At 52.8% G+C, this 57671-nt stretch carries 49 protein-coding genes (1 of these 49 running past the window's edge); 14 read left to right on the top strand and 35 right to left on the bottom strand.

Annotated elements, in window-relative coordinates:
- The 8 genes from LBW88_RS25240 to LBW88_RS25205 all read right to left on the bottom strand — a co-directional run.
- Nucleotides 1-515 carry the 5' portion of an NAD(P)/FAD-dependent oxidoreductase gene (locus tag LBW88_RS25240; RefSeq protein WP_224934671.1) on the bottom strand. Its footprint begins 814 nt before the window's first position, so 515 of the gene's 1329 nt are visible here — the first part of the coding sequence; the start codon lies at nucleotides 513-515; the stop codon falls past the left edge of the window.
- Nucleotides 516-527: 12 nt separating this feature from the next.
- The gene (locus tag LBW88_RS25235; protein WP_224934669.1) at nucleotides 528-1232 is read right to left on the bottom strand and encodes an SDR family NAD(P)-dependent oxidoreductase; all 705 of its coding nucleotides are present in this window, start codon (nucleotides 1230-1232) and stop codon (nucleotides 528-530) included.
- A gap of 17 nt (nucleotides 1233-1249) precedes the next feature.
- The gene (locus LBW88_RS25230; RefSeq protein ID WP_224934667.1) at nucleotides 1250-2572 is read right to left on the bottom strand and encodes an NAD(P)/FAD-dependent oxidoreductase; all 1323 of its coding nucleotides are present in this window, start codon (nucleotides 2570-2572) and stop codon (nucleotides 1250-1252) included.
- Nucleotides 2573-2587: 15 nt separating this feature from the next.
- Complete coding sequence (locus LBW88_RS25225) at nucleotides 2588-3472, bottom strand: ABC transporter permease (protein ID WP_224934665.1); 885 nt, start codon at nucleotides 3470-3472, stop codon at nucleotides 2588-2590.
- Nucleotides 3473-3482: 10 nt separating this feature from the next.
- Nucleotides 3483-4433, bottom strand: coding sequence for an ABC transporter permease (locus tag LBW88_RS25220; RefSeq protein ID WP_224934663.1), 951 nt, complete (start codon nucleotides 4431-4433; stop codon nucleotides 3483-3485).
- Between the two features lie 18 nt (nucleotides 4434-4451).
- A complete protein-coding gene (locus LBW88_RS25215) occupies nucleotides 4452-6128 on the bottom strand; it encodes a peptide ABC transporter substrate-binding protein (protein ID WP_224934661.1) in 1677 nt (558 codons plus the stop codon).
- A 31-nt stretch (nucleotides 6129-6159) separates the two neighbouring features.
- Complete coding sequence (locus LBW88_RS25210) at nucleotides 6160-7488, bottom strand: NAD(P)/FAD-dependent oxidoreductase (protein ID WP_224934659.1); 1329 nt, start codon at nucleotides 7486-7488, stop codon at nucleotides 6160-6162.
- 99 nt (nucleotides 7489-7587) lie between these two features.
- Nucleotides 7588-8094 carry a MarR family winged helix-turn-helix transcriptional regulator gene (locus LBW88_RS25205; RefSeq protein WP_224934657.1) on the bottom strand — a complete coding sequence of 169 codons (507 nt, stop codon included), beginning with the start codon at nucleotides 8092-8094 and terminating at the stop codon, nucleotides 7588-7590.
- Nucleotides 8095-8312: 218 nt separating this feature from the next.
- Between LBW88_RS25205 and LBW88_RS25200 the strand changes: the two genes are divergently transcribed.
- Both LBW88_RS25200 and LBW88_RS25195 read left to right on the top strand, forming a co-directional pair.
- A complete protein-coding gene (locus LBW88_RS25200) occupies nucleotides 8313-9935 on the top strand; it encodes a dipeptide ABC transporter ATP-binding protein (RefSeq protein ID WP_224934655.1) in 1623 nt (540 codons plus the stop codon).
- Between the two features lie 229 nt (nucleotides 9936-10164).
- On the top strand, nucleotides 10165-11361 hold the full coding sequence (locus tag LBW88_RS25195; protein ID WP_224934653.1) for an MFS transporter: 1197 nt from the start codon (nucleotides 10165-10167) through the stop codon (nucleotides 11359-11361).
- Between the two features lie 72 nt (nucleotides 11362-11433).
- Here the strand turns inward: LBW88_RS25195 and LBW88_RS25190 are convergent, their stop codons facing one another.
- Nucleotides 11434-12345 (bottom strand): LysR family transcriptional regulator, encoded by a 912-nt coding sequence (locus LBW88_RS25190; protein ID WP_224934651.1) that lies wholly within the window; start codon nucleotides 12343-12345, stop codon nucleotides 11434-11436.
- A gap of 245 nt (nucleotides 12346-12590) precedes the next feature.
- Between LBW88_RS25190 and LBW88_RS25185 the strand changes: the two genes are divergently transcribed.
- Nucleotides 12591-12731 carry a DUF2256 domain-containing protein gene (locus LBW88_RS25185; protein ID WP_224934711.1) on the top strand — a complete coding sequence of 47 codons (141 nt, stop codon included), beginning with the start codon at nucleotides 12591-12593 and terminating at the stop codon, nucleotides 12729-12731.
- A gap of 14 nt (nucleotides 12732-12745) precedes the next feature.
- Here LBW88_RS25185 and LBW88_RS25180 read toward each other — a convergent pair whose 3' ends face one another.
- The 4 genes from LBW88_RS25180 to LBW88_RS25165 all read right to left on the bottom strand — a co-directional run bounded on the left by LBW88_RS25180 (nucleotide 12746) and on the right by LBW88_RS25165 (nucleotide 18856).
- Entirely contained in the window at nucleotides 12746-14197 is a 1452-nt protein-coding gene (locus tag LBW88_RS25180; RefSeq protein ID WP_224934649.1) for a sugar porter family MFS transporter, read from the bottom strand.
- A gap of 262 nt (nucleotides 14198-14459) precedes the next feature.
- On the bottom strand, nucleotides 14460-15047 hold the full coding sequence (locus tag LBW88_RS25175; RefSeq protein WP_224934647.1) for a pyridoxamine 5'-phosphate oxidase family protein: 588 nt from the start codon (nucleotides 15045-15047) through the stop codon (nucleotides 14460-14462).
- A 178-nt stretch (nucleotides 15048-15225) separates the two neighbouring features.
- Nucleotides 15226-17436: a ferric-rhodotorulic acid/ferric-coprogen receptor FhuE gene (gene fhuE / locus LBW88_RS25170; RefSeq protein WP_224934645.1), complete on the bottom strand. Its 2211-nt coding sequence runs from the start codon at nucleotides 17434-17436 to the stop codon at nucleotides 15226-15228.
- Nucleotides 17437-17848: 412 nt separating this feature from the next.
- Nucleotides 17849-18856: a LacI family DNA-binding transcriptional regulator gene (locus LBW88_RS25165; RefSeq protein ID WP_224934643.1), complete on the bottom strand. Its 1008-nt coding sequence runs from the start codon at nucleotides 18854-18856 to the stop codon at nucleotides 17849-17851.
- A 371-nt stretch (nucleotides 18857-19227) separates the two neighbouring features.
- On the opposite strand from LBW88_RS25165, the gene LBW88_RS25160 reads away from it, so the two are divergent.
- On the top strand, nucleotides 19228-21648 hold the full coding sequence (locus tag LBW88_RS25160; protein ID WP_224934641.1) for a membrane-bound PQQ-dependent dehydrogenase, glucose/quinate/shikimate family: 2421 nt from the start codon (nucleotides 19228-19230) through the stop codon (nucleotides 21646-21648).
- A gap of 81 nt (nucleotides 21649-21729) precedes the next feature.
- Here LBW88_RS25160 and LBW88_RS25155 read toward each other — a convergent pair whose 3' ends face one another.
- The 8 genes from LBW88_RS25155 to LBW88_RS25120 form a co-directional block, all read right to left on the bottom strand.
- The gene (locus LBW88_RS25155; RefSeq protein WP_224934640.1) at nucleotides 21730-22902 is read right to left on the bottom strand and encodes a Gfo/Idh/MocA family protein; all 1173 of its coding nucleotides are present in this window, start codon (nucleotides 22900-22902) and stop codon (nucleotides 21730-21732) included.
- 10 nt (nucleotides 22903-22912) lie between these two features.
- The gene (locus tag LBW88_RS25150; RefSeq protein ID WP_224934638.1) at nucleotides 22913-23965 is read right to left on the bottom strand and encodes a sugar phosphate isomerase/epimerase family protein; all 1053 of its coding nucleotides are present in this window, start codon (nucleotides 23963-23965) and stop codon (nucleotides 22913-22915) included.
- Between the two features lie 69 nt (nucleotides 23966-24034).
- Nucleotides 24035-24961 carry a substrate-binding domain-containing protein gene (locus LBW88_RS25145; RefSeq protein ID WP_224934636.1) on the bottom strand — a complete coding sequence of 309 codons (927 nt, stop codon included), beginning with the start codon at nucleotides 24959-24961 and terminating at the stop codon, nucleotides 24035-24037.
- 359 nt (nucleotides 24962-25320) lie between these two features.
- A complete protein-coding gene (locus LBW88_RS25140) occupies nucleotides 25321-26436 on the bottom strand; it encodes a Gfo/Idh/MocA family protein (RefSeq protein WP_224934634.1) in 1116 nt (371 codons plus the stop codon).
- A gap of 10 nt (nucleotides 26437-26446) precedes the next feature.
- Nucleotides 26447-27442, bottom strand: a complete 996-nt coding sequence (gene iolG / locus LBW88_RS25135; RefSeq protein ID WP_224934632.1) for an inositol 2-dehydrogenase — start codon at nucleotides 27440-27442, stop codon at nucleotides 26447-26449.
- Nucleotides 27443-27475: 33 nt separating this feature from the next.
- The gene (locus LBW88_RS25130) at nucleotides 27476-28468 is read right to left on the bottom strand and encodes a hydroxyacid dehydrogenase (protein ID WP_224934630.1); all 993 of its coding nucleotides are present in this window, start codon (nucleotides 28466-28468) and stop codon (nucleotides 27476-27478) included.
- A gap of 1 nt (nucleotide 28469) precedes the next feature.
- Nucleotides 28470-29288 (bottom strand): HpcH/HpaI aldolase family protein, encoded by an 819-nt coding sequence (locus LBW88_RS25125; protein WP_224934628.1) that lies wholly within the window; start codon nucleotides 29286-29288, stop codon nucleotides 28470-28472.
- Between the two features lie 9 nt (nucleotides 29289-29297).
- Nucleotides 29298-30731: an NAD-dependent succinate-semialdehyde dehydrogenase gene (locus tag LBW88_RS25120; protein ID WP_224934626.1), complete on the bottom strand. Its 1434-nt coding sequence runs from the start codon at nucleotides 30729-30731 to the stop codon at nucleotides 29298-29300.
- Nucleotides 30732-30807: 76 nt separating this feature from the next.
- Here LBW88_RS25120 and LBW88_RS25115 point away from each other — a divergent pair, with 76 nt between their 5' ends.
- The 6 genes from LBW88_RS25115 (at nucleotide 30808) to LBW88_RS25090 (ending at nucleotide 36261) form a co-directional block, all read left to right on the top strand.
- Nucleotides 30808-30963 (top strand): hypothetical protein, encoded by a 156-nt coding sequence (locus tag LBW88_RS25115; protein ID WP_224934624.1) that lies wholly within the window; start codon nucleotides 30808-30810, stop codon nucleotides 30961-30963.
- A gap of 195 nt (nucleotides 30964-31158) precedes the next feature.
- Nucleotides 31159-32094, top strand: coding sequence for a MurR/RpiR family transcriptional regulator (locus tag LBW88_RS25110; RefSeq protein ID WP_224934623.1), 936 nt, complete (start codon nucleotides 31159-31161; stop codon nucleotides 32092-32094).
- 152 nt (nucleotides 32095-32246) lie between these two features.
- Nucleotides 32247-34091, top strand: coding sequence for a 3D-(3,5/4)-trihydroxycyclohexane-1,2-dione acylhydrolase (decyclizing) (gene iolD, locus LBW88_RS25105; protein WP_224934621.1), 1845 nt, complete (start codon nucleotides 32247-32249; stop codon nucleotides 34089-34091).
- 16 nt (nucleotides 34092-34107) lie between these two features.
- Nucleotides 34108-35016, top strand: a complete 909-nt coding sequence (gene iolE / locus LBW88_RS25100; RefSeq protein WP_224934709.1) for a myo-inosose-2 dehydratase — start codon at nucleotides 34108-34110, stop codon at nucleotides 35014-35016.
- Nucleotides 35016-35825, top strand: coding sequence for an SDR family oxidoreductase (locus LBW88_RS25095; RefSeq protein WP_224934619.1), 810 nt, complete (start codon nucleotides 35016-35018; stop codon nucleotides 35823-35825). The genes iolE and LBW88_RS25095 overlap by 1 nt, the downstream gene beginning before the upstream one ends.
- 76 nt (nucleotides 35826-35901) lie before the next feature.
- Nucleotides 35902-36261: a hypothetical protein gene (locus LBW88_RS25090; protein WP_224934617.1), complete on the top strand. Its 360-nt coding sequence runs from the start codon at nucleotides 35902-35904 to the stop codon at nucleotides 36259-36261.
- Between the two features lie 91 nt (nucleotides 36262-36352).
- Here the strand turns inward: LBW88_RS25090 and LBW88_RS25085 are convergent, their stop codons facing one another.
- The 5 genes from LBW88_RS25085 to LBW88_RS25065 all read right to left on the bottom strand — a co-directional run bounded on the left by LBW88_RS25085 (nucleotide 36353) and on the right by LBW88_RS25065 (nucleotide 39992).
- Nucleotides 36353-36730 (bottom strand): type II toxin-antitoxin system VapC family toxin, encoded by a 378-nt coding sequence (locus LBW88_RS25085; RefSeq protein ID WP_045814982.1) that lies wholly within the window; start codon nucleotides 36728-36730, stop codon nucleotides 36353-36355.
- On the bottom strand, nucleotides 36730-36933 hold the full coding sequence (locus LBW88_RS25080) for a type II toxin-antitoxin system VapB family antitoxin (RefSeq protein WP_045832076.1): 204 nt from the start codon (nucleotides 36931-36933) through the stop codon (nucleotides 36730-36732). The genes LBW88_RS25085 and LBW88_RS25080 overlap by 1 nt, the downstream gene beginning before the upstream one ends.
- 332 nt (nucleotides 36934-37265) lie before the next feature.
- The gene (locus LBW88_RS25075) at nucleotides 37266-38342 is read right to left on the bottom strand and encodes an oxidoreductase (RefSeq protein ID WP_224934615.1); all 1077 of its coding nucleotides are present in this window, start codon (nucleotides 38340-38342) and stop codon (nucleotides 37266-37268) included.
- Nucleotides 38343-38358: 16 nt separating this feature from the next.
- On the bottom strand, nucleotides 38359-39102 hold the full coding sequence (locus LBW88_RS25070) for a DeoR/GlpR family DNA-binding transcription regulator (protein WP_224934613.1): 744 nt from the start codon (nucleotides 39100-39102) through the stop codon (nucleotides 38359-38361).
- A 389-nt stretch (nucleotides 39103-39491) separates the two neighbouring features.
- Nucleotides 39492-39992: a lactoylglutathione lyase family protein gene (locus tag LBW88_RS25065; protein ID WP_224934611.1), complete on the bottom strand. Its 501-nt coding sequence runs from the start codon at nucleotides 39990-39992 to the stop codon at nucleotides 39492-39494.
- A gap of 93 nt (nucleotides 39993-40085) precedes the next feature.
- On the opposite strand from LBW88_RS25065, the gene LBW88_RS25060 reads away from it, so the two are divergent.
- The 3 genes from LBW88_RS25060 to LBW88_RS25050 all read left to right on the top strand — a co-directional run bounded on the left by LBW88_RS25060 (nucleotide 40086) and on the right by LBW88_RS25050 (nucleotide 44410).
- Complete coding sequence (locus LBW88_RS25060; RefSeq protein WP_224934609.1) at nucleotides 40086-40952, top strand: LysR family transcriptional regulator; 867 nt, start codon at nucleotides 40086-40088, stop codon at nucleotides 40950-40952.
- A 217-nt stretch (nucleotides 40953-41169) separates the two neighbouring features.
- Entirely contained in the window at nucleotides 41170-43443 is a 2274-nt protein-coding gene (locus tag LBW88_RS25055; protein ID WP_224934607.1) for a FepA family TonB-dependent siderophore receptor, read from the top strand.
- A gap of 256 nt (nucleotides 43444-43699) precedes the next feature.
- Nucleotides 43700-44410, top strand: coding sequence for a type 1 glutamine amidotransferase domain-containing protein (locus LBW88_RS25050; protein ID WP_224934605.1), 711 nt, complete (start codon nucleotides 43700-43702; stop codon nucleotides 44408-44410).
- 258 nt (nucleotides 44411-44668) lie between these two features.
- Here the strand turns inward: LBW88_RS25050 and LBW88_RS25045 are convergent, their stop codons facing one another.
- The 8 genes from LBW88_RS25045 to LBW88_RS25010 all read right to left on the bottom strand — a co-directional run bounded on the left by LBW88_RS25045 (nucleotide 44669) and on the right by LBW88_RS25010 (nucleotide 54100).
- Entirely contained in the window at nucleotides 44669-46096 is a 1428-nt protein-coding gene (locus tag LBW88_RS25045) for an N-acyl-D-amino-acid deacylase family protein (RefSeq protein ID WP_224934604.1), read from the bottom strand.
- Nucleotides 46093-47739, bottom strand: a complete 1647-nt coding sequence (locus LBW88_RS25040; protein WP_224934601.1) for an ABC transporter ATP-binding protein — start codon at nucleotides 47737-47739, stop codon at nucleotides 46093-46095. Before LBW88_RS25040 ends, LBW88_RS25045 begins: the two co-directional genes overlap by 4 nt.
- Nucleotides 47736-48611, bottom strand: coding sequence for an ABC transporter permease (locus LBW88_RS25035; RefSeq protein WP_224934599.1), 876 nt, complete (start codon nucleotides 48609-48611; stop codon nucleotides 47736-47738). The genes LBW88_RS25040 and LBW88_RS25035 overlap by 4 nt, the downstream gene beginning before the upstream one ends.
- Nucleotides 48612-48625: 14 nt before the next feature.
- Complete coding sequence (locus LBW88_RS25030; RefSeq protein WP_224934597.1) at nucleotides 48626-49567, bottom strand: ABC transporter permease; 942 nt, start codon at nucleotides 49565-49567, stop codon at nucleotides 48626-48628.
- Between the two features lie 26 nt (nucleotides 49568-49593).
- Nucleotides 49594-51189 carry an ABC transporter substrate-binding protein gene (locus LBW88_RS25025; RefSeq protein ID WP_224934596.1) on the bottom strand — a complete coding sequence of 532 codons (1596 nt, stop codon included), beginning with the start codon at nucleotides 51187-51189 and terminating at the stop codon, nucleotides 49594-49596.
- Between the two features lie 79 nt (nucleotides 51190-51268).
- Nucleotides 51269-52126 (bottom strand): D-amino-acid transaminase, encoded by an 858-nt coding sequence (locus LBW88_RS25020; protein WP_224934594.1) that lies wholly within the window; start codon nucleotides 52124-52126, stop codon nucleotides 51269-51271.
- 13 nt (nucleotides 52127-52139) lie between these two features.
- Entirely contained in the window at nucleotides 52140-53051 is a 912-nt protein-coding gene (locus LBW88_RS25015) for an N-carbamoyl-D-amino-acid hydrolase (protein WP_224934707.1), read from the bottom strand.
- Nucleotides 53052-53179: 128 nt separating this feature from the next.
- Entirely contained in the window at nucleotides 53180-54100 is a 921-nt protein-coding gene (locus LBW88_RS25010) for a LysR family transcriptional regulator (protein ID WP_224934592.1), read from the bottom strand.
- 128 nt (nucleotides 54101-54228) lie between these two features.
- On the opposite strand from LBW88_RS25010, the gene LBW88_RS25005 reads away from it, so the two are divergent.
- Entirely contained in the window at nucleotides 54229-55164 is a 936-nt protein-coding gene (locus tag LBW88_RS25005) for an AEC family transporter (protein ID WP_224934590.1), read from the top strand.
- Between the two features lie 69 nt (nucleotides 55165-55233).
- Here LBW88_RS25005 and LBW88_RS25000 read toward each other — a convergent pair whose 3' ends face one another.
- Nucleotides 55234-56769, bottom strand: a complete 1536-nt coding sequence (locus LBW88_RS25000; protein WP_224934588.1) for an FAD-dependent oxidoreductase — start codon at nucleotides 56767-56769, stop codon at nucleotides 55234-55236.
- Nucleotides 56770-57671 lie beyond the last annotated feature (902 nt).

Genomic DNA, 57671 nt, shown 5'->3' with positions numbered 1-57671 from the left:
GCCGCTTTCACCATCGCCGGAGCCGCCTTCTGCGGTTCGGCACGACCATCCAGCGCGGTAAACAACACGCCGTTAAAATCCCCCTGCAGGCCAGAGAAACGCGACTTGAGCTTTGCCCCGTCGAGCAGTTCGCTATGAATATCCTGCTGCTGCGCCTCACGGCACCACTGCTGGTAGCGCTGCCACTGTGCTTCGGAGCGCGCGGCATAAGCAATCCCGGTAATGGCAAATCCGGTATCCTGCTGCACGCGCTGGTTCATCTCGCCCCACAGTTGCATGCTGAGATTAATTAACGGCAGCTCACGCAGGTCACGCCCGGTTCGGCGGCACCAGCCCCAGTTGCGGCTCGACTGTTCAGCCGCCACACGCCCTTTCTCCAGCAGAACCGTTGGTACACCGCGTGATACCAGCGACAGCGCGGTGGCCACGCCGATAATCCCACCGCCAATCACCAACACTTCTGTCTGCGACGGGAAGTCCGGCGACGAGCTCACTAACTCTACATTCGGTCCCATATAATTTTGCCTCTAATACTGGTCTTCAACCGTCCAGTTAACCGGGATTTCCGCGATACTGGCGCTGTTCGGCAGCATCAATAAGGTGCGTACCAGCACGGCAATATCTTCTGGCTGCGTCATTTTTTCCGCCGGAATCTCGGTCAGTGCAGTGCCCATATCCGTGGCGACAAATCCAGGGCAGATAGCGGTGGCACGAATACCGTCTTGATCTCCAATTCGGCGCAGGGCATGAGCCAGTGCCAGTGCCGCAAAATTGCTCATCGCGTACAGTCCGGACTGCGCCGACTTCACCCGCTTCCCTGAGAGCGATACCAGCATCACCACCCGCCCTTCACCACTGAGCGCCAGATACTGCCAGGCTTTGCGGCTGAGACGCATCGGCGCTTTGACGTTGACTGAGAATTGGGTATCGAATTCTTCGTCGCTGGCCTCCAGCACTGAACGTGGAATCATCACTCCGGCGTTGTGGATCAACGCATCAATGCGTCCAAACTTCGCCAGTGTCTGGGCGATCCACTCTTCGTCACTGGCAGGGTCAAGCGCGTCATAGCGGCAGTTTATCTGGCGGTCTGGATGAGGATGGCCAACCTCCTGCGGCGCTCTGCAGCCCAGGCTCACCGCCCATCCCGCTTTAAGTAATTCGGTGGCAATCGCCGCCCCGATCCCCCGGCTGGCTCCGCTGATCATTGCCACGCGCTGTGTTGTCACTACCATCTCTGCTCCCCCGTTTATCAGGCATGAGGCGGCAGCGCCGCCCCTTGTAATTTGCTGCGTAACCAGTCGCGGCTGCGATACCAACGCAGCGTGAGTTGCGGACCGAAACCCATCCAGAAGGGTGCGCGGTGCAGCGGTTCGATTTTGAGCGCCAGCTGGTTTTCTGGTATGTCGAGTGCCCACTCGCTGAGGATCGAACCGAGCATGCTACCGGTCGGCACACCACGCCCGGAAAGCCCGGTTACCGCGACAACACCCGGCGCCAACTGGTACAGGCGTGGAATGGTGCGCTGTTGCATATCCAGCTCGCCAAACCACAGATAATCCCAGCGCAGCTGTTCTGTTATCTGCGGATGCAACCACTTCAGGCGCTCGCTCATAATCTGGTGCGTCAGCGTCATATCGCGCCCACGCTGTCCCATCGGAAACATGGAAGCGACGATGCGTCCTTCGGCGTTGTACTTGTAGACATAGATGTCGCCACGCCCATCATGGAGAGTGGTGTTGTCTGGCAATACGCTGCGGCGCGTGGCGGCGCTTAGCGGTTGGGTGGCGGCGACAAATACCTTCATGATCTTGAAGCTGTGTTCAAGCTGCGGCCAACCCGCTACGGTGTAAGCCCCGGTAGCGAAAATCACCTTCTCCGCCAGCACGCTGCCTTGCGCGGTTTTTACCCGCCAACGTTGGCCGTGCTTCACGACCTCGCTGACTGCCGAACCAATATATACAGACCCACCTTCCTGTTGCACCGCGCGCGCCAGTCCGCGTGCATAGCCAAGCGGATTAAGGTGCCCACCTTCAGGGTGATACCAGCCGCCGTAAAAGCGCGAGCTGCCGCTCATCGCTTCGGCCTCCTTCGCAGTCAACAATCGGGTGTTCGCTCCAGCGGCGTTATAGTCACGCACCTTCTCAGCAATGGTTTTCAGTGCGCCAGGATACGCTGCCGCCTGGATATAGCCGTTCTGCTGCCATTCACAATCAATCTGATAGCGGTCGATCATCGCCGTCACACGTTGATTGGCCTGCGTCTGCCGGGAAATGAGCCGCTCTGCCCAAGGCGCGCCGAGCAGTTTGTGTAACTGAGGCAGGCTGAAGTGGGTAAAGGTTGGCGTGCAGTGCCCGGCGTTACGGCCGGAACCCCCAAACCCTGCTTCCTGCGCCTCGAGCAGCACCACTGTCACGCCCTGCTGCGCCAGCTCCAGCGCGGTGGTCAACCCGGTGTAGCCGCCGCCAACCACGCAGACATCGGCCTGCACCTCACCAGCTAGAACGGGGCTTTCCGGGGCGGCTGCGGCCGTGGCGAACCATAACGATTGTTCAAATGGGGAAAAATGCGCCATGTTCTCGCTCTCCGATTAATGCTGGCTGCGGCTGTCTAACGCATCACGCAGGCCGTCACCAATACAGTTAAAACAGGTCACCGCGAGGGTGATCGCCAGACCCGGAGCCAGAGCAAGCCAGGGTGCACGCACCAGATATTGTTGCGCCCCGTTCAGCATATTTCCCCAGCTTGGCAGCGGCGGCTGGATGCCGTAGCCAAGGAAGCTAATGTAGGCTTCCAGCAAAATGGCACGCGCCACGGTCAGCGTGGCGGCGACGATAATCGGCCCGACCACGTTGGGCAGCAGTTCACGAAACATGATCCAGCGTCCGGAGAGGCCGAGCATTTTCGCCGCCAGAATAAACTCGCGCTCGCGCAGAGAACGCACTTCGGTTTCGACGATGCGCGCCACCTCCATCCAGCTGGTAATGGCGATGATCACGGTGATCATCATCGGACTGGGTTTGAGAAATGCCGCCAGCGCCAGCAGCAGAAACACGCTGGGAAAAGAGAGAAAGGCATCAACAATGCGCATCAGCACATTGCCCGTGCGACCGCCGTAATAACCCGCGACGATGCCGATGGTGGCACCGAAGGCGATACTGAGCAGCATGGCGAAGAAGCCGACCAGCAACGAGATGCGACCGGCCATCAGCACGCGCGCCAGGGTGTCTCGCCCGAGCGGATCGGTGCCCAAAAGGTGCCATCCGGTGAGCGGTGGAGCAAAGCGATTACGCAGATCGATATGCAGATCGTCAAACGGCAGTAGCATTGGGCCAAATGTGCAGGCCAGCACCATCAATACGATCAAGATAAGGCCTGCACAGGCCAGTTTATGGCGCATAAAACGTCGTAGCGTGCGGTTTTGCCACCAACGTGAAGCGCCCGCATCGGGGTTCATAACAGAAGTCGCAGACATCATTTTCTCCTTAAGCCGGACGGATGCGCGGGTCAACCAGGGCAGTGATAACATCCGCCGCCAGATTACCGATCAGCACCATCATTGCCGAGAACATCAGCAGCCCCATGACCACCGGATAATCGCTGTAGCCGAGGCTGTCCAGGAAAAGTCGCCCCATGCCCGGCCAGGTAAACACGGTTTCCGCCACCAGCGCGCCGCCGAGGATCATCGGCAATTGCATTCCGGCCAGTGCAATCATCGGCAACAGCGCGTTACCCACCACGTGGCGCAACAACACGCGCCGTGGCGACAGCCCTTTAGCGCGGGCCGTTTTCACAAAGTCCTGGTTGATGGTTTCGAGCGTCGCGCTGCGCATATAGCGGCTCCAGACGGCAACGTCGACGAAGGTCAGCACCATCACCGGCAGCACCAGGTGGTGCAACACATCGGTAAAGGAGCCATCGCCGACGGTGTACATATTGCCGGCCGGGAACCACTGCAGCTTGAGCGCGAAAATATAGATCGCCACCAGCCCGAACCAGAATGTCGGGATCGACAGGGCGATCATCGAGGCCATGGTTGCCACATCATCAAACAGGCTGTAACGTTTCACTGCGCTTTTCACCCCGACCCAGCCGCCAATACTGACCGCCAAGATGGTCGAGGTGACCATCAGAAGTAGCGTAGCGGGTACGTGAGAAAAGATAACCGCAAGCACCGGCTGCCCGTCGCGATAGGATCGTCCCCAGTCGCCGCGCAGCAGATGCGTCAGCCAGTCCCAGTACTGCACCGGCAGCGGCCGATTCAGGCCCATCTGCTCGGCCAGTCGATCCAGCGCCTCCTGGCTCATGCCCGGCGTCAGCGCGTACTGTGACAGCGGCCCGCCGGGAGCCAGCGTCAGCGCAGCAAAACCAATCAGCGACACCAGAAAAAGCAGTATCACGCTCTGGCCCAGTCGCCGTAGCAGAAAGCCCAGCATAGAACCTCTCTTATGGCGTTACGCCCAATACCAGGTAGCGACATTCCAGCTGTCGATGCGCACGTTTACGTTAGGGATGACATTGGTTGCGCCCTGCTTGTGGCCACGCACGTTGGCGAATGGGAACAGCGGCAGGAACGGCATATCGTGACGCACGATCTCCTGGATTTGGTTGTAGACCGCCTTGCGCTCCTCCGGTACAAACAGCGTGCTACCTTTGGTGAGCAGATCGTCAACCGCTTTACTCTGATACTGGAAGGTGTTCTGCCCTGCCCCGCCTTTCGCCGGGATCGAGGTCGACCGCAGGTAGTCGGAGGTATCCGGGTCGGCTCCGGTGAGGAAGCTCATGCCGACGATCACCGTATCGAATTTCGACATCATCCAGTATTCGCCCCACATCACTGCCGGCGGCAGGTTGGCGATCTTCATCTCAATACCGATATCCTGGAATGACTGCTGCAAGAACTGCTGCATCTGCTCACGTAGATGATTGCCCGCGGTCGTGGAGTTGGTGAACGCCAGACGCACGCCATTTTTCTGGCGTATTCCATCGGAACCGGTTTTCCAACCCGCTTTATCCAGCAAGGCTTTAGCCTTGTCAGGGCTGAACTCGTGTTTAGGCAGATTTGGATTGAAGTAAGCGGAGCCGGGCGGCATATAGGTTTCGGTCGGTTTTGGCAGGCCGTAGTAGAGCGAATCGATAATCGTCTGCTTGTCGATGGCGTAATAGATCGCCTGGCGCACTTCCAGCTCCTGGAATTGCGGGCGCCCCAGGTTAAAGGCGAAGTTCTCAATGGTTGAGCTGGAGGAAACGTCCACCACTTTGCCCGGCAGTTTTTTCGCATCGTCATAATGATCAGCCGAAATCCATTGCAGCCCCACCACGTCGATATCACCAGAGGCAAACTGGGTGTACATCACGTTGAGGTCCGGAATGTATTTGTACACCACGCGCTCCAGACCTGGCCCACCAGTGAAGTAGTCGGTATTTGCCACCAGCTCAATATGGTCTCCGGGCACGCGCTGCTGCCACTTAAACGGCCCGGTTCCGATCGGTGCGTTATTAAACGGCGCGCTGTTTTTATCTTTTACCGGGCCGAGAATGTGCTGCGGCACAATAAAGGTAGACGCGAGGATCGCCGGATAAGGCGCAAACGGTTTATCCATGCGCCAGCTGATTTCAGTCGGTGAGATGACTTTGATATCGCGTACCAGTTCGTGCCCGGTTTTGCGCCAGCTGCGAAAATCCGGATCGACCAGTAACTCCAGCGTGAACTTCACGTCATCAGCGGTGAAGGGTTTGCCGTCGTGCCACTTCACCCCATCGCGCAGTTTGATATGGAACTGTAACCCATCGGCTGAGATACCGCCGTTCGCCACCGTTGGTACTTCCTTCGCCAGCGACGGTGTAAAATCGCCTTTGTCGTTGATGGCAAAAAGCGGGTCGAAAATGCTGAAGTGAATGCCCTCATCGACTTCGATGTGCGGCAGATGCGGGTTGAGTACTGTCGGCTCTTGTGAGAAGCCGATCACCATCTGGCCTTTGCGCATGGTGGGCGTCGCGACTGCCGCGGCAAAGGCCTCACCGAAACTGAACATCGGCGGCAGCGCCGCCGAAGCCGCCCCAACCACAAGGTAAGTCAGCGCTTTACGTCGGGAGAGATGCGGCAGCATGTCATCAAACTTTTTAGTCATCTGGATTCCTCTGGTCAGGTTAATGCGGGCGTCAAACGCCGCTGAGAATTTCTATTTTTGAGCCATCTGAAAAACGCGAATAACGAAACGCATGCGGATCGACGATCGGCGAACGCCCCAGCACCAGGTCAGCCATCAAACGCCCGGCAGCGGGACCAATGCCAAAGCCATGACCGGAAAAGCCGGTGGCGATAAAAAAACCGGGTTTACTATCGACGGCGGAAATCACCGGAACGGCATCAGGCACCACGTCGATGCAGCCCGCCCAATACTGCGCGACCTTTGCCGGTTGAAACGCAGGCAGATGCTGCTGAAGCTGCGCCAGGGCGCAATCGGCCATCGCATAAGACGGGATGGGGTCTAGCACGCGGCAGTATTCAAACGGCGAGGCGCGATCCATCTTCCAGAGGCGATCCAGACGCGCTTCATCGAGAAAGCGGCCACCCAAGCGAAAGCGCAACGAGCGCCATTCGCTTTTTAACGCGGGGAGAAAATCGTGTGCGTAGCGGAACGCGTCCGGCACTAAATCCGAGAGGTTTTCGTGACCAGACGCCACGGTATATCCTCCGTCCTGGCGCTTGCGAATGGCGAATCCATGGCACCACAGCGCCTCGGTCGGGCCCTCTAACGGCGCTGTACGGATCACGCTGTTGATCACCTTGAGCTGCGGCAATCGCAAATCATGGCGTGAGGTAAAAAGCGAAGACCACGCCCCGCCCGCCAGCACTACGCTTTGACAGGCGATTTCACCGCGCTCGGTGATGACTGAGGAAACTCGCCCAGCAGAGGTTTCCACACCCCGTACCGCACATTCGGTGAGAATAAATGCGCCGTTGCGTCTAGCCGCTTCGGCTATCGCCGGAGCCACTTTCTGCGGCTCGGCGCGGCCATCTTCCGGGGTATACAGCGCACCTACGGCCCCAATGCGGTTACCGGGAAACTTCTGATTAAACTGCCCGGCATCCAGCATTTTCGAGGTGACCGGATAGCCCTTTACCTGTTGCAACCACTGCTGGTTCTGATCAATCTGTTCCTGGTTATGGCAGGCAAACACGATGCCCGCGCGGGTATAACCCGTGTCGGCTTCGATGCGCTGGTCGAGCGATTGCCAGATTGACAGCGCTTGTGCCATCAAGGGGATTTCACGCGGGTCGCGGCGTGAGATGCGTACCCAGCCCCAGTTCCGGCTCGACTGTTCATGCCCAATCTGCCCCTTTTCACACAACGCTACGCGCAGCCCCTGCTCGGCCAACTCCAGTGCCGTCGAGGTGCCAATAATCCCGCCGCCTATGACGACGACATCAACGCTTTTCGGTAACACTTCATCGCCGTGAACCGGCACCACTCGTGGACCAGGCATTATCTTATTTCCCAGTTTAATATTTCATTGATAAAAGCCGAGAGCCTTCTCAGGGTATTTATCACCCTGTAACAGTGAGACGTGAAATAAATAACTCAGCTAAATAAAACGAATATCGCTGCGTTGCTGACGATGCCAGCACATTATTTTATTAAACAGATTGAGCATCAGCGCTTTTTCATCCTCGCTGACCATATGAAAGAATTCACGGTCCTGCTGCTGGGTTAACGCCACCACGTTCTGCGCCAGCTTTTGACCCTTGCCAGTCAGATACAGGGCCTGCGAACGCTGGTCTTCCGGGTCGCTCTGGCGCATCACCAGCCCCTGCTGCACCATTTTATCGACCAGACGGCCCATTGAGGAACGGTCACGCATAATCAGGTCGGCAATGACAGAGGGACGGATGCCTGGATGGCGGGAAACAATCAATAAGGTACTGATTTTACCGGTTCCTTTAGCCACATCAAGGCCGGAAAGTTTGTTATCGAGATCGCGGGAGACGGCAATGTTGATGCTGCGGATATAAAAACTTAACAGGCTTTCCAGGCCGCCCAGGTCGTGAAACGTGGCGGCTTCAGATTCAGTTTCACGGGCAACTTCCGTCATCGTTCCACCTCGCGGGCTTCAGGGCTAACCGGATAATTCGTGACTGCGAAATCAGTATTAATGGATTTAGTGGACAGTCACAACTAATTTTGCCATAGGATTTTGTGATTACTTACTGAACAGTTAATTTACATCGCACCATAATAAAACGATCTTTCCGGCCACATAATGCCGATGCTAATTTAACTTACCGACCACTTTTCAGTGCGAGAGTATATATGGCCCAGCCTCAGTCGGCTTTATTATCGGTTCGTCATTTAACGGTTTCATTGCCCAAAGGGATGGATCGCGCCTGCGCGGTAGAGGATATTTCTTTTGACCTGATGCCAGGAGAGATGCTGTGTATTATCGGCGAGTCTGGCTCGGGTAAATCGGTGACGGCACATGCGGCGATGGGACTGCTACCGCCCGCGCTGACTGTCACCCAGGGCGAGATGCGCCTCAAGGACGTCGATTTGCTAACCGCCTCGCCCGGCCTGCTGCGCAATCTGCAAGGCAAATCCATCGCCATTATCTTCCAGGACCCGCTGTCGGCACTGAATCCGATTATGACCATCGGCAAGCAGATTGCCGAGGTGATGGAAGCGCATAATGAAGGCACGCCACCGTTGCGCCAGCAAAAGGTGCTTTCGCTGCTGACCGAGGTCGGTCTGCCGGAGCCTGAGACCGTGCAGCATCAGTATCCCTTCAACCTGTCTGGTGGTCAGCGCCAACGCGTGATGATCGCCATGGCACTGGCGCTGGATCCTGACGTTTTGATAGCCGATGAGCCAACCACCGCGCTCGACGTCACCACCCAGGCGCAGATTTTACAGCTGATCCGCACTCTGCAAACGCGCAAGCAGATGAGTGTGATGTTTATCACCCACGATTTTGGCGTGGTGCAGGAGATCGCCGACCGTGTGATCGTGATGCGCAGCGGACAGATTGTGGAAGAGGGCCCGGCCGAAAAGGTACTCAGTTCCCCCGCTCATCCATACACTCGACAGCTGATTGCTGCCGTGCCGCATCTGCGTCAGGACGAGCGCGCGCGCAAAGATCACCAGCCCATCGTGCTGGAGGCGGTTGATCTGTGTAAGACCTATCGTAAATCTTCCGAATTTTTTAGCCGTGGCCGGGAGGTGCGCGCCCTGAATAAGGTCAGCTTTATATTGCGCAAAGGGCAGACGCTGGGCGTGGTCGGCGAGTCTGGATCAGGCAAGTCATCACTCGGACGCCTTTTGGTAAAGCTGCTTGCCGCTGACTCAGGACAAATCCGCTTCGACGGCCGCGATATTGTGCCGATCCCCGAAGTGGAATTCCGCCCGCTGCGTCCGCTCATTCAGATGATTTTTCAGGATCCCTTCGCTTCTCTCAATCCGCGCCACACCATCGGCACTATTCTCTCCGTCGGCCCGCTCACGCATGGCGGCATGACGGCGACAGAGGTGCGAAAAAAAGCGCTACGCCTGCTGTCTTTGGTCGGCCTGGAACCCAGCGCCTATGAGCGCTATCCGCACGAGTTTTCCGGCGGTCAGCGCCAGCGCATTGGCATTGCCCGCGCCCTGATGTTTGACCCGCTGTTGCTGGTTGCCGACGAATCTGTGTCGGCGCTGGATGTTTCCGTGCAGGCGCAGGTATTAGCGCTGCTTGAAGAGGTGCAGCAGAAAACCCAGGTATCGATTCTTTTTATCACCCACGACCTGCGCGTCGCCAGCCAGATCTGTGACGACATTATCGTGCTGTACAAAGGCGATGTGGTTGAAACGGGCACCCCGCAACAGGTCTTCAGCGCGCCACAGCACAGCTACACGAAATCCTTAGTCGCGGCGATCCCGGGCAAGGATGTCGCAGGGTTGTAGGGTTATTTTTAGGGGCGGTCTCATTTTGTGAGCCGCTCAGCCCTTAAACCTGCGACGCTAGCATTTCCCCATTGACGAATTTATGTCTCCACTTCTCCGCGCATAGTGATATTTCCGCATTTTTGAAATTCCGTAAGAATTCCCCTTCCTAAACGCCCCTCGAAATTATTCACATTGGATATTTTTGCGCGGCGGTCTTCACCTGCTCAATAACAACCTGAACATAGGTATGACAATGCAAAACAAGGGTTCACTCCTTTTACTGACGCTGTCCGTTGCCGTCTTTGGCGTCATCACCACGGAAATTGGCATCATCGGCTTACTGCCCAAACTCATCTCACAGCTGCACGTCACAGCAACGCAGGTCGGGTATCTGGTGAGCATCTACGCGGTGATTGTCGCCATCACCGGTCCTTTCATCACATTACTGCTTTCGGGTTTGAACAAGAAAACGGTGCTGCTCGCCATCCTGCTGGTGTTTGTAATTTCTAACCTGATTTATGCCACCACCGACGTTTTCAACACCATGCTGATTTTCCGCATTTTGCCTGCGCTTACGCATGCTGTGTTCTTTTCTGTTGCGCTGGTGGTCGCCACCCAGTCCGTTCCGAAAGAGAAGAGCGCGGGTGCGGCAGCCAAAATATTTGCCGGTGTGGCGATCGGGCTGGTGCTCGGCGTACCGCTGAATACGCTGCTGGCTGAACATATTTCGCTGGCTGCTGCCTTTTGGTTTGCGGCGGTGGCCTGCTTTATTGCGTTTCTCGGCATTCTGTTGTTCGTTCCCTCGCTGCCAGCAAAAGAAAAGGTCTCCTTTGCCAGCCAACTTAGCGTGCTGCGTAACGGCAAGCTGTGGCTGACCATCATCACCGTGACGATGATCTTTGCGGCGATGTTCTCCAGTTTTAGCTACGTGGCCGATTACCTTGCTGGCATTACGCATCTGAACAACAACACCATCAGTGGATTGTTGCTGGTATTTGGCATCTGCGGCTTCATTGGTAACTTCGTGTTCAGCAGTTTTCTGCAGAAAAACGTAGTGAAAACCACCCACCTCTATCCGCTGTTATTTGCGCTGGTACTGGTGTTGATCTGGATAACGGGCAGCTCCTTACTGGCCATGTGCCTGTTGACTGTTTTCTGGGGTGCATTCCACTCCTCGGGGCTGGTGATTAGCCAGACATGGCTGATGCGTGAAGCCAGCCAGGCACCCGAATTTGCCAACAGTCTTTACATGTCGTTTTCCAATCTCGGCATCACCATTGGTTCCCTGGCTGGCGGCTGGTTTATTGCCGAGTTTGGCACCCGATCGGTGGTATTGAGCAGCATCATTTTTGCCGTGCTGGCGTTTATCAGCATCTTCATAAAACAGCGTGCTGACAATGCGGAGCATCGTTCCGGAGCCTTACGCTCAGCCAGACAGAGTTAAGTAACAAGCTGCCATTAGGTCGGCAAAATTTCGCCTTCGATCGGGGGCGAAATTGTTTTCTCTCATGCTGACTCAGTCCAGCAATCCCTCTTCCGCCGCCTTAACCAGCGTATCCACCATAAAGCGGATTTTGGGCAGCAGCTGACGGCTTTTCGGCCATAAGGCACTCACCGGCATTTCCCCTCCTGCATGTCCACTCAGCACTTCAACCAGTTCCCCACTAGCAAGATATTTCCCGACCAGCCACAGCGGCAGCTGAGACAATCCGCACCCGGCGAGCACAGCCGCCAGCATCGCATCGCCATCAGCAAATTCATGCGTCGCCGGCGGCGTAAAGCGTGTGACTTGCCCCAGGCTGTTTTTCAGCAGCCAAATTTTCGGTTCATTGCGACGAAGGCCAACGATACATTGGTGGTGACTCATATCAGCAGGTTCAGCGGGCACGCCGGCCCGTTGCAGGTAATCAGGAGAGGCACAGATAACCAGCTTCTGCGTTGTCAGACGCCGTCCTATCAGTCCGCTACTGTCAGCCAGCTCACCAATACGGACCACCAGGTCGATTCCTTCCTCTATAGGATCGACAAATCGTTCACTGAACGTCACGGTCATGGAGAGTTCCGGATACTGACGTAGCGTGCGCAGCAGATGAGGCAGGATGCGCTGCCTGCCAAACGCGGCAGGCAGATCTATCCTTAATCGTCCGGAAGGTTCCGCAATATGCGAAGTCAGCTCAGCCTCTGCCTGCTCCAGAATCTCAATGGCGCTCTGGCTGCTTGCCAGGAATCGTTCGCCATCCGGTGTCAGACTAAGACGTCGGGTCGAACGCAGGAACAGCTCAACGCCAAGTCGCGCCTCAAGTCGGCCGACACTTTTAGCCACAGCCGATTTGGTGAGCCCCAGTCGTTCAGCGGCTGCGGTGAAACTGCCGTGCTGGGCCGTAGCCACGAACGCCGTGATCCCCCCAAGATGGTCGGTTTTACGCATGGAATGAGTTCCTGAATGATAGGTTGGCTTCCGTTTGGGGAATAAACTGTCGGCAAGGCGACAAGCGGTGATTGTGGAATAAATGTATTCAATGGTGGGTTTGAATGCCAGTTAATCGCGATATTGGTGATGTTCTAAAATTACTATTGAGTAAAACCCGGTTAAACCTCCTTTAACTGATGAATGCTGGCCCACTTCTTCGCAGGCAACACGATATGAAAGATTTCAAAGGAAACAAAAAATCCCTGCCCGTCCGCTACTGCAAGCAGTGCCATAAACCGATGACCTGGCGTAAAAAGTGGGAAAATTGCTGGGAAGAGGTGCAGTACTGCTCAGAGCGCTGCCGCCGTGCAGGCAAAAGCCACACGGACAGCAGCGGGTCCTGACACGATGTAAACCATTACGTTGAAGTCACCGTTTCAGGATTGTTCTCGCCAAAATGTTCACGCATGTGCGATTCGATCTCTTCCAGCGATTTGCCACGGGTTTCCGGCAACATCACTGCGACAAACACCAGCGAAGCCACGTTGATGGCGGCGAAGATAAAGAACGCATTATTTCCCACCAGCGACAGCAGTGGCGGGAAAGCTAGCGCAATGATGGCGTTACATATCCACTGAAAAGCCACCGCTGAACCGGTTAACACCCCGCGCACTTTCATCGGAAACAGCTCAGACATCAGCAGCCAATACACGGGCGAAATACACATCTGCATAAAGAAGAGGAATACCAGGATGCAGGCCAGCGCCAGCAGGCTTTGCACTAAACTGTGCGGCATCAGCACCAGCACCGCTCCCAGCGCCAGCTGCATGGCGATAACAACCGATAATCCGGTGATCAGCATCGGTCGGCGACCGAAATGACTGATCGCTTTAATGCCGGCAAAGGTCGCGATCACAGATACCACGCCGTTGCCTATCGTGGCTGCGATCGACGCGCTGGTTCCCAGACCGGTACTTTTCAGAATGATGGGCGTGTAATACATAAAGGCATTCACGCCGGTGAATTGTGCAACGATCCCCATGCCACAGCCCAGCAGCAGCAATCGTACTACCCATTTTTCCTTCAGCAGTTCACGAGCAGGTGGCCCATGACGAGCTTCACGGGCGTTCTGGCGCATCTCCGCCATCTCTTTTTTGATTTCGCGCGGATTCTCACGCAATTTCCGCAGAATACGCAACGCCTCGTTAATACGCCCTTCAGCCACCATCCAGTGCGGTGAGGCCGGCACAAAAAAAGTACCCACAAACAGCAGCACGCCCGGAATCATCGCCAGCGACAGCATATAGCGCCACATGCTCGGATCATGCAGTAACAGACTCATGGCCGCACTGACGACGTAAGCCAGCAACTGACCTGACACAATCATTAACTCGTTACGGCTGACCAGCGGCGCACGATGTTTCGGACCCGCAATCTCAGCGATAAACACCGGAACGGTGGAAGATCCCCCACCCACGGCGAATCCGAGGATAAATCGCATCACCACCATGATTTCAAGATTGGGCGCGATGGTGGTGCCTAACGCACCAGCAACAAATAACACGGCCAGGCTGCGCAGCGTGATACGTCGTCCAAAGCGGTCAGAGACAAACCCGCTCGCAAAGGCCCCGAACGCTGAGCCGAACGTGAGCGCGGAAGTGACCAGCCCTTCGGTATAGGGCGTGAGATCAAGTCCGCCCTGCGAGGTCGGCAGAGTCATATAGGGAAGAGCACCGGAAATGATGCCCGTGTCATAACCGAACGCCAGCGCGCCCATGGTGGCGACTAACACCACAAAAAACAGACGTTGCTGCACGGTTAAATTGAGCGAGCCGCCATCATCCGATGGGGGCGGAGAAGAGTTTTGCATTTGAGCTTCCATGGGTTGCTAAAAACACAGCCAAAAACTGTGTAAAGAAAGGTATGAGTATAGTCAGGATTTGAAAAATGAGATCTGAGTCACGGTAAATCGTTGGACCTGAGAGGTTTGTGCAGCAGACTTTTTTTGATTTTCGAATTCAGACCGTGGGTAATCCCCCGACGTCATCCACATCACCCACAACGTGTTATTTGCGGTGCACAGATAATAAAGCGAGGCTGTTATTACGAGGGAATGGAAGGATGCAGAATCTTCAAGGGTTAACCCAGGTGAATGAAGTCAGACTTCCCGTTGCGGAATAAATCAATCGTGCCCTGCGGTTGTCATTGCGCTGAAGTTGGAACCAGTCGAGCGACTCAACCTGAAAAATCAGCACACCAAAATGGCGTTTACCGTCTTCCCCGCTCTCCTCACTTTCAGCATGTCGGTTTTGATCGCGCGGAAACAGCGATTCTTCTCCCGGCGGCCCGCCTGTATAACTCCTGCGCGTCCATACTGGCAACCCTTGCCACGTTTGCTCGGCGAGAGCGCTTGAAGGATCATGTCGTTTAAAATATCCCTGCAAGCGTAATTGCAGGCGCGATTGCGGGCAGAAACCCAATACCGTTGCGGCGGGGTTGATGGCTAATTCCTGCCATTTTGCACTGCGGATATCGGTGTGAAACTCCAAAAGCCGCTGGGCACTGTCCGTTCGTCTTAACACCATCATGCGAGCCTGTGGCTTTGATTCAGTGTCGATGGTGCAGACGTTGAGATAACGAAACCCGGCGTGGCGGTCTTTTGCTGCGTTATTCAGTTCGTGCCAGGCCATGGCATCAATATGTTCAGATTCTGGTGTCAAAACTTACGCCCTCAATTTAACGAATGACGTTAAGTATAGAGACTTGTGATTATTCATTGAGGTGTTGCAGAGTTAACTTTGCTTGAAGGGTATGGCGCTGGAACCACCGCACACCAGGCACGAAGGTTCCAGACATCAGATTATGACAGGGCCTTTCTCCGTGGAGAATTTAGCCGAATCAGAATCGGTAGTTTGCCGAGATGGAAACGTTACGCGGTTCGCCGTACACCGTGTTTCTGCCGACATCGATGTTATACTTCTTGTCGAACAGATTGTTCAGGTTGGCCTGCACGGAGAGCTGTTTGGTGACCTGATAGCGACCGAACAAATCCACCAGCGCATAACTGCCCTGCTCTGCATACAGCGTTGACGTTCCGCCTGGTCCCGCTACGTTATCCCAGGTGTGCGTCTGCCAGTTCACGCCGCCACCCACGGTCAGATCCTGCAGCATCGGCAGGCGATAGCTGGTGAACAGCTTCAGTGAAGTACGCGGCTGCGTTGGATTCAGCGCGGCATCCTCGCCATCTTTCGCCACATAGCGCGTTGCCCCGAAGGTCATCTGCAGGTTATCGGTCACTGCGCCATTGATCTCGAATTCAACGCCCTTACTCACTGTGCCGTTCTGCTCGTAGTAAGCGTAATCCGTGCTGCCTGGCACCAGCGCATAATCGGTTGCGCCCAGGTGATCCTGTTCGATACGGAACACCGCCAGCGACGCGGTGATGCGGCTGTTCATCCAGTCGCCCTTGATCCCGGTTTCATAGCTTTTACCGGTGACAGGAGAGAGATAAGCACCCTGCGCATTACGATAGGTCTGCGGTTTGAAAATCGAGGTATAGCTGGCGTAAGCGGAATAGGTGTCGTTGATGTCATACACCAAGCCTGCATACGGCGTGATGTTGTTCTTCTCCATATTCTGCGTCAGCGTGTTGGCGTTGTATTGGGTATAACGGGCGCCAAGGATCAGATGCAGCGGATCGGCCAGTGAAATGCGCGTGGCTAAGTAAGCGGATTTCTGACGGATCACATTATCCTGCGACAGCGCCTGATCGTCCCAATCCGGTTCCGGATAATTACCCCAGTCATTGAAATCACCCACGTCTGCCGAGGTGAAGCTGGTGGAGGCACTGACGTAGCGATCGTGCTGGCGGATATAAGTGACACCCGCCATTAACTCATGCTGGCGACCAAATAGCTCGTACGGACCGGTGACATAAGCGTCTGCGGTATCTTCTTTGCGTTTCGCGGTGTTGTAACCGGTGCCGCCTAACAAGTCATAGCCTGCATAAGGGCCGACGCCGATACCGGTCGATTTATCAAAGTAACCGTCGATATACAGCAGCTTACTGTCCATGGTGGCTTCAGTATGCGAGCCGCTCAGATTGAGCTCCCAGCCGTTATTAAACGTCTGCTTCAGGCTGGCAAACACCTTTTTGGAATCGCTGTTGTTATAGGCCCAATCCGGCGCGAGGTTGGTACTGCGGGAGTAGTTGGTTTTGCTGCCGTCAAGATAGAACGTCGGCAAGCCGCCCCAGGTCGCACCTTGTATGTTGGTTTCCTGGTAATCGTAACCCAGTGTCAGTGTCGTGGAATCGGTGAGATCGGCCGCGACGGTGCCATACAGGAATTTCTTCTGCGTATGGTAGTGATCCAGCCAGCTGTCGCCATCCTGATAACCTGCCACCACGCGACCACGCACATTGCCAGACTCGGTCAACGGACCGGAAAGATCGGCAACGTAGCGTTGGGTATCCCAGCTGCCGTAGCTGGCTGAAAGATTACCCTGGAACGTTTTGCTGTCTGCCTGCTTATGCACCATATTCACAGAGGCCGCCGGGCTTCCCGCGCCGGTCATCAGGCCGGTCGCACCACGCACCACTTCAACGCGATCATAAACCGCCGTGTCCGACAGGGTGTCGCCCAGGTTCCAGGCGCTATCAACCAGTGCTGGCACGCCATCGATCTGGTAGTTATCGATCATGAACCCGCGGGAGTAGAAATTGCTGCGGTTGGCGCCGGAGTTGAATTGACTGATGCCGGTGGTGTTGGTTAAGACGTCAGTTAACGTCTCCAGCTTCTGATCCTGCATGCGCTGTTTGGTGATGACCGAAACAGACTGCGGCGTGTCACGCGCGGTCAACGCTAATTTAGTGGCTGCGCGCGTAACAGGGACGTTGTAATCCGTGTCCTGGCTGCTATTACTGCTGCCGGCTGCCGCTGTGACTTCCAGCGTTTGCTCTTGGGTGCTGGTTTCAGCAGCGGAAACTTTTGGGCTGTGTAAAGCGGTGGCGACAACTAAGGCCAGTAAAGAGATTACCGGCAGCGTTTGGCCTACACCGATATGATTATTCGCCTTTAATAACCTGGCTTGACGTGAAGAACGAGACATTATCATCCTTTGAAATTTGTTATTAATGAGATGACTGGTGGGGGTTCAGATGCGCAAACGCCCACCTCCGTCAGAATGAGAGACAGAATTCCCTGTAAAACATATTTTTTTGCCTAACTTTTGAAGGGAGAGATTTTCACGTTTGCAACGTGCGCGGCTACAGGATCCCAATCCACCCAGGAAGGCGAATGAGAATTATAATTATTACAATTCGCTGAGCAAGCGTTTACTTCAATTGAGCAAAATAAACGTTAAACACACTAAATGTTTATAACCTGAAGTGATTGTTATCGAGGGAAACAATTAAAGAGGGTTAGATATTAGAATTGAAATGGATTCCTTTCTCACATTCCCAGTATGGCCGGAATTTTCTTGATTTCACATTCAGCAAACTCTAATTCAGCGATTTACACTACACGTTATAAGGCGTCACCACGTTCACCTTGGAAAAGAGATCGGTCGGCTCGATGACGGGCAGGAAACCGTGGAACGTCAACAGCGTCTGGAATACCGTTCGCGCATCGCTTCGCAGATCATGTTGAATCACCGCATTCAATTTATGATCGGTCAGCAGGAAGCGGTTTTCTTCATCGACGTCATGGCCAATATAACTGACGATATCTCGCCCGGCCTGTTTGAACGCCCGAAGAATGGCTGCATTGCCACCGCCCACGCAATAAACCGCTTTTAAATTTGGGTAATGATTTAAGGTATTCATCATGACATCGAAGGTCATTCCATCGACACCATAGCCTTCACTCACCCAGACAGGATTCAGTGAAGGTGCCATTATTTTTAAACCCTGGCAAAATCCCTTAACTCGTTCGGCCTCACCCAGGAAATGCTGGCTACTTAATACCACCGCGACATCCAGTTCAGCCTCTTTTATCCACTGTGACATTAAATAAGCGGCCGTCTTCCCTGCGACGACATTATCCATACCAACATAACGAAGGCGCTTGCTATCCGCTACGTCTGTCACAATCGTCACAACCGGCACACGGTGCCGCTGTAATTCTTCGATGGTTTTACTGATCAGTGGATTATTTTCCGCTTTTAAAATGATGCCGTAACTGTCATTGGCACATTTCAACATAAGCTTTCTCATTTCTTCCGTGTTAATAGTTTCAACACAATGAAACCGCAAACGGAGCTGAAACGAGACAAAATGACTCATTTCATCGATAAGTGCATCACAGACCAATTTACTGAATCTTTCCGGGGTATGGAGAATGACGTCAATGGGAATGGTTCTGCCAGAAGCAAGACTGGTTCGTTCTTGCAACTCTAAATCCCTAATCGCTTGTTTTATCCGGGTTTCAGTACGGGCATGTACGGCTCCTCGACCATGAAGCGCCCGGTCAACCGTCGCCTTGCTCACGCCAGCCTGAGCTGCAATTTGTTTGATGGTAAACTTCATTTTGAGGTCTTTTTGAGGTCTTTAAGTTCTTTTGTTATTTAAATGTACATGATAATGTTTCGCCGCGTAACCGAAACCGCAAAAAATTGACAATTGGTCACTAAAAATTAATATTTCGTGCACCTGGATTGTCGATACAAACCATTGAATCAGGTGAAGGCTATTTATTAGCCCTGATTTTTACGCGTGTATTTTATAGTCCAATGGCCACTTTATTCAAAAACCTTAACTCCTTAATTCATTTTAAAGGAGCGAGCCCCTATGGGCCTTATTTATTCAAAAACTTTAGACAGGAAGCAACAAGAGCAATAACCGCTTTAAATACTCTCTTCTATAAAAGCTGGATTTTTTAACGCAAGGGTTAACTGAAAATGAAAAGTAGTACGTCAATTTTCACAAAAATAGTGGGGATATTTTTACTGATCCTCGGGCTGGCTTTAGCCGGTGGTGGCGCTTATTTAATCAGCCTTGGGGGTTCCTGGTTTTATTTACCCGCGGGACTGGCCATGGCCGTATGTGGCGTTGGATTTTTCCGCGCTAAAGCATGGACATTCTATCTGTCCTTAGCATTGCTGGTCTGCAGCCTCATTTGGGCATTTGCAGAGGTCGGTACCGATTTCTGGCAACTGGTTCCGCGCACCGTTGCGTTCCTTGTTGTATTCATACTGGCTGCACTATGTTCGCCCGTTCTCACCAATGAAGCTGGCCGCCCTGCTCTGCCTAAAATGGCATCGGTCATCGTTTCACTGGTCGCCGTTGTTTCACTCGTTGCTATCTTCGCTAGCATGTTCCGCGTACATCCGGAAGTGGAAGCGGATGCCAGCGCTGGCCCGGCAAAAGTTATCGACCAGGCAGCAGAAGACAATAGCGGTGATGACTGGACCGCGTGGGGCCGCAATACCCTGGGACAGCGCTTCGCACAGTTCAAGCAAATCAATACCACCAACGTCAAGGATCTAAAAGTAGCCTGGACCTATCGCACCGGAGACCTTGCGATTGATGGTGCTGAATATCAAACCACACCATTGAAAGTGGGTGACACGATGTTTATGTGTACACCGCTTAGCAAGGTGATTGCGATTGACGCCACAACGGGCAAAGAGAAATGGCGCTTTGATCCACAGGCTAAAGTCTTTGAAAGCGACAAGGGCTGGAAGCGATGCCGTGGGGTGGGCTATGCCGATCTCGACCAGTTGCCGGCTAATAACCAGACCCCTGGCGGAATTGCCGCGACGCCTGCTTCCTCAGCTGCGACCTGTCGCAAACGTATCATTGAAACCACCATTGACGCCCGCATCGTGGCGCTGGATGCCGAAACCGGAAAACTCTGTGAAGACTTTGGCAACGGCGGTTACGTCGATCTGACGCTGAACATGCCAGCTGACGCCAAAGGCGGCCAGCAGGGCAGCTATAACGTGACCTCCGCGCCACTGGTGGCCGATGGCGTGATCATGGTGGGAGGCCGTCTGAACGATAACCTCACCATTGGCGAGCCTGGCGGCGTGGTACGTGGATATGATGTGGTCAGTGGCAAAATTCTTTGGGCCTGGGATGCGAAACGCGGTGCCAGCGACAGCAGCCCGCTGCCAGCCGGCGAGACCTACCCACTTGAAACGCCTAACTTCTGGGGCACGGCCGCTTACGATCCAAAACTGGGCCTGGCTTATTTCCCGACGGGCAACCAGACGCCTGACTTCTGGACCGGCAACCGCCATCCGTACTCTAATGAGTATAACGATGCCGTCGTGGCCGTCGATCTGAAAACCGGCAAGGAGCGTTGGCACTTCCGCACCGCCAACATAGACCAGTATGACTACGACGTTTCCTCCCAACCAATCTTGTTTGACCTGCCAGGCAAAGATGGTCAGAAGACACCCGTACTCATTCAGTTGACCAAGCGCGGTGAAATCTTCGTGCTGGATCGCCGTACGGGTCAGCCAGTTATCCCGGTTGAAAATCGTAAAGTTCCAACCGATGTTATGCCGGGTATGCAGGTAGCCGATACCCAACCGTTCTCTGCGATTTCTGTCGGTACCACGCCGCTTAAAGAGAGCGATATGTGGGGCGCATCAATCTTTGATCAGCTCTACTGCCGTATTCAGTTCAAGCAAATGCGTAGCGAAGGGCCGTTCACTCCAATTACTGATAAACAACGTACGCTGATTTACCCAGGCTATTACGGTGGCTTTAACTGGGGTGGTGGCGCATTAGATATGTCGACTGGCACCTTGATCGTCAACGATATTCGTATGGCGCAGTGGGGACAGTTCATTAAGCGTGAAGAAGCCGATCGCCGCGGCCTGAAAGCCACGACTGAAGGTGAATACTCTGAACAGTTAGGAACCCCATGGGGTGTTGAACGCGGGATGTTTATGTCACCACTGGGCGTACCGTGCTTTAAACCACCATTTGGTTCTATGACGGCAATCGATCTGACCACCGGTAAAACCCGTTGGCAGGTACCGGTTGGCACCATTAAAGATGCACCGATTCATGGTGTTGCCCCAGGCTTGTCAATCCCTCTGGGTATGCCAACCATGGGTGGTCCATTGGTGACCAAAGGTGGCTTGACCTTCTTCCACGGTTCACTGGATTACTTTGTGCGTGCTTTCGATAACAACACCGGTAAAGAGTTGTGGCGTGGTCAACTGCCGGTTGGCGGTCAGGGCGCTCCAATGACTTACATGGGTAAAGACGGTAAGCAATACATGGTTGTAGTGGCAGGTGGTGCAACTCGCACCGGCACAAATGACAACCGTGGCGATTACGTTATCGCCTACGCGCTTCCTTGATCTTTATAACGAATCGCGGATAAAACTAAGCCGGGCATGCTGATTAAGCTGCCCGGCTTTTTTATTGATCAATCATCGCAATCAGTTGTATTTCGGTGTCTTCCAGACAGTGCCCTGTTCATGGCTGTCGACCACGGCTTCAACAAACGCCACGCCTTTCAGTCCGTCATAAATCTGCGGCACGACCGCACCGATGCCGTGAATCTCACGCTGCTGGTCACGCGCGCGCAGTGCTGAAGCAAAACCGCTGTACAGGTTAGTGAAAGCTTCGATGTAACCTTCAGGGTGTCCCGGCGGGGTGCGAGTGCGTGCTTTCGTCAGTTCAGACAGGTCATCCCGACCGCGTTTAATGATCTGAGTATAGCCTTCCAGCGCGGTAAAAATCAGCTCATTGGGCTGTTCCTGTGACCACATCAGGCTGCCCGTTTCGCCAAATACCCGCAGACGCAGTGCGTTCGAACAGCCAATGGCGACTTGCGATGACCAGAGTAGTCCGCGCGCGCCGCCTTCATAGCGAATCATGACGTGTGCATTGTCATCCAGCGCCCTGCCTTCAACGAAGGTGGCCAGATCGGCCATCACGCTTTCTGCTTTCAAGCCGGTCACGTAGCCCGCCAGATGATAGGCATGTGTACCAATATCGCCGATAGAACCGCCACGACCATTTTTCTTCGGATCGACGCGCCAGGCTGCCTGCTGATTGTTCTTCAGCTCCACACCGGTTGCCATCCACTCCAGCGGATATTCCACCTGTACGGTACGCACCTTGCCAATCAAACCCTCAGCCACGCGATGACGCGCTTCCATGATCAGGGGATAACCGGAATAGGTATAGGTGACGCCAAGAAAACCACCAGTGGATTTCACGACTTCTGCCAGGGCTTCTGCATCATCCAGCGTGGAAGTCAGTGGCTTTTCGCAGATAACATCAATGCCCGCCTCAAGAAAAGCGCGTGCAATCGGGAAATGAGTGAAGTTCGGGGTGCAAATGGCCACCACATCCACGCCATCTTCCCGCGCACTTTCAGCGGCAACCATTGCCGTGTAGTCGTTATAAGAGCGATCGGCGGCAATATGATTTTGCGCGGCGAAAGCGTGCCCACGTTCTGCATTCACATCAAATGCACCGGCGACCAGTTCGTATTCATTATCCAGGCGTGAAGCAAAACGGTGGATGCCACCGATGTACGCGCCCTCACCGCCACCAATCATTCCCAGACGGATGCGGCGCCCCTGCAGAGATGACTTACTCATAACTTTCTCCTTAAATTCCCAGAATTTTTTTGTTCAGTGACGGGTCGGCATACGACTTACAGAAGTCATCAAACGATTTGCCGGTGACGCGGATAATATGCTCGTCAATGAACTGCGCCCCTTCGCGCGCGCCGTCTTCCGCGTTTTTGAAGCAGCATTCCCATTCAAGCACCGCCCAGCCATCAAAATCGTAACCGGTGAGTTTCGAGAAAATGGCGCCGAAGTCGGTTTGCCCGTCGCCAGGGGAACGGAAACGTCCGGCGCGGCTGGTCCACGGCTGATAGCCGCCGTAGGCTCCGGTTTTACCGTTAGGGCGAAACTCGGCGTCTTTAACGTGGAAGGCTTTGATGCGCTCATGGTAGTGATCGATGTAGGTGAGATAATCGATCCCCTGCAGCACCAGATGGCTGGGGTCATACATGATGTGGCACCGTGAGTGGTTGCCGGTTTTTTCCAGGAAGCGTTCAAAGGTCAGCCCATCGTGCAAATCTTCCGTCGGGTGGATCTCATAGCAAAGATCGATGCCCTGCTCGTCATAAGCATTCAGGATCGGCGTCCAGCGTCGCGCCAGCTCGTTGAATCCTTCATCAATCAGCCCTTCTGGCCACTGCGGATAGGGATAGAGGTAGGGCCACAACAGGGTGCCGGAAAACGTCACGTGTTTTGTCAGGCCAAAACGGCGAGAGGCTTTGGCTGCCAGATACAACTGCTCTGTCGCCCATACCTGACGGCGCTCAGGATGATTGCGTACTTCCTCGGGGGCAAAGCTATCGGCGGGTAAATCGAATGCCGGATGCAGTGCCACTAGCTGGCCCTGTAAGTGGCTGGCAAGATCGGTAAGCGTCAGATCATGCTCACTCAGCACACCGAGAATTTCATCTACGTAGGTCTGGCTTTCCGCCGCTTTACGCAGGTCAATTAATCGCGTGTCCCAACTCGGGATCTCCACGCCTTTAAATCCTTTTTCTGCCGCCCAGCCCGCCATGCCTGCCAGCGTGTTAAAAGGCGCACTGTCTCCCGCAAACTGCGCAAGAAAAACGCCAGGACCTTTAATCGTCTTCATATCCACTCCCGATTGAAAAAAATGCACCTGCGACTGCACAGGTGCCAATGACACAGAAAGAAATCGTGCTTAGTTCGTCACAAACTTTTGGTAATTCTGTGGCGTGACCAACTGGAACGGGATGAAGTTAATGTCCTGCAGTTTTTCGCCTTTAGCGGCTTTCTCCGCCATATCGACAGCACCAAATGCCTGCGTTTTTGCATCCTGGAACACCGTCACCGTTAGCATGCCGCTTTTAATGGCCTGCAGACCGTTTGGACCTCCGTCCGTCCCGCCGACCAGAATATCTTTGCCGATATTCAGACCGTTGCTCTTGATGGCCATCGCAGCGCCGATCGCCATTTCGTCGGCGTTCGCGGAGAGAATGTCAATTTTCTGCCCGGTGAGGATCCAGTTATTCATCAGGTTCATACCGTCTTCACGCATCCATTTAGCGGTGTCTTCCAGCACCACGTGCATATTTGGATGCTTGGCGATCACCTCTTTCGCGCCCTGGGTTCTGAAACGAGTAGCATCGTTACTCAGCAGCCCTTTCATAATGGCGACGTTGACGTCTTTGCGATCTTTGACCATTTCCGCGAGATAGCCCATTTGCAGGCGACCCGCTTCCACTTCATCGCTGCCGATATAACTCACTCCGTTACCCATTTTTGAATCAGCTGGCATACGGTTGAGATAAATAATCGGAATATTGGCCTTGCGTGCCGCTTCAGACATATTTTTTGTGCCCTGCGTATCCACCGGGTTAACAATAATGACATCCACTTTGGCACTAATAAAACTTTGCACCTGGCTTAATTGTTTATCAACCGCGCCCTGTCCATCTTCAAACTGGACTTTCATATCGGGATATTGCTTAGCGTGTTCAATAATATATCCCCTCAGACGCGAGAGAAATACATCATCCATTTGGGCAATACTGACACCGACCTGAATAGCGAATACCGACGGACTGATAGAGAGGAGCGTAAGACAGAGTAAGATGATCTTTTTCATATTGGCCTTCCACAATAGTCGTTAACGTCAGCTTGATGCTGATATGATGATTTTATTATTACTGCTATTACGTAGGGTTGACTTCTACTGCTAATGATTATCGTCCCTGTCTATTTCGATAGCCTTCAATAGATACGGCACAAACGATAATGATTTATTGCATGGCTTTCCCATTACCAAAACCAGCATAATGGAAAGACAACACTCAATATTCGGGCACTTTCTAATATTAAATTAAGAACAATTGAAAGATGAGCGTTCTGAATTATTTCAGGCAGAGCAACTTTCTTTCAACTGAGCTATGAATAGTTGAGGCATCCAGCCTCGCAGGGGCGTCCTGCCTTCTCACCTCTACGTGATTACAGTGAGACCCAACTGCGCTCTTTTGAGGACACCAGCGAGGCGTCCACCAGCTTCTGGATCTCGTAAGCTTCTTTAAAATCTGGCCCAACCGCCTGACCGCGTTCAATTGACTGGATAAACTCCAGCATCTCTATGGTTTTAAGATCGTTAAAACCAATCTGATGGCCGGGCGCCGGGCAGAACAGCCCATAAGGCGCGTGTTCAGGACCCGCAACAATAGTGCGGAACCCATTGCTGCCTTCACGTTCGCTGAACTGGAATAACTGCAGTTCGTTAAAACGCTCCTGATTAAAAATCAGCGAGCCACGCGTCCCGGTGATTTCAAAACCCAGCTGCATCTTATGACCGGATGCGACCCAGTTCGCTTCGATATGCCCGGCACAGCCACGCGCAAACTTCACGGTGAGACGAGCGATATCATCCACTTCAACCGGCTTCAGGACGGTGGAACCCGCCTGTTCCGGACGGGCTTTTACCACTGTGTCCAGATCGGCAAACAGTTCGGTAATCGGCCCTAACAGAAAGCGCGCCATGCCCAGAATATGGCTGCCCAGGTCGGCTACCGCACCTGCACCACCGGTGGGATCAAGCCGCCACGACCACGGCACCTGAGGGCTGGTCATGAAATCCTCGGCGTGAATGCCACGGAAGCCGGTAATGTCGCCCAACTCACCCGCCGCAATCAGTTCTTTGGCGTGTTTGAGTAACGGGTTTTTGATGTAATTGAACCCCACCTGCGTGACCACGCCTGCTTTTTCTGCGGCGCGATACATCTCTTCGGCGATGGCACTGTTTGGCGCCAAAGGTTTTTCACAGTGCACGTGCTTACCCGCCGCAATCGCTGCAAGAGATTGTTCAGCGTGGAATCGGTTGGGCGAAGTGATGGAGATAACATCTATCTCGGGATCATCAATCAGGTCCTGCCAGTTTGTGGTCCAGCGCTGGAATCCGTATTGCGCTGCAGCCTTTTCAGCCGCAGCACCATCGATATCCGCCACGCTGATCAATACCGGCTGCACCTCACCTGAGAATGACGCGGCAGCACGCCACGCCATCGCGTGTGATTTGCCCATAAAACCGGTACCGATTAATCCCACTCCAAGCTTACGCATCGTCTTCTCCTTAGTTGAGCTTCACTACCGCATGCGTATCCGCCGACAACTGCGCCGCGTCTGCCAGTCGTAACGCCTGGCAACCGTCAAACACAGTGGTGGGCAAGTCAGTGCCGTCTTTGATCGCACTGATAAACGCCTCCATTTCGAGACGATAGGCATCGGTGTAACGCTGCATAAAGAAATTCAGCAGCGGCCCGCGCGTCTCTGTTTGTTCAGCGCTGTAATGGCGCACGGTGGTTTCGCGTAAATTGTCATTCAACAACATGCCCGCTGAACCAAACACTTCCATACGCTGGTCATAGCCATATACCGCCTGACGGCTGCAGTTGATTTGACACTGTTTGCCCGACGCGGTACGCATCTGCACCATCACCGTGTCGTAGTCACCGAGCGCCTCCAGCGAGGGTTCAAACAGGCGGCTGCCGACGGCGAAAATCTCGGTGGGTTCCTCTCCCAAAATCCAGCGAGCGAGGTCGAAGTCATGGATCACCATGTCGCGGAAGATGCCGCCGGAGGTTTGCAGATACCCTAACGGCGCCAGACCCGGATCGCGGCTGCAGATCATCACCTGATGGAGATCGCCGATATCGCCTCGCTGAATGCGCTGTTTGATTTCAGTGAAACCCGGATCAAAGCGGCGGTTGAAGCCCAGCATGACTTTTTTACGCTGTTCTCCTAAGGCCTCTTCCGCTGCAACCGCTTTGCGGATATCCAAATCAACGGGCTTCTCACACAGCACCGCTTTACCCGCTTTGGCGGCGGCCAGCATCAGTTCGACGTGGGTGTTCGTCGGCGTGCCAATGATCACAGCATCAATGTCAGGATTGCTGATGGCCTCAAGCGGATCGGCGATGGCGATGCCGCCCCAGGTGGCAGCCAGTGACTGCGCGTTGCTAATAAAGGGATCGGCAATAGCAACCAGCGTAGCGTCTTTGTGGCGCGCGACGTTAGCGGCATGCACTTGTCCGATACGGCCGGCACCGAGAATGGCGATTCTGACCATGACATACTCCAGTAGAGAGGTAATTTATTGTTGTTAAGGTAATTGGTTCATCAGGTCATGCAGGGCGAGCACCTGCTGATTAACCACCAGTTTTGTATCCAGACTGCCGTTAAAGAAGTTGACGATGTTTTCCGCTGCGGACACTGACATACGCATCGCCGCTTCCTCCGTAAGACCGGCCGTGTGCGGCGTGAGGATCAGGCGATCGCTGTGCTGCAGCAGGGCCGCGTTCAGGTCCGCCGGTTCGGCTTTCAACACATCGAGTCCGGCGCCACCGAGGTGATTTTGTGAGAGTGACTCAGCCAGCGCATTTTCATCGACGATCCCACCCCGTGCGGTATTGATCAGCATGGCGCCGGGCTTCATCAACGCCAGCTCTTCGCGTCCAATCAGCGGCTTTTCACCGCTGAGCGGTAAATGCACGGTGACCGCATCAGCGTGTTGCAAACCCGCCTGGATATCGGTCACGCGACGAACATTCTGCTGCTGGAAAACCTCATCCGGGAGATAGGGATCGTACGCCACCACGTTCATGCGGAAGCTCTGTGCCAGTCGTGCCACTTCCCGGCCAATACGCCCAAATCCCAGGATAAACAGCGTGCGGTGCGCAATCTCAACCGCTGAGAAGCTGTTGCGACGGTTCCATTCCCCTGCACGAATGCCACTGTCGAAATAGGTAATGCGTTTTGCCAGAGCCAGCAGCATCGATAGCGTATGCTCAGCAACCGACAGCGAATTCACGTCACCCACAATCGTCAGAGGGATGTTACGTTCTGTCAGGGCTTCAACATCCACGGAGTCATAACCCACACCATGACGCGAGACGACTTTGAGGTTGGGGGCAGCCGCAATTTCCTTTGCCGTCAGTGGCTGAGTGCGAATCAGCAACGCATCCGCATCCGCCAGATAAGGGGCATAACTCTCCACGCTGACCTCTTGTACCTGAGTCAGAGTGATACCTTCTGCCTGGCGTAATACGGCCAGCCCGGCTTGATGAATTTTTCCCGCGACCAGTACATGTGGCATATCAGTATCCCCCTGTCTGCGTGGAACGCTTGTCTACTGATTGGCCTTCATTCAGCTCTCTGAACTGCTGGATGCTGGCGGTCGCCGCTGAGCGCAATAGCTGAACATCGTTGGACACGGTTACCAGATCAAAGCCCCACTCCGCTGCCTTAGCGGCATACGCGGCTGAACCGTTGTGCAGTCCCGCTTTTTTGCCTGCCCGATGTGCGACATCAACAATGTGTTTGATGGCATCGACGATTTCCGGCTCGTCACGATCAAATCCGGTACGGTATTTTCGTCCGGTCAAACCGAGGGTCAGATCCGCCGGGCCAATGTAAACGCCGTCCAGACCCGGCGTCGACACGATAGCTTCAAGATTGTCGAAGGCTTCTGCCGTTTCGATCATGGCAAAGCACACCACGTGATCGTCAGCATACTGGCCGTAATCTGCGCCCTCCGAGATGGAGACACGCGTCGGGCCAAAACTGCGGCTGCCGGACGGGGGATAGCGCACAAACGAAACCAACTGCTGTGCCTGTTCAGCGGTATTTACCATCGGACAGATCACGCCCCAGGCGCCCGCATCCAGTGCTTTCATGATGATGCCCGGCTCTAGCCATGGCACACGAACCATCGGCGCGACACCGCTGGCGCGCATGGCCTGCAGCATGGTTTTGGCTTCGTCATAGCCAACAAAACCGTGTTGCAAATCAATAGTCAGTGAGTCATAACCCTGCTGAGCCATAATCTCGGCGCTGAAGGTATTACCGATGCTCAACCAGCCGTTCAACACGGTTTTATTGTCATTCCAGCGCGCTTTAATGTTATTGAGTTTCATCCCTGCTCCTTACACAACGATCTGGGCTAATTTGACGTTCATATAGTCGTGAATGCCTTCGCTACCGCCTTCACGTCCCATTCCGCTGGCTTTGATGCCGCCGAACGGCACTTCTGCCGCTGCCAGCGCATAACTGTTAATGCCCACCATGCCGGATTCGAGTTTTGCCACGGCTTCGCGAATACGCGCCGGATCGCGGGTAAAGGCGTAAGCGGATAACGCATAGGCAGAGTTGTTAACACGTGCCCACAAATCTTCGTGGTCAGTAAACGAAGTGATAGCGGCAATAGGGCCAAAGTTCTCTTCGGCAATCGCCAGTGCATCGTCTGGTACGTTGGCCAGCACGGTGGGGGCATAGAAGTAACCGCCATTGATATCAAGGCGATGGCCGCCCGTGACCACTTTTGCCCCTTTATCACGTGCATCCGCAACGATGGCCTCAATCGCCTGCAGGCGACGGGTATTGATCAGCGGCCCCATGCCGGTGCCTTCTTCCTGGCCGTAGCCCACTTTGATTTTGCTGGTGCGGCTGGCAAACCCTTCAACAAAGGCCTCATACAGGCTTTCGTGGACATAGAAACGATCAGCGGTGACACAAACTTGTCCGCAGTTGGCGAATTTCGTCGCCACGGAGAGATCCAGCGCTTTTTCGAGATCGGCATCGTCAAACACAATCACCGGCGCATTACCGCCCAGCTCCATGCTCAGGCGTTTGATGGTCGCGGCTGAGTCGCGGATCATCTGCTGGCCAAGCTGGGTTGAACCGGTAAGAGAGACTTTTTTCACCACCGGCGAGGAGATTAACGGCTCATAGGTATCTGCTGTCGGCCCCACCACCAGATTGGCCACCCCGGCAGGAATGCCGGCTTTACGCAGACACTCAAAGATCAGCATGGCGGAACCCGGCACTTCATTAGAAGGGCGCAGCACCACGGTGCAGCCTGCTGCCAGCGCGGGGGCCAGTTTGCGTGCCACCAGCACCACCGGGAAATTCCATGCGGTAAAAGCGGCAACCACACCCACGGCTTCATGGGTCACTTCACAACGACCACCCGGTACGCGGCTCTCAACGACACGACCATAAATACGGCGCGCCTCTTCGGCATGCCAGACGAACTGATCGATGGACAATTCCCACTCACGCTTAGCCTGAGCCACCGGCTTACCGCTCTCTTTAGAGATGGTGATCGCGGCGTCAGCAGTGGCCGCCACCATTTCACGTGCAACAGCCTGTAATAAGTCTGCGCGCAGCCAGGCCTGGGTATTTTTCCAGCCGTCAAATGAACGTTCAGCACAGGCCAAAGCCGTTAAGGTATCCTCAGTCGAGGCCGCGGGAATCGTTCCCAGCAGCTGCCCATTACCCGGATCAGTCACCCGAATCGGTTCCTTGCCGTTACCGTGGCACCATTTGCCATCAATAAACTGTCCAAAATTGTCGTACATGGTTAACTACTCCTTTGGCATCTAAATCGGGCCCGGCGAGTTCGCCGCATTGGCCTGAATGAGCGGGCGATGGCTGATGAAACTCTTTGCTGTTACTGAGCAAGAGGCTCATGCAAGCACTGATGATTGCAATAGTAGGATCACAGCAATAAAAATTGCAATATGGGTGCGTCGTGGATTGAATCGCCAAAAATGTGATTTTATTTTGATAATATTCAACGATTTAAAATGATGACGAATATCTTGCAGCAGTGGAGGACATGAAATTTAAAATGAATTCTTAGAGTGCTATCACAAAAATCACGAAGATATTTTCCATCGCTGCAGCGAATGGGTTAGAACTAATTGCATGGAAGTTCTTATTGCAATTTTTATTGCGAAAGACAGTTGAAATTGAGAAAGGCAATGCTTCAGAGGTGTGCCGAACATGACGAAAGTAAGCAAAATTAAGTCGGCTGCCCCTCCCTTGCCGCACGAGTCCTATGAGCAAGTCGTTAACGATATTTCGGAACGATATGCGAAGTTATCTGAACGACATAAGCAGGCGGCGCGTTACATCACGCAAAACCCGAACACCGTCGCGCTCGAGTCGATCAATGCGGTAGCCGCAAAATGTGGTTTGCACCCTTCCGTGCTGGTGCGCTTTGCCCAGGTTTTTGGCTACAGCGGCTTTAAGCAAATGCAGAGCGTGTTTCAGTCACGTCTGGCCACCGCTGCACCGGGCTACAACGAGCGTATCAATGCGCTGGAAGCTGATTTACAGAAGAATGAACAAAAAGGCAGTGCCGGTTTCCTGCAAAGCCTGGTGATCCGTGATATCGCAACACTGCAGGAGTTGCTGCAGAACGTGACGGAGGATGACCTCGATCATGCCGCCAGCCTGCTGAAGGACGCTGACACCATTTATTTGATTGGTCAGCTGCGTTCAGAACCGATAGCGATGTTGCTGCGCTATCTGTTCACAATGCTGAATCGCAGAGTGGTTCTGCTCGATGCCGCAGGCGGACTGGCGCCGCAGATGGCAAAAAACATGCGCGACAATGACGTGCTGATGGCCATCGCCTTCCGTCATTACGCGAAAGAAGTTATCGCGATAGCGGATGAGGTGCACGCCAGAGGTCTGCCGATTATCGCCATTACCGACAGTACGCTGTCGCCGCTGGCGAAAAACGCGCGGGTTTTATTCACGGTGCCGGAAGAAGAGTACAGCTTCTCACGTTCACTGGCCGCGCCGGTTTGCCTGGCTCAAAGTATAGCCATGGCGCTGGCCAGTGCGCTGCATCCGGAAAAAACGCAGCCGCGCATTGAAACGATTACAGAACGGGAACAGGCAGATTTAACGCGTAAACGCTCCCGCGCTTAATAGGTAACAACGTTATCTCTTATCCCTTATTGGGGAGGGATAACTGCATGCTGAATTTGCAACTTTTATTGCCATTTTATCCATCAGGCAAATAACGTTGTTGATAGAAACCATGATGCTGTTATTAGCGTCCCATAAGAGTGAGTGACATTATGGCTACCATTCGTTGCACAACAGCTCAGGCAATTGTTCGCTACCTGAGCAATCAGTTTACGGAAGTTGACGGGAAACGCGTTCCACTGTTTCCCGGGGTCTATGGAATTTTTGGCCACGGCAACGTGACCTGTCTGGGTGAGGCGCTCGAAGCCGTACAAGATACGTTGCCCACCTGGCGAGGTCAGAATGAACAGTCGATGGCCTTTGCCGCCGTGGGCTTCGCGAAAGCCATGGTGCGTCGTCAGATTATGGTGGTTACGGCATCCATTGGTCCGGGCACCACCAACCTGCTGACCGCTGCGGGTGTGGCGCATACCAGCCGTTTACCGGTATTGATGATTTGCGGTGACAGTTTTGCACGCCGTGTGCCGGATCCGGTGATGCAACAGGTCGAGCATTTCAATGACCCTACGCAGACCGTCAATGATGCATTCAAGGCCGTCACCCGTTACTGGGATCGCATCACCTGGCCTGAGCAGATTCTTTCCTCCCTGCCGCAGGCAGTCGCCACCATGCTCGATCCGGGTGACTGCGGCCCCGCGTTTATTGGTGTATGCCAGGACGTGCAGGAAATGGCCTATGACTATCCGGAAGCCTTCTTCCAGCCTCGCGTTCACAGCATGCCGCGCCCACGTCCAGATACGCAGCTGCTGGCGCGTGCCAAAGAAACGTTGCTGCGGGCTAAGCGCCCTCTGATCATTTCAGGCGGCGGCGTGCGTTACTCGCAGGCTGAACAGGCGCTGGAGCAGTTCGCCCAGGCGCATGGCATTCCGGTGGTTGAAACCATCGCCGGTAAAGGCGCCCTGACCCACGATCATCCGCTGCATATGGGACCGGTCGGCATCCTGGGCTCGACCTCAGCCAATGACCTGGCAGGTAATGCGGATGTAATTATTGCGGTAGGCACCCGTCTGATGGACTTTGTCACCGGCTCCTGGACGGTATTCGATGACAACGCGCAGTTTATTGCCTTAAACGCCGCGCGCTTTGATGCGCACAAACACCGCGCCATTCCGCTGGTATGTGACGCGCGTGAAGGCCTGACTGAGCTGGATGCGGCATTGAGTGGATGGAAAGCAGACAGCAGCTGGCTGGAGCGTGGTCGCAAAGCCTTTGCGGGCTGGAATGATCTGATTGCATCGCGGCAGGAGCGAACCCAAACCTCTGACGATCCCACCTACGCACAGGTTATTGGCGTAGTAAACGCCCAGGCAGCGCCTGAGGATTACATCATCAGCGCTGCAGGCGGCTTACCCGGTGAGCTGGTGAAAGGCTGGAAGGTGAAAAATCCAGGCACTTTTGACTGCGAGTTTGGTTTCTCCTGTATGGGTTACGAACTGTCCGCAGGTTGGGGTGTGGCGATGGCCGAACAGGATCGTGACGTGTTCGTCATGATTGGCGATGGCACCTACATGATGATGAATTCTGACATCTACTCCAGCGTGCTCTCGGGCCATAAATTCATTCTGATCGTGTGTGACAACGGCGGCTATGCGGTGATCAACCGACTGCAAAATGCCAAAGGCGGCGCATCCTTTAATAACTTGTTGAAAGACTGCCGCGTTCAGGAACCGTTCCACGTTGATTTCGTTGCCAATGCCCAGTCAATGGGTGCACTGGCCCGCAAAGTGAACTCGCTCGATGAATTGCAGGAGGCGATTGTCTGGGCGAAAGGCAACGATCGCACCACAGTGATAACGCTGGCCACGCATGCCTTTGACTGGACACCGGGTGATGCCTGGTGGGATGTCGGGGTGCCAGAGGTGAGCGCCCGCGAAAGTGTTAATCAGGCCCGCGAAGAGCACGTTGCCGGGCGTAAAAATCAACGCGTAGGCATTTAACAGGAGTATTAAAATGCTGAAAGCCAAATTAGGTATTGCCCCGATTGCGTGGTCCAACGACGACCTGCCTCAGCTCGGCGGGGATACGCCCCTTGCTACCTGTCTGAGTGAGAGTCATCTTGCTGATTTCCAGGGGGTAGAAACCGGCGGGAAATTCCCCAAGACCAGCGAGTTGTTGAAGCCGCTGCTGCGGGAATATCAGCTGGATCTGGTTTCGGGTTGGTATTCTGGCACCCTGCTGGATAACAGCGTCGAAGACGAAATCAAAAAATCGCTGCCGCAAATGCAGCTCTTCCGCGACTGCGGTGCGGTTTGCCTGGTTTACGGTGAAACCGCCGGGACAATTCAGAATCAACAGAATGTCCCGCTGGCAAAGCGTCGCCGTCTGTCGGATGCACAAGTCGCTGAATACGGTGAGAAGCTCTCTCGTTTCGCTGAATTTTGTACCGATTTTGGTGTTCCACTGGCCTTCCACCATCACATGGGGACGGCGATCGAGGACGAGAATGATATTGACCGTCTGATGGCAGCCACCAGCAAAGATGTTGGGCTACTGTTTGATTCGGGGCATCTGACGTTTGCGGGCGTTGATCCGCTCAGCATTTTGAAAAAACACGGCAGTCGTATCAATCATGTTCACACCAAGGACGTCAGAAAAGAGGTGTTAGCATCGCTCGACTGGAATAAAGACAGCTTCCTGGATGCGGTGCTGAAAGGCGTTTATACCGTGCCCGGCGACGGGATGATCGATTTCGAGGCGATCACCCGGACCCTGGCTGAAATTGGCTATCAGGGGTGGTTTGTGGTGGAAGCCGAGCAGGATCCGGCCAAAGCCCCACCGCTGGAATATGCACGTATTGGAAATGGCACGCTGCGCAAATGTCTCAGCGCAGCGGGATACACTATTGTTGAAGGAATCATCTGATGAATCAGTTTTCAGAAAAAGTCGCGATTGTTACCGGTGGAACCCAGGGTTTAGGTGCCGCTATCGCCCGCCACTTTGCGCAGAATGGCGCGGCGGGTGTGGTTATCTGTGGCCGCAATGAAGCAAAAGGAAAAGAGATTGCTGCCCGGCTGAATGCGGAAGGCGCAACCCGCGTTGAATTTGTCCGTGCCGATCTTTCCTCGGTAGAAGACTGCCGCAAAGTGGTGGCGACAACGGATGAGATCTTCAGCCGCGTGGATATTCTGGTGAATGCCGGCGGGATGACCGATCGCGGAACCATCCTCGATACGGAGCCTGAACTGTTTGACCAAATGTTTGCCACCAACGTGCGCGGTCCCTTCTTCCTGATGCAGGAAACGATCAAGGTTATGCGTCGTGAAAAAATTGAAGGCAGCATCGTCAATATCTGCTCAATGTCATCACTGGCGGGCCAGCCTTTTATTGCCGCCTACTGCTCTTCCAAGGGCGCGCTGGCGACGCTGACACGCAACACCGCCTATGCGCTGCTGCGTAACCGCATCCGCGTCAATGGCCTAAATATCGGTTGGATGGCATCGGAAGGTGAAGACCGTATTATGCGCACCTATCACGGCGCCGAGGAAAACTGGCTGGAGAAAGCCGCAGCAGAACAGCCGTTTGGCCGTTTAATTTCGCCAGAAGAAGTGGCGCGCGCCGTGGCATTCCTCGCCAGCGATGAGTCAGGGCTGATGAGCGGTTCAATGATCAATTACGATCAAACTATCTGGGGCGCCTATGATCAGGCGGATACGCCGGATAATCCGCTGTAATTTCGTCTAATCGATACCAGTCCATTTATTGGGCTGGTATCCGTATTTTTCACTAAATTGATTTAATGAGGTTGTGATGGATATTAAACAACTCAGTGAGATACAGTGTTTTTATACGCACTTCCTGGTCAAAATCAGACAACTCGAAACCAGTCAGTTTTACAGAAAACAATCCACCGAATATAAGAAGTCAGAATTATCAGAATGGCTGATTCATCATAAATCCGCCAAAACCTTCGGTGAACACGTGCGCCACGAAATTTTTCATATGCTGGAATTAGTGGCATCGGAAGTGACTGTCTGCGAACTCGAGAAGAAAATAGGCAATCTGGAAAGTAATTGTGAGGGCATACGGCTGGAGCTTGAGGATAAGTTGCAACTCAGGGACGTTAAAATATCCCCGAACTGGCAGCGGCGAATATCGGAACGCGTTTGATTGGTGTTGGATATGATGTTGTTAGCGACTGTGAAGGCGGTTTATCTCGCTGTGATTGTGCGGGCGGGATAACTTAACGATGAAGTTAGGGTTAGTGAACAGGCTGATAACCTACATTAAGATGATTGGCTAACTTGACGAGCCGTTTATCGAGCGTCCAGAGCGTTGCTCCGGGGGTGATGAGAGCAGATGCAAGCAAGGTGATATCCACCAGGCCACACCCGTGTCCATACAGCATTTTATTTTCAATAAATGCCATCACCTCACTCATGCTGGCTTGGTGGCATTGCGGTAACAAGTTCAGGTCACGGAGTGTGCGCACGCGGGGCGCTGGCGGGGTGCCGCAGGCAAGTTCTCCAATCACCATTGGATGAATCAATACCAGGTCCCCGCTCAGTAACCGCACTAACTCTTCATTTCTGTTTTTGAAATGATCTACCCAGACAGATGTATCAACCAGAATGGACATTATGCAGACGGTTCCTCGCGACGGCGGGGAATGCTTTCCATTTCAGGCGCGGTGCCACCCAATGAAGCAAGGCGCTTTGCCGCTTGTACCCGAACAAACGTTTTCATCGCTTCACGGAAAATATCAGCCTTGTCCATATCTGGATCGGCCATATCCAGAGCCTGGGCATACAGCACATCATCAATCGTCACTGTAGTACGCATCTCGCTACCTCATACGATTCACAAATTGATGCCATCATGCATCAAAATACGAATCAGGTCAATTTCCAACCACTCTGATATGGAGCGTAGCAACATCGACGGCAATGATGATCGTAGCTAATCGCGCATACATTTCACCAAATTTCACCCTTCATTGCCCAAGATAAAATCTCGCGAAATAGATCAACACATCAATCGCGCCGCGCCCGGAGATAAGAGATTCCATGGCGGCACGATTGATTCCATGCATGACAACAGGCTTGCCAGAGACTTTTAACCCGCTGGCAGGCTTGTACCAGCGTATAAAAGATTGTCCGGAAAGCCCCGCCCGGTTAACTCAGATGATAAAACGCACCGGCTTCCGCTTCACTAAGCGCGAGTTTTTGCACCGTGCCGGTCTCCGATGAACGCACTGCTGCTTCAAGCACCGCCATGACGGCAATCGCCTGAGCGGGAGAGACAAGATTAGCTTGTTTGCCCGCCAGCGCTTCACACACCTGGATGTAGTACTGACGCTGGTCGCCTTTTGGCGTTTTGACAGACGTGACGTGCAGATTGCTGTCGAAAACCATCAAATCATCCTGATCTTCGCCCCAGCTAGATGAGCCCGGTACGACTCCCGCAAGGAGTTGCGCTTCCTGCTGATCGGCTTTGGGTTTAACAATGCTGCCTTTATCCCCGTGTACGGTAAAGCGTGATACGCCTCCCGCAGCGAGCATGCTGGCATGCAGGATCACTTTATGCTCAGGGTAGCTGAGCGTGACGTGCGCCCAGTCATTGATTTTACCGCCATGGCGCAGGACGGCGATGTCACCAGAAACGGTTTCTGGCAGCCCGAACAGCTGCAGAGCCTGATCGATGACATGAGGGCCTATATCAAACCACAGACCGCTGCCAGGAATATCGTGTTCTCTCCAGCGATCACGCACTTTCGGACGGAAGCGGTCTATATGAGACTCAAAATGTTTGACCTGACCAATCGCGCCAGAATCGATGACCTTTTTCACGCCCAGATAATCGGTATCCCAGCGGCGGTTCTGAAATACGGAAAGCAGTAATTTCTTCTCGTGGGCCAGTGCCGCGAGTTCTCTGGCCTCTTCCAGATCCAGCGTAAAGGGTTTATCCACCACCACGTGCTTACCGGCATTCAGCGCCAGCTTAGCCAATGGCGCGTGTGTCGCGTTGGGAGAGGCGATCACCACCAAATCGATATCAGCATGCTGGATGGCCGCTTCCGGGGAGTCGAGAACGATGACGTCAGGCAGGTCTTTTTTGACCTTCTCCTCGCTGCCGGATGAAACGACATGAAGCTTCAAACCGGGAACGGATTGAATTAAAGGGGCATGAAATGTTTTGCCGACAAATCCGTAGCCGATAAGTGCAACGTTGATATCTTTTTCAATACTCATCTCTGTCTCCTTGCCATTAAGAATTTGTGATGCTGACCTGCGTTGCACCGGTAACGTCGAACTCGTTCCAGGGCGCATCAAGGAAGAGTTGATGGATATCGGTCAGCGGTGCGACCAGATAGGGTTCGCATCGGTTGAGCTTCATATGATCGGCCACCACCCAGTGTTCGCTACTTGCTGCCAGCATGGCGCGCTTCACCTCAGCGTCACCCTCCTGGCTGGCACTCAGTCCAAACCGGGCATGCAGCGCGCAGGCACCCAGAATGGCGATGTCTGCACGATACTTTTCAAGCAGAGATAGCGTGGCGCTGCCGGAAAACAGGCGTTGCTGCTTATCCCACTTGCCGCCCAAAAGAATAAGTTCGACATCCGGCTTGTCACTGAGGTGATGGGCAATGTCCAGTGAGGTGGTAATGACCGTTACAGGGCCTTTTAGCAGCGTGGCGACAGCCAGTACCGTGCTGCCCGCATCCAGAAACAGCGTGGCACCTGCCGGGATTTTTTCCGCCACTCGCCTGCCAAGTTCTATTTTGACGTCGGGAATCAGTGCGCTGCGCTGGTGGCGATTCATCGCTGACAGATCCAGCGCCACGGCACCTCCATGATTTTTCTGCGCCAGGCCCTGTTTTTCCAGATCGGCCAGGTCGCGACGCACGGTATCCGCAGAAACCTGCAACTGCTCGACGAGCTGCCCAATTCCCACCTGCCCTTGTTCAAGCAGCAGCTCCATCAATAATTTTTGTCTGGCTGTTTTGTGCATGTCGATCTCAAAACCGCAAAATATTGCAATATGCAGCAGAATACAGCAAACAGAAGGCAGTTAATACCCTTTACTGCGATGGAACGCTAGTAGCAGCACAGCAGAGCGGTGTAAGAAAGGTGATTTGACGGATGGGGCGTTCAAGGTGCGTGGTAGCCAATCCGGATATCAGGAACTGATACAACCTTATGATATATAGAGCTTTTAATCTAATGACTACACCTGCTCATCACTCCAGATATTCAGGCACGTTGGTGTGATCGACCCTTCAATCAATACCGTGGAGGCTTCGATAATCACAACAACCGCGCCCTGTCATGCGTAGCGGTTGTAGTGGACTTGATAGCATTACCCCGCCTCAACAGTCTATGGGGACGGCGAATTCCTGCTCAGACATACGCACCTGCGGAATAGGTCAGTTCGTAACTGTGGCTGTAAATCTCGATGATGTTGCCGAACGGGTCTTCCATATAGACCATGCGATACGGTTTTTCCCCAGGGAAATACTCGCGTACCGGCATGCGTTGTTTGCCACCCGCAGCGACAATTTTCTCCGCCAGGCCTTCTACATCAGGGTCCTGCACGCAGAAATGGAATACGCCGGTTTTCCAGTATTCAAAGTTATTTTCGGGTTTTGCTGCCGCCTTGAATTCAAAGATTTCGACACCGACGCGGTCGCCTGTGGAAAGGTGAGCGATGCGGAACTTCTCCCATCCCTGACCGAAAACGTCACTGCACATTACCCCGATGGCGGATTCATCTTCCGCAATCTGCGTAGGCGGCATGATCAGATACCAGCCCATCACTTCGGTGTAAAACTTTACGGCGGCATCAAGGTCTGTGACCGAAAGGCCAATATGGGAAAAGGAGCGAGGATAGGGAGTCGTCATGATCAATCTCTTATGATGAAAAGGTCTTCAGGCTACGTAACTGGCGTTATAATGAAAACAGACAATCAATTATAAGGATTATAAAATTTCATTATGTTGAACCCACAATGGCTCAAATCATTTGCCACGCTGGCCGAACTTGGGAGCTTTACCGATAGCGCGGAGCGATTAGGTATCACCCAGGCAGCAGTGAGTCAGCATATTCGCCATATTGAACAGCAGTTAGGCCCGGTGATACTGAGAAGCAAGCGTCCGTTAGAACTGACACCCGCCGGTAGCGCGCTGCTGGATTATTGCCAGCAAATCGATCGTGCTCATCACCACTTAATGCTGCGACTGAGTGATGCCGAAGCCACCTGCGGTGAAGTCAGCGTGATTTCGCCCGGCAGCATTGGGCTCCGGCTATACCCTTTACTGTTGTCATTACAGGAGCAGCATCGCGACCTCACCGTTCGTCACCGCTTTGCGCCGGATAGCGAAGTGATCGATGCGGTATTGCATAACCGCTACGAAATGGGGCTGGTCACACACAAACCTGATGATAAAAGACTCGTGGCCCATCCCTTTGCGCAAGAACCGCTGGAACTGATCGTACCGGCCAACACGAGGATTATCGGCTGGAACGATTTGGAAAAGCTGGGATACATCGACCATCCCGATGGGCAGGCGATGGCGACACGATTGTTAAGCCGATTATTTCCGGGCAACCCAGGCATACGCAACCTTCCCCAGCGCGGATTCAGTAATCAGATCGGTCTGATCCTAGAACCGGTCGCGCGCGGGCTTGGTTTTGCGGTACTGCCCCGCTATGCACGACTGGCGTTTAACCGACCTGAAACTATTGACGTTATGGCTGAAGGTGATGCGCTGCTTGACACTATCTGGCTAGTGCATCGGGCAGAATGGCCACTCTCAGCCCGCGCCCAGTTGGCCTTAGCCTGGCTACAACGTCACATCTAATCCTGAGGCGGATGCCAAATAGCTACCGCCGTATACCTTCATAATCTTTCCACAATTGCTCACTTCTCTGCCCCTTTTGCAATCTCTGAGGCAAGACATGTAAACAGGCACCATCAGACATGTCCAAATGTGTCAAAAATATCAATATTGAGAATGATTATGATAATTATTCTCCTCCTCATTTGATATGTAACTAATAATAAACCGGTGTAACAATATGTCTTTTGTCTTTGGTGTAAGGAAAACAACGCTTTCAATTCTGATTGGAATTACCGTTCACAGTGGAAATGTGCTGGCGGCTGATAATAATGACGTCTTATCGCTGGATAATAATGATAGCGGTAGTGAGAAAGTCATCTCGGCAAAAAAGGCAGAGAAGACCGCAACGAATGAAACGGATATGGTCGTCAGTGCAAAAGCTGAGGATGTTCTGAAGCAGCAGCCTGGTGCATCATTGATTACACAGCAAGATCTTGAACGCAATCCGCCGGTCAATGATCTCTCAGATATTATTCGCAAAATGCCTGGCGTTAATCTCACGGGTAACAGTGCCACAGGAAGCCGCGGTAATAATCGCCAGATTGATATTCGCGGCATGGGTCCCGAAAACACCTTAATTCTGATTGATGGGGTGCCTGTTTCTTCGCGCAGCGCGGTACGCTACAGCCGCACCGGGGAGCGTGATACCCGAGGCGATACCAACTGGGTTCCCGCTGAGATGGTGGATCACATCGATGTACTGCGCGGCCCGGCGGCGGCTCACTACGGATCCGGCGCGATGGGAGGTGTGGTCAATATCGTCACCAAACGCCCAACCAATGACTGGCACGGTTCACTCTCTCTATTTACCAATCAACCTGAAGATAAAGATGAAGGCGCGACGAAGCGCATGAACTTTAGTTTGAGTGGCCCGCTGATTGATGACGTGCTGACGATGCGCGTATACGGCAATATCAATAAAACTGACGCCGACGCCTACGATATCAATACCAGCGAGGATGGTTCCTACGCAGCCGGCCGCGAAGGTGTGCGAAATCGTGACATCAATACATCGTTACAGTGGAAGATCAACGAGCAACAATTCCTCGACTTCAATTATGCCTACAGCCGTCAGGGCAATATTTACGCCGGGGATACGCAATATAGCCTGAGTAATCTCAGTACGCTGGTACCGACTTTATATGGCAGCGAAACCAACCGCATGTACCGCCAGGCTTATAGCCTCATCCATAATGGCATCTGGGATTGGGGGCAATCCAAACTCACGCTGAGCTATGAGGATACGCACAATACGCGTCTGGCCGAAGGATCAACTGGCAAAGTAGAAGGAATGATCAACAGCGATACTTACAACACCAGCCGCTATAAAACCTGGCGTATCAACAACGAATACACCGTTCCCTTCAACTTGCTGGTGGACCATACCTTAACCATCGGAGGCGAGTGGAACAAAGAGCAGCTCAACGACCCGGCAGCGATGCAGGAAACGGATGCGACAGGCATTGATATTAACGGTGTTTCCGGCGACCCATCGCAGCGCAGCAGCAAAAACAGCCAGGAGCTGAGTGCACTCTATCTGGAAGACACGATTGATGCCTTTGACGGCACCACGTTGATTCCCGGTTTGCGTTTCGATTACAGCGATAAATTCGGACATAACTGGAGCCCGAGCCTTAATATTCAGCAGGATTTAACCGACACGCTGAAGTTAAAGGCCGGTATTGCTCGCGTGTTTAAAGCCCCGAATCTCTATCAATCAACCGAAGGTTATCTTCTCGCCAGCAGTGGTAACGGATGCTCCGTGAGCGGCAGCAATGGTTGCTATTTAATGGGCAATGGCGATCTCAAACCTGAAGTCAGTGTAAACAAAGAGATTGGTTTGCAATGGAATGATGCGGGTTACAGTGCAGGCCTGACTTACTTCCGTAATGACTATCAAAATAAAATCGTCGCGGGCTCCGATTCTCTTGGAACCGTTGCAGTAGCCGGTTCATGGTACTCCTCGACCTATGATATCTATCAGTGGCAAAACGGGGGTAAAGCGTTGACCCAGGGTCTGGAAGGAAATTTAACCTTACCGCTGATTGAAGACACGCTGAACTGGCGTACTAATGCCACCTACATGTTCACGTCTAAATATAAATCGACGGGTAACCCTTTATCGTTGATTCCGAAATATACCGTGAATAGCTGGCTTGAGTGGCAGGTGACTGATGCCTTATCCACCACCCTGAGCTGGACCATGTATGGACGTCAGCATCCACGTACTACGGCGGAGATTCGTAAAGAGGCGAGCGGCTTATCCGATAAGGAAGTCGGAGCCTATGCGATTTATGGTGTGGGCGTTAATTATGAGGTGAATAAAAACCTTCGCTTCAGTGCCGGCATCAGCAATCTGCTGAATAAACAGATCTACCGTGAGAACGAAGGTGCTTCGACGTATAACGAACCGGGCCGCGCTTATTATGCGGGTGTAACCACTTCCTTCTAAACCATTAATGAGCCTCTGCGGAGGCTCAGTTTTATTTTGATGGGTATCTGATTTTCCGGAAAGTGTTTTAACGTTATTTTCCGCCGTTAAAACATTACATACCACACTGTTATAAATAACTCTTATAGTCACTATAAGCAAACCACCGTTTAACAATTTATCACCGCAAATTATTCTGACTGTGGCGACGTTTGGCTCCTTCCCCGATGCAGCACATCCATTACGCTTAAAATGAATAAGAATTTAAGGATCATTTATGAATGGCGTCCAGCCGCACTCAGTTAAACCGGTATTGCTGGTGCTGAGCAGTTTTCGCGATATTGTCGCCGGTCATGAAATCTCAGGTTTCTACCTGCCAGAACTGATCCATCCTTTTCATGTACTCGAATCAGCCGGGATTCGCACGGTCTTCGCATCTGTCAAAGGAGGGAAACCCCCGGTGTATGGTATCCAGGATGATGCGATCAATCAGCACTACTGGCAGGACACAGGCTTTCAGCAGCGACTCAACAACACATTACCGCTGGCGGCGACCAAAAGTGAGGATTACAGCGCGATCCTGTTTGTCGGTGGGCATGGCACAATGTGGGATTTCCCCGATGATGCCGCGCTGAAATACCTGACGCGCCAGATGTATGAGAGCGGTAAACCCGTTGCAGCGGTTTGCCACGGCCCGGCAGCGTTGATCAATGTGAAACTGCGTAACGGGCAATATCTGTTGAAAGGTAAACACGTTGCGGCTTTCACCGATACCGAAGAGATGGAAGTCGGTATGGCGAATGTGGTGCCGTTTATGCTGGAAGCGGCGCTCAAAGAGCGAGGTGCACGCCACCAGCCTGCGGATAACTGGCAGTGCAATGTGGTGACCGACGGTCTGCTGATTACCGGCCAGAATCCACAATCTGCTAGTGCTGTTGGTGAGGCTTTGTGCCACGCGTTGCTAGGGAAGAATTCTATTGCGCTTTAAAATCGCTGTTGCTTTAACTGGCTGACGCAGCGTTGAATCCATGCCAACGTCGTAGGCTCATTATTCTCATCAAATCGATACGTTAGAGGCACATGTGTATTTACATGCTAAGCACCGGGCGTAAGGAATATAGTCACATTAATACCTTCACCTTGCCATGTTGTGGCAAAACGTTATATTTGCTATTGAATTTTCGCTTTAACTCTTCCCCTGAAACTTAGCGAAGCATGCTGAAGTGTAAAGCGAAAACCTTACTGCTCAGGCTTTTAGCATCCGGCCATTGCGTTGAATGACTTTCCCATTTTGATAACTGATCACTCCATTTACCACAACAAGGTGAATGCCGGGAGATGCCTTACAGGGGTCACTATAGGTCGCAACATCCTCAAGCGTAGTCATATCCACCAGCGTCAAATCGGCAAATGCGCCCGTTCTGATAACCCCGCGATCCTTTAAACGAAAGCGCGCAGCAGAAAGGCCCGTCATCTTATGCACGGCTTCTTCCAAACTAAAAAGTTTTAAATCCCGGCAATAATGCGCCAATACGCGGGGAAATGTCCCCCATAAACGTGGGTGTGGATTAGGGTCAGATGGTAATCCATCCGACCCTATCATGGACAAGGGATGGGCCAGAATTTTCTGCACATCCTCCTCATGCATCATGTGATAAATCGCACCAGCAGGGCGTAAGCGCTCAGTTGCCTGCCATTGATCGACACCCCATTGTGCGGCTATCTCTTTCAGCGTCTGTCGGGCCATCTCAGGATGCGGCTCAGACCAGTTAATGTAGATTTCCATTTCTCCATCCACACGCCATGCATCCAGCGTGGTCGAGCTACAGGCATAGGGATAACAATCACAATTACAGGGCTGTTGGCTAGCGGCCTTTTCCAGTGCCTGTAGAGCTAACGGAGCCTTTCCCCAATTCCCCGCTCCGGCGCATTTTAAATGAGAGATGACCAGATCGGCTCCTGCCTGACGCGCAGTACTGAACGACTCCTCCAGCGAATTGAGTAATCCATCGTGTTCATTACGCATGTGCGTGGTATAGATCGCACCTTTTTCACCGACGATATCCACCAGCGATTGCATTTCTGAGGCAGGTGCCTGTCTGGCATTGGTGTAAGCGAGCCCAGAACTTAAACCAATTGCACCGGCTTCCAGCGCAGCCTTCAGGGCAATAGCCATCTGAGTTTGTTCACTGGGGCTCGCGGGTCGGTCAAATTCAGACATGACATTCGCACGTAATGCGGTATGGCCAATTAACGCCGCCACATTAACTGCTGGTACTGCCTCTTCAACAGCCAAAACATAATGCTGGAATGTAGGATAAGCAAACGCCTCTCGCCCACCCAGCAGGTTCATGGGGTCAGGCGGATTGCCATGTAACACAACAGGTGAAGCACTGATGCCACAATTGCCAACAATGACCGTCGTCACTCCCTGGGAAATCTTTGGCAGCATGTCAGGCTGGTGTATGACCATCGTGTCGTCATGGGTGTGCACATCAATAAAACCCGGCATGAGATATCGGCCATTGCCTGTAATGATGGCTTTGGCCTCCGATTCATCCAGTTGTCCTATCGCGACAATACGATCCCCTCTAACCCCTACATCCGCCAGATAGGGCTCAGCCGCGCTTCCATCGACAACAGTGACGCGCGTGAAGAGTAGATCATAGGTCATCTTTCGATCCCTCGTTTAGCGGCAAAATCCCAATTTTTCCCCGGTATCGCGCCCATAAGTTGTTGTGTGTACGCATGTTGCGGTGCCATAAGCACCTCATGAGCAGTGCCATATTCCACTACCTTGCCATGTTGCATCACTAATACGTCATCGCAGAGTTGCGCCGCCACACGCAGGTCATGGGTAATAAACAAAATGGCCACACCCAGACGTTGCTGAATATCATCCAGCAGTTGCAAGACCTGTGCCTGTACTGAAACATCCAGAGCTGAAACAGCCTCATCGGCGACAATCACATCAGGCTCCATCGCCAGCGCGCGCGCAATGGCAATACGCTGTCGCTGCCCTCCTGAGAACTGATGCGGAAAGCGGTCGATCGCATCGCCTGGCAGCCCCACCAGTTCCAGCAGGGCTTTGCCGCGCGCCCAAGCCTCACCGAAGGAAGCGCCATGATTCATGGGGCCTTCCACCAAACTTTTCCCAATGGTGAGGCGTGGATTAAGCGAACGATTGGGATCCTGGAATATCATCTGGATACGTTTGCGGTGCGGCTTTAATCCCAAGGGTGACAACTCTGAAATGTCATTGCCCACAATACGAATGGCCCCCTCATCAGGCATGAGTAATCGCATCACACACCGCGCCATGGTGGATTTCCCTGAACCACTTTCACCTACGATGCCCAGCGTGCGACCGCGTTTAAGGCTGAAGGTCACGTCCTGCAACGCACGCGTGCCTTCACGCCGTTTTGCTAGCCATCTCAGTGCGCAACCTTTGGCGGCAAAGGTTTTGCCTAATTCCACGACATCCAGTACCACCTGAGCGCTGACAGCCGGACGTGCCTGACGAGGGATAAGACTCGGCACAGCGGCTAGTAATGCTTGCGTATAAGCTTCTCGCGGTTGCGTTAGTACCTGTTTCAGGTCACCAGACTCAACAATTTTTCCTTTGCGCATGACGCAGATGCGATCAGCAATATCAGCTACCACACCCATATCATGAGTGATAAATAGCACTGCCGTTCCCTGCTTTTTTTGCAGCTCAAGGATGAGTTTGAGTATTTGCTGCTGGGTCGTCACATCCAACGCTGTGGTGGGTTCATCAGCAATCAGTAAACGTGGTTTGAGTACCAGTGCCATCGCGATCATGATGCGCTGACGCTGGCCACCGCTTAGCTGATGTGGGAACGCAGTGTAAATACGCTCGATATCGGGTAAATGTACCTGCGCTAATGCGTCCATAACGTTAGCGCGCCGCTCGGCTGCGTTGTATTCGGTGTGTGCCTGCAGGACTTCATCAATCTGTCGTCCAACAGTCAGCACCGGGTTAAGCGCGGTCATGGGTTCCTGAAAAATCATGGCCATATGGCTGCCGCGCAACGCTTTTAAACGACGCGGTGTTGCCCGCAAGACATCCTCGCCATCAAGCAGTATGCGACCGCTGGTCACACTGAGTGCGCCTTGCGGTAACAGGCCGAGCGTAGCTAATGAAGTCACAGATTTCCCCGATCCGCTTTCCCCCACGAGGCATAGCGTTTCTCCCGAACGAATAGAGAATGAGACATCCTGTAAAATCGGTCCTCCCTGTGCGGTAGCCACCGATAAATGCTCAACCTTCATAACGTCACGATCATATTCACTCATGCTTTACCCTTTTTCTTCAGGCGTGGATCAAGCGCATCACTCACCGCATCACCTAGCAAGTTGATGGAGAGAATACAAAGCGATAATGCCAGACCCGGCCAAAGCACCAGTGAAGGCTTGAGCTGAAAATAGACTCGACCTTCAGAAATGATGTTGCCCCAGGTCGGCGTTTCGGTCCCGATGCCTGCTCCCAGAAAGGAAAGAATGGCTTCGGTCAGGATTGCAGAGGCGCAAATATAGGTACTCTGGACAATTAACGGTGCCAGTGTGGTGGGCATCAAATGCCGTGTCAGGATGCTCAATGTTGAAGTGCCCGAGAGTAGCGCTGCCTCAACATAGGGCTCCTCGCGTGCGGACAATACCCTTGAACGCACCAGACGCACGACCTGAGGGATTTCCGGCACCATGATAGCAATCATCACAGTCCACAGACTGGCACTGCTTAATGAAACAATCGCGATAGCCAGCAAAATGCCAGGGATGGCCATCAGGCCGTCCATGATGCGCATTAGGATCGCATCGAGACGTCGAAAATAGCCCGCAAGCAGTCCCAGCGGCAGTCCTATCAAGACACTCATGATCGTGACACCGAGCCCCACCATCAGTGATACACGGGCGCCATAGACAACGCGTGAAAACAGGTCACGGCCATAGGCATCAGTGCCGAGCCAAAATTCAGCGCTGGCTGGTTTGAGTCGAGTGGCGGGTGATAATTCCACGGGATCATGATTAGCAATCCATGGTGCGAAGATCGCCATGCAGATAATGGATACCAGAACCACAAGTGCCACGATAGTTAACCAGGGAAGACGCGGCAGACGAAACCAGCGACGCTGTAGCACTGGCAACTCAGCCGAAATGGATTTGCTCATACTCAGGCGCCCCTTCAATAACGAATACGCGGATCGCTCAGTGCATACGAGAGATCTATTAACAGGTTGATGACAACATAAACTCCGCTGGTTAGCAGGATCATGCCCTGTATTACCGGGTAATCCCTTGCCAGCACAGCATCCACAATCAGTCTCCCCAATCCCGGAACATTAAAGACGCTCTCTGTTACCACTACGCCCGAAATCATCAAGGCAAATCCGGTACCAATCACTGTCAAGATGGGGATCATTGCGTTCCGCAACGCATGACGGAAAAGCACATGGATCTCCGATAACCCTTTCGCCCGGGCCGTGCGAATATAATCCTCACCCAGGACTTCAAGTAAACTTGCTCGCGTCATGCGTGCCACTAAAGCGATATAAACCGATGACAAGGTCAGCGCGGGTAATATTATGCGTTCAGCAAAAGGCCAGAGCCCTTTAGTTATACTGGTAAATCCCTGAACGGGCAGCCATTTGAGTTCAATCGCAAACACCGATGTCAGCAGATAGCCAATAACGAAAACCGGGATAGAAAAGCCCAGGACGGAAACTGACATCACCAGGTTGTCCAGCCAGCTACCGTGTTTCCAGGCTGCCAGTACCCCCAACGGTACTGAAATCGCGATGGTGAACAAAATTGCCACTAGCGCCAAACTGAGGGTGGGTTCGAGGCGTTGGCCAATCATGGTCAGCACCGGCGTTTTTGCCATCAGCGAAGTGCTAAAGTCACCTTGCAACAGGTGTGAAATCCAGACAAAAAATTGCTCATATAACGGTTGGTCGAGACCGAGATTCGCACGAATGGCGGCCAACTGTTGTGGCGTTGCCATATCGCCCGCAATAATGGCGGCCGGATCTCCTGGCGATAGGCGCAATAAAAGAAAGACAAACAGCGCCACCACCAACATTACCGGGATGGCCGCCAGCACACGACGAATGAAATAGCCCGCCACACTCACCTCCAAATGCTGTTAAAAAATCAATCGTTCTTCTCAACGTTCCAGAACACAGTTGATGGCCCAGTCATCAGATGGCTGATATGGTTATTCCAGGCAGCAACATCGTAAAATTGCCCCAGCGGGATATAACTCACCTCATCCATGGCATGTTTCTGAATATCTACCGCAATAGCTTTCTGTTTTGCTGGATCAGTGGCAGTGGCAAAATCGATTTTCAGTTGGGCCATCTGCGGATCAGTCGGCCAGCCAAACCAGGCTCCATTCCGGCCGCCGCTGGCCAGCATCGGATTGACTACCGGATTCCAGATGGTTTCAGCATTCCAGTAGGTGAAGAACAGGTTCCAGCCTCCCTGAGCCGGTGGATTCGGGTTCGCGCGGCGGGAAACCAGCGTTTGCCAGTCCATCGGCTGTAAATCAACGTTGAAGCCTACTTTGCGTAACGCCTGTGCGGCAACCACAGGCTGCGAAGCCTGACTGGGGACATCAGTGGGTTGCATGATCACCACGGGTGTACCGTCGTAACCGGCTTTTTTCAGCAACGCTTTCGCAGCGTCGATATTTCCGTCTTTCAGTAGTGATTCCCCACCCGCTTCACTCTCCAGTGCCGTACCGCATCCGAAGACAGAAGCACAGAGTTTGTAGTATTGAGGATTGCCTACCAGCGCATTGAGAATGTCTTTTTGATTCATCGCCAATAAAGCGGCACGACGAATATCGGGATTGTTAAACGGAGGGTAAAGGAAGTTCATACGACCGCCGGTCATAGCGCCTAATTTACTCAGCGTCCCAAATTTCAAATCCGGGTTCCCCTCAACAACGGGCAGCAGATCAATGGGCACCTGTTCAATAAAATCGATATCCCCGGAGGCCAGCGCGTTGATTGCCGTCATACGATCTGGCATGTTGATCCATTCAACCCTATCTACGTTTACCACTTTGCCACCCGCTGTCCCGCTGGCTGGTTCTTTACGTGGGACGTAATCTTTGAATTTCTCGTACACCACGCGATTTCCTGGATCGAACTCGCTTGCCACAAATTTGAAAGGACCTGAGCCGGTGTAATCGGTGATCATTTTCCCTTCAGGTGTGTTGGCTACCCGTTCAGGCATCATAAAAGCGGCGACTGATGAGGGTTTCGCCAGCAGCTGCAAGACATAACCAAACGGTTTTGCCAGCTTGAGTGTGATGGTTTTGGCATCTGTCGCTGTCAGGCTGTCGACGTATTTCATCATCAACTGACCACCCACATCGTAGTGTGCCCAGCGCTTTAACGAGGCGACGCAATCGGTGGCCGTAACCGGCTTCCCATCATGCCAAAGCAGGCCATCGCGCAATGTAAAGGTGTAGGTCAGGCCATCTGACGAAATTTTCCAGTCTGCCATTTGCGGTTGCGGCTGTTGCTTGTCATCCATGCCTATTAGGGTGTCATAGATCATGTACCCGTGATTGCGGGTGATTTGTGCGGTGGTCGCTATAGGATCAAGAATGCGCAGCGATGATGACATCACGGCATGCAGCGTCTTCTCAGCCGCCATCGCACCGGGAGCTGTTATTGCAGTGCTCAAGCCAATACAAAGTAAGCAGGCAAGTAATGTACGAGATGGAAATCGTTTCATTGTTATCACTCCAGTCATTCGCGCCCCTGGTGCTGGGTTGGGCGATGTCATAAAAAATCAAATAGGTTCGGATGCCTTCTCAACGAGCCGAATTGACAGCATGCTCGATATACAATTGGCGTAGTTGGCGGGTAAGGTGTCCCGGTTTTCCATCCCCCATCAGCTGGCCATCAATGCTCACCACGGGATAAACAAAGGAGGTGGACGATGTAATGAATGCTTCTGCCGCTTCTTTCGCCTCATCAAGCGTAAAACCGCGTTCTTCCAGCCTGAATCCTCGCGCGCTTAACAACTCAATCAATGTTCCGCGCGTGATACCAGGCAGCAGGGCTGACGAGAGTTCACGGGTAATGACGACGCCCTCTCGCGTGACAATAAAGGCATTATTGGAGGTCCCTTCCGTCACCTTCCCCTCTTTGACCAGCCACGCATCCTCTGCGCCGCGTTGCCTGGCTTGCTCTTTGGCCAGGCAGGCGTAGAGCAATTGCGTGGTTTTGATGTCACATCGTCCCCAGCGCAAATCAGGCAGAGAAATGATGCGGATACCGTGCTCTCCTTGCGGGCTGTGAATCACGTTTTTTTCCTGGGTATAGAGCACCAGGGTGACGGGTGTCGTTTCAGCGGGAAACGCAAAGTTACGATCCTCTTCGCCCCGACTGACTTGCAAATAGACCAACCCCTCATGCAGGTTATTTTTTGCAATCAACTGCCGGTGAATATCCAGTAACGCAGCGTCCGTTAGCGATAGCTGTAGCGCCATCTCTTTCAATGAACGCCGCAGACGTGAAAGATGACGGTCAACATCCACCAGCTTTCCGTTCAGAACGGCCGTCACTTCATAGATCGCATCCGCAAAAGTAAAACCACGATCAAAAATTGAAATTTTGGCATCCTGTTCAGCCACAAATTCGCCATTGAGATAAACCGTACGATTCATCAATGTCTCCTGATTACGGGCGTTCTACGCCGGTTTGCTGCGTGATGATGCCGTAATGTTCAATACGACGATGGCGGGAAAAATTGAAGATGGTGGATTTGCCAAACTGGCACAGATCCATATCACAGCAGTGGGATATCAGTTCGTCATCCTGACTGGTTGCTCGCGCCACAACAAAACCGTTTGGATCAACAATGACACTGCCGCCCATCAGCGGGAAACCATCTTCCACGCCAGCTTTGGCCACGCCGACAACCCAGGTGGCGTTTTGATAAGCGCCGGCCTGCATGCACAACTCAGAATGGAACAGGCGCTTGGTCTCACCTTCTTCACGTTCGAGAGCATTGATCGACGGTGTGTTATAGCCTAGGGTAATCAACTCCACGCCTTGCAGCCCCATGACTCGATAGGTTTCAGGCCAGCGGCGGTCATTGCAGATGCACATCCCCATGACGGCACCTTCATTTTCCCAGGTAGGAAAACCCAGATCACCCGGCTCAAAATAACGTTTCTCCAGATGCTGGAAATCACGGTCAGGCTCATATTCGGCATGGCCAGGCAGGTGCACTTTGCGGTATTTGCCCACGATGTTGCCCTGGCGATCGGTGATAATCGAGGTATTGAAATGGTGCCCTTCAGGTGTCAGCTCCGCATAGCCAAACGAAATCGCAATGCTATGCTCGCGTGAGAAATCAAACAGAGGCCGCGTTACTGCACTCGGCATTTCGCGTTCAAACCATTTGTCTACTTCGCTTTGATCTTCCATATACCAACGGGGAAAAAAGGTGGTTAGCGCCAGTTCTGGAAAAACCACCAACTCGCACCCCTGCTTGCTTGCTTTTTCCAGCAACGCAAGCATCCGCTGAACAACACTTTCTCGGGTGTCATTTTTTTGAATGGCGCCCAATTGAGCCCCACCAATCATCATTTCGCGCACACACAGTCCCTCAACTAAACCGACCCGGTGTCGGCAACCTTTTGAACATGAGTTCATTGTGTGAGGTTCAATGCTACGTGTCGCATACCAATATGAATGACGCTCTTAACAAAAGGTTAATCCATGTTGAAGAGATGAAAACCGCCCTCCCCCAGCGTGCCTCTGAGGTGCTCGACAAACATTTGTGAAAACTGGGCCAGTGGAGCTTGTCGTAGATGTACCAGACTGATGGTCAGGCGTTCTTCATTCAGAATTGGCAGAACCGACATGTTGTCCGCACCTGAAGCCTGGAAAGATATTTCATCGACAACGGAGAAACCGCTGCCATTTTTAACCAATGCACAGGCATGGTGTGGGGAGTCAACATCAATACTGGGCCGATACGCTAATCCCAGACGTTCCAGCGCTTTGAGCATGTAACTGTGGAAAGGCGTATCGGCGGCATAACCGATAAACGGCATTTCGGCGAGTGCCTGAGGTAATGCTTCAGGGGCTAGCTGGGCCAACTCATGGTCTTTCGGGCAAACCACTAACACACGAATATAACTGAGTGGAACGGCCCGTAAATTGGGATGGTCGACAGGAAAAAGTGAAAATCCAACGTCCGCCTGTTGCTCCAGTAAATGATCACGCAACAACGTATGTCGCATACACTCGAGACTGACCTGAATGTGTTGATTGCACTGTCGGAAGGCAGCAATTGCATTTGGCACTAATTGATGCCCCAGACTGGGGCTACTCACAATACGCAATACTCCCTCTCGCTGCTGTACCAGATTATGTAGTGTTGTGTTTACTCGCTGAACATCTCGATACACTGATTCGACATCATCAAATAAACTACGTGCCTCTGGCGAGGGATACAGACGTCCCTTAATCCGCTCAAATAAGGGAAATCCAATGCGCGCTTCGGTATGTGACAACATTCGGCTCACTGCAGGCTGAGACACATACAGTAATTGTGCAGCACCGTTGATCGAGCCGGTGATCATGACCGCACGAAACACCTCTATCTGGCGCAAATTTAGCGACTGCATTTCTGTCCCCCCTTTTAGAAAATGGTGGGCGACACTTAACACCCGGTTATAGGTTGATAGCAATTAGTATGCCAAATCATATATTGGGGGAAAAAGGACACTGACAGCGGTCATCTGGCGCGGCAAAATTGAAACTCAACGATTACGGGAGCAACGATATTGTGAATGTTGTAGAAATTATCTTGCCAGTCTTTTTGCTTATCCTGCTTGGATATGCGGCAGCTCGCAGAGGCATGATTGACCCTCAGGCAAATAAGGCATTAGGGAATCTTGCCTTCAAATTCTTTATGCCGATGGTTTTGTTTACCGGCATGGTCAATGCTCCACTTCATGAGGGGTTAAATCTTCATGTGTTACTGGCTTACTTTATTCCTGCATTGTTTATTTTTACGTTAATAAATGTCATTTCACATCGTCACTTAAAACGCCCGTCTGCGTATGGACTCACTGCTTCATTTTCAAATAATGCATTGATTGGTTTAGCGATGGTGTCAGGGATGTATGGGGAATCGGGTCTGGTGGTTTTGTTTACTTTACTGGCGGTTCATAGTCTCTTGCTATTTAGTTTTCAAAGCCTGTATAGCTCTTTTGCGGCTCACGAACCTTTTAGCACTAAAGTGCTTCTCATCAGTCTCGCAAACCCAATGATTATTGGGCTGCTTATTGGCACAGCGGTGAATCTTACAGGTATCACTCTGCCAGTCTGGAGCATGAAGTTCACCACATGGCTGGCACAAGCCGCATTGCCGTGCGCATTAATCGTTCTCGGCGCAAACCTTTCTGGTTTCAGACCACGGCCAAACTCAGCTGTCATTATCATTACCACAGCAAAGCTGGTGGTGATGCCCGCTATCGTCTTACTGTTTTGTCTGTTACTGAATGTCGGGGGCATGGCACGTGGGGTATTGGTGTTGATGGCAGCCAACCCATGCGGTGTCAACGTGCTCGGTTTTGCACGCACACAAGATGAAACGCAAACGGTCAGTTCTGCCATATGCCTAACCACTTTGATATCGATAGCGAGCATACCATTTTGGATAGGCATCAATTCTCTCTGGCCATGACACCTTTATTTAAGCCAGCAATGTGGAGACTTTAGTGCCCCCTCAAGGACTATTGCTGGGTTATTAGTATCAATGTTTCAATAACAGCGCTCGCTGAATTCCAAGACGACTGACATAAGCTGAAAGATGCTCCGCGTATCTTTCAGTGACCACCAGGCCGATATAGCCATCCGGTCGAATCAGGTAAGTGGTGTCCTGTTTAAATCCTTTATTCTCAAAGGCATCCTGCCAGAGGAAGACATGCCATTCCACACCATGGCGATCGCACCAGTTCCTGACTTCTTCAGTGGCGGTGCCGTAGATGTGTATTTGCCAGACTATCTTACTCAGTGATGCATAATTGTCAGTCATACCCATGGCGATATACGGCAGGCGATCACCCGCACTGATCTCTCCCGCTTTTCCCTCACTTAAAGAGCTGTCCGGATAACTCATCGTCGTTTGTGAGATGACGCGGAAAAGGTATTCTCGAACGCGTCCATATTGATAGGCCTGACTGGCGATCGCTGGTGCAATGTGCGTACGCACAAAATCTGCGAACCCGCCAGAGGCAGTGATGAAGGTGAAGACCCGGTCTGTGGTCTTTACCAGTTGGTGAGCGAAGCCCTTGCGCTCCGCCTCATAACTATCAAGCAAGATTTCAGGGGCCTGCGCCTTGATCACCGCAACCAATTTCCACGCAAGGTTTATCGCATCGGCAATACCGGTATTCATCCCCTGCCCTCCCGCCGGACTATGGACGTGTGCTGCATCCCCCAGCAAAAAGGCTCGACCTCGACGAAAATGGTTGGTCACCCGGTGATGGACACGGTAAGTAGAAAACCAGTTTACCTGTTTGATACTGAGCCCTAATCCGCTAATGGCCCTTTGACTGACATCGTCAAAAGAGTGTTGCTGCTTATCCCCTTCCTCGCTCTCAACAGTGCCGATCAAACGATATTGATTCTCCGGCCCATAAGGCATCACCAGGACAAAATCAGACTTGTCGAAGGCAATGTGTCCCTCATTCGCGGGTGTCACTCCACTAGCATTTACATCTGCAACGTAGAAAAGGTGATTATAAGTACCGCCTTCGAAGTCACTGCCTATTTGATGGCGCACCGGGGAATGCGCACCATCACAGCCTGCAACATAGGTGGCAGTGCAGGTTTCTGTGTGCCCTGTAGGGGTTATGATTGTAGCAACAATACGTTCGCCCTCTTCCCTGAACGACATGAATTCTGTTTGCCGTTCGACGATGACACCAGATGTTTCCAGGCGGGCGACCAGTATTTTTTCATGTCTGTCCTGGGGTAAGACAAGCACGAATGGATAAGGTGAAATGTCGTTCCCGGCGTTCTCCAGGGAAATACGCGCCTTCGGTTCTCCCCGCGCCCACATATTCATAGCCGGCATTTTATAGCCTGCTGCGATGGTTTCTTCAGCCAAATCCAACTGGCGATACAACTCCAGCGTGCGGGCCTGAACGGCCATTGCTCGTGATGTTTCACCCGGCCCCAGGCTCTTGTCGATGATTCGAACCGACACGCCTTGCTGGGTGAGCCAGAGTGCCAGCACCAAACCGGTGGGCCCTGCTCCAACGATGAGTACGTCGATATTGTTCATAGGACTATCCAACTGTGGCGTGAGTTAAATAGGAACACCATGGTGAACGCTTAGGTTAGTGTGATTTACACAGCTCAATGCAAAGTATAATTGCGCGCGGTAGAACTGGGCGTGCTTTTGCTAACTGTCTTCCGCACGCACTGATTAAAGCATTCTTACTGGCAATAGATGGGCGCCCTGCCCTTCCGGGCTCGCAGTCATTAGTGTGGATGCTTAAAGCTTGAAATGACATTGTCACCTTTTCAGATGGATTTTTTCACCTTTCTGAAAACGCTATAAGGTAGTGAATTAAAAGAAAATTTCTGAAATTTTCAGGCTGAAAATCACCATGGTTTTTAGATTGGTGGTGAAGGCACTTTTAATGATGGTGCCTAGGATGATCCGGGCATTACTTTTGCGAGTCCAAGTGAGTAATGACGATGATATTTTTGCATAAAGCATTTCGAGTCGTTCACCTCCTTACAGCTAAACCTGGAATCTCTCCAGGATAGCTAATTACACTTAAGCGACTGTCTGTAATTCATTATCTTTCCGCTTTCCGCGCAATGCGACTTCTATGCTTAAAACAAAATTTCAGCCTTCTCCAGATTCCGTTCCGTTTGCATCACCAGTGGGTGTGACTAAAGACATCTTATAATTACGTGTAAGGGTCAGTCGCACATAGGTTGGATGACCGGCACGTAATGCTCTAGCAGAGGATAAATTTTTGAAGGAGATGTTATCGAACTGTCTAGATGTTAGGACATGATAACTTTGTTGGATGTATGTCGCTGGACGCTGGACGCTGGACGCTGGACGCTGGACGCTGGACGCTGGACGCTGGACGCTGGACGCTGGACGCTGGACGCTGGACGCTGGACGCTGGACGCTGGACGCTGGACGCTGGACGCTGGACGCTGGAC

Source organism: Pantoea sp. alder81 (assembly GCF_020179835.1).
Taxonomy (GTDB): domain Bacteria; phylum Pseudomonadota; class Gammaproteobacteria; order Enterobacterales; family Enterobacteriaceae; genus Pantoea.
Note: the sequence above shows the minus strand (reverse complement) of the source record. Positions and strands in the feature narration are given on the sequence as shown.

Excerpts from the sequence above, each read along its gene's own strand:
- LBW88_RS25235 (WP_224934669.1), bottom strand. The coding sequence starts at position 1,232 with ATGGTAGTGACAACACAGCGCGTGGCAATGATCAGCGGAGCCAGCCGG.
- LBW88_RS25230 (WP_224934667.1), bottom strand. The coding sequence starts at position 2,572 with ATGGCGCATTTTTCCCCATTTGAACAATCGTTATGGTTCGCCACGGCC.
- LBW88_RS25225 (WP_224934665.1), bottom strand. The coding sequence starts at position 3,472 with ATGTCTGCGACTTCTGTTATGAACCCCGATGCGGGCGCTTCACGTTGG.
- LBW88_RS25220 (WP_224934663.1), bottom strand. The coding sequence starts at position 4,433 with ATGCTGGGCTTTCTGCTACGGCGACTGGGCCAGAGCGTGATACTGCTT.
- LBW88_RS25215 (WP_224934661.1), bottom strand. The coding sequence starts at position 6,128 with ATGACTAAAAAGTTTGATGACATGCTGCCGCATCTCTCCCGACGTAAA.
- LBW88_RS25210 (WP_224934659.1), bottom strand. The coding sequence starts at position 7,488 with ATGCCTGGTCCACGAGTGGTGCCGGTTCACGGCGATGAAGTGTTACCG.
- LBW88_RS25205 (WP_224934657.1), bottom strand. The coding sequence starts at position 8,094 with ATGACGGAAGTTGCCCGTGAAACTGAATCTGAAGCCGCCACGTTTCAC.
- LBW88_RS25200 (WP_224934655.1), top strand. The coding sequence starts at position 8,313 with ATGGCCCAGCCTCAGTCGGCTTTATTATCGGTTCGTCATTTAACGGTT.
- LBW88_RS25195 (WP_224934653.1), top strand. The coding sequence starts at position 10,165 with ATGACAATGCAAAACAAGGGTTCACTCCTTTTACTGACGCTGTCCGTT.
- LBW88_RS25190 (WP_224934651.1), bottom strand. The coding sequence starts at position 12,345 with ATGCGTAAAACCGACCATCTTGGGGGGATCACGGCGTTCGTGGCTACG.
- LBW88_RS25180 (WP_224934649.1), bottom strand. The coding sequence starts at position 14,197 with ATGCAAAACTCTTCTCCGCCCCCATCGGATGATGGCGGCTCGCTCAAT.
- fhuE (WP_224934645.1), bottom strand. The coding sequence starts at position 17,436 with ATGTCTCGTTCTTCACGTCAAGCCAGGTTATTAAAGGCGAATAATCAT.
- LBW88_RS25165 (WP_224934643.1), bottom strand. The coding sequence starts at position 18,856 with ATGAAGTTTACCATCAAACAAATTGCAGCTCAGGCTGGCGTGAGCAAG.
- LBW88_RS25160 (WP_224934641.1), top strand. The coding sequence starts at position 19,228 with ATGAAAAGTAGTACGTCAATTTTCACAAAAATAGTGGGGATATTTTTA.
- LBW88_RS25155 (WP_224934640.1), bottom strand. The coding sequence starts at position 22,902 with ATGAGTAAGTCATCTCTGCAGGGGCGCCGCATCCGTCTGGGAATGATT.
- LBW88_RS25150 (WP_224934638.1), bottom strand. The coding sequence starts at position 23,965 with ATGAAGACGATTAAAGGTCCTGGCGTTTTTCTTGCGCAGTTTGCGGGA.
- LBW88_RS25145 (WP_224934636.1), bottom strand. The coding sequence starts at position 24,961 with ATGAAAAAGATCATCTTACTCTGTCTTACGCTCCTCTCTATCAGTCCG.
- LBW88_RS25140 (WP_224934634.1), bottom strand. The coding sequence starts at position 26,436 with ATGCGTAAGCTTGGAGTGGGATTAATCGGTACCGGTTTTATGGGCAAA.
- iolG (WP_224934632.1), bottom strand. The coding sequence starts at position 27,442 with ATGGTCAGAATCGCCATTCTCGGTGCCGGCCGTATCGGACAAGTGCAT.
- LBW88_RS25130 (WP_224934630.1), bottom strand. The coding sequence starts at position 28,468 with ATGCCACATGTACTGGTCGCGGGAAAAATTCATCAAGCCGGGCTGGCC.
- LBW88_RS25125 (WP_224934628.1), bottom strand. The coding sequence starts at position 29,288 with ATGAAACTCAATAACATTAAAGCGCGCTGGAATGACAATAAAACCGTG.
- LBW88_RS25120 (WP_224934626.1), bottom strand. The coding sequence starts at position 30,731 with ATGTACGACAATTTTGGACAGTTTATTGATGGCAAATGGTGCCACGGT.
- LBW88_RS25115 (WP_224934624.1), top strand. The coding sequence starts at position 30,808 with ATGAAACTCTTTGCTGTTACTGAGCAAGAGGCTCATGCAAGCACTGAT.
- LBW88_RS25110 (WP_224934623.1), top strand. The coding sequence starts at position 31,159 with ATGACGAAAGTAAGCAAAATTAAGTCGGCTGCCCCTCCCTTGCCGCAC.
- iolD (WP_224934621.1), top strand. The coding sequence starts at position 32,247 with ATGGCTACCATTCGTTGCACAACAGCTCAGGCAATTGTTCGCTACCTG.
- LBW88_RS25095 (WP_224934619.1), top strand. The coding sequence starts at position 35,016 with ATGAATCAGTTTTCAGAAAAAGTCGCGATTGTTACCGGTGGAACCCAG.
- LBW88_RS25090 (WP_224934617.1), top strand. The coding sequence starts at position 35,902 with ATGGATATTAAACAACTCAGTGAGATACAGTGTTTTTATACGCACTTC.
- LBW88_RS25085 (WP_045814982.1), bottom strand. The coding sequence starts at position 36,730 with ATGTCCATTCTGGTTGATACATCTGTCTGGGTAGATCATTTCAAAAAC.
- LBW88_RS25080 (WP_045832076.1), bottom strand. The coding sequence starts at position 36,933 with ATGCGTACTACAGTGACGATTGATGATGTGCTGTATGCCCAGGCTCTG.
- LBW88_RS25075 (WP_224934615.1), bottom strand. The coding sequence starts at position 38,342 with ATGAGTATTGAAAAAGATATCAACGTTGCACTTATCGGCTACGGATTT.
- LBW88_RS25070 (WP_224934613.1), bottom strand. The coding sequence starts at position 39,102 with ATGCACAAAACAGCCAGACAAAAATTATTGATGGAGCTGCTGCTTGAA.
- LBW88_RS25065 (WP_224934611.1), bottom strand. The coding sequence starts at position 39,992 with ATGACGACTCCCTATCCTCGCTCCTTTTCCCATATTGGCCTTTCGGTC.
- LBW88_RS25060 (WP_224934609.1), top strand. The coding sequence starts at position 40,086 with ATGTTGAACCCACAATGGCTCAAATCATTTGCCACGCTGGCCGAACTT.
- LBW88_RS25055 (WP_224934607.1), top strand. The coding sequence starts at position 41,170 with ATGTCTTTTGTCTTTGGTGTAAGGAAAACAACGCTTTCAATTCTGATT.
- LBW88_RS25050 (WP_224934605.1), top strand. The coding sequence starts at position 43,700 with ATGAATGGCGTCCAGCCGCACTCAGTTAAACCGGTATTGCTGGTGCTG.
- LBW88_RS25045 (WP_224934604.1), bottom strand. The coding sequence starts at position 46,096 with ATGACCTATGATCTACTCTTCACGCGCGTCACTGTTGTCGATGGAAGC.
- LBW88_RS25040 (WP_224934601.1), bottom strand. The coding sequence starts at position 47,739 with ATGAGTGAATATGATCGTGACGTTATGAAGGTTGAGCATTTATCGGTG.
- LBW88_RS25035 (WP_224934599.1), bottom strand. The coding sequence starts at position 48,611 with ATGAGCAAATCCATTTCGGCTGAGTTGCCAGTGCTACAGCGTCGCTGG.
- LBW88_RS25025 (WP_224934596.1), bottom strand. The coding sequence starts at position 51,189 with ATGAAACGATTTCCATCTCGTACATTACTTGCCTGCTTACTTTGTATT.
- LBW88_RS25020 (WP_224934594.1), bottom strand. The coding sequence starts at position 52,126 with ATGAATCGTACGGTTTATCTCAATGGCGAATTTGTGGCTGAACAGGAT.
- LBW88_RS25015 (WP_224934707.1), bottom strand. The coding sequence starts at position 53,051 with ATGATTGGTGGGGCTCAATTGGGCGCCATTCAAAAAAATGACACCCGA.
- LBW88_RS25010 (WP_224934592.1), bottom strand. The coding sequence starts at position 54,100 with ATGCAGTCGCTAAATTTGCGCCAGATAGAGGTGTTTCGTGCGGTCATG.
- LBW88_RS25000 (WP_224934588.1), bottom strand. The coding sequence starts at position 56,769 with ATGAACAATATCGACGTACTCATCGTTGGAGCAGGGCCCACCGGTTTG.